Below are 54627 nucleotides of genomic sequence, written 5' to 3'. Positions count from 1 at the left end.
CGAGAGGTCGAACGCGACCACGTCGTGGCCCCCCGACAGCGACCGGTTCGCGACGATCTGCCCCATCCGCCCGAGTCCGATGACCCCGAGTTCCATGCGCGAGGCGTGGCGGGGCCCGGCCGTAGTGGTTCCGGTTCGCCGGGCGACCCCGGGCCCGGGTCAGTAGCCGATCTCGGCCTCGGGCTGCCGTCGTCGACGAGCGGGAATGCGGTCTCCCGAACCGTTTTTAGCTCCCGCGGAGTGCCGGGGTCATGGGACGCGTCAACGAAGGCGACCTCGACTGGAGCGAGACGGACCGCGGCGGGACCCGATTCCGCCGGAAGCAACTGGCCGAAGCGGCCGACGGTGAGGCGATCGGCTGTAGCCTCTACGAGCTCCCCGCCGGGGCGAAGTCGTGGCCGTACCACTACCACACCGCCAACGAGGAGACGCTCTACGTCCTCGCGGGCGAGGCCACGCTCCGTCACGGGGGAGAGACGGAAGAGATCGCGGCCGGCGACTACGTCGCCTTCGCCGCCGACGAGTCGGGCGCGCACCGCGTCGTCAACGAGGGCGACGACCCCGTGCGCTACCTCGCGCTGTCGACGATGACCGAGCCGGACGTGACGGTGTACCCCGATTCGGAGACGTTCGGCGTCTTCGTCGGGTCGCCGCCCGGCGGCCGCGACGAGCGCTCCTTGTCCGGCTACCACGAGATCGACGACGCGGTCGACTACTGGGAGATGTAGCCGCCCCGGCGACTGGGAACTCAGGTGCCCGAGAGTTCAGACTCCGTCGCGCTCGGCGGCCGCCGCCTCTCGCTCTCCGAGGTGCGCGCGCAGCGCGTCCACGTCCTTGTTGCCCGCGCCGGTGTTCAAAAGGACGACGGTGTCGTCGGGACCGAACTCGCCAGATTCCGCGAGCGCGAACGCCCCCGAGACGGCGGCCGCGCAGGTCGCGCCCACCTCGAGCCCCTCCGTGCGAGCCACGTCGACCGCGGCGTCGAGGATCTCCCGGTCGGTCGTTGCCACCGCACCGCCGTCGGACTCGCGGACCGCCTCCAAGATGAGGTGACTCGCGCCCGGATCCGGGATCGCGATCCCGTTGCACGCAGTGTCGACCTCGTCGTCCGCGAGCGGCTCGTGGCGGTCCGCCCCGGACTCGTAGGCGCGGACGACCGGGGCGCAGCCCGCGGCCTGCGCGGCGTACATCGGGACCAGTTCGTCGGTCCACCCCAGCTCTCTCGCCTCCCGGGCGGCCTTGTGCATCCCGACCAGCCCGACGCCGCCGCCGGTCGGGTAGACGACCGCTTCGGGGGTTTCCCAGTCGAGCTGTGCCAGCAGCTCCAGTGCCATCGTCTTCTTTCCCTCGTGGCGGTACGGCGTGACGAACGTCTTCGTCGAGTACCAATCCGGGTTATCAGCCATCGCCTCGGCGTACGCTGCTCCGGCGTCGCCGATCTGGGAGCTGCCGTCCACCGGGTCGGTAACGGTCAGGTCCGCGCCGTGGACCTCGGTCATCGCCTTCTGGGTGAACCCCGCCCGCGAGGGGAGGAACACGTGCGCGTCGAGGTCTGCGCGGGCCGCGTACGCCGCTGCCGCCTGCCCCGCGTTGCCCGCGCTGTTCAGGGCGACCTCGCTTGCGCCGTGCTCGCGCGCCGCCGTCATCGCTGCCGCCTGCCCCCGGTCTTTGAACGTCCCCGTCGGGTTCGCGCCCTCGTCTTTCAACAAGACCCGCCCCACGCCCATCGCGTCCGCCAGCCCGGGACACTCCACGAGCGGGGTGGCCCCCTCGCCGAGCGACACCGCGGTCTCGGCGGGGAACGGGAGGAGCTCGTCGTACCGCCACATCGACCCGTCGGGGCGGGCGTCGAGCGTCTCCGGCGTGAGCCCGACGCGGTCGTAGTCGTACGTCGGGTCGAGGATGCCGTCGCAGTCGGGACACCGGTGGGTCGCCGCCTCCGCGTCGAACGTCTCCCCGCAGTCGACGCAGGTCAGGCCGACGAACGCGTCCGTGGTCTCCATGCCAGCGCGCTCGGGCGCCGGGGCCTTCGGTGCTGCGGTCGCGGCGGTGTCGGCCCGACCACCGAAGCGGCCTCGCTTCGGCGACCGAGACGGTCACGTTTCGGCGAGCGAGGCGGCCCGCGGTCCGCCCGTCCCTGCCCGGGGTACTTAGGTCCGAAACGTATGAAGCGGTAGGCGGAGGGGAGTCGGGACGGTACTCCCACGGAAGATGCGTGTACCAGCGACCGCCCGGACGGCGGGTCCGTGGGGTGGAGCGAGGTGGAAGCGATGAGTCGGACGGTGCTCCGGTTGGACCTCCCGGCCGGGTCGTGGCTCGCCGACGCGTCGCGGGGCGTCCCCGCGGCGACGCTCCGGATCGCGGAGACGATCGCCGTCGACGGCGACGCTCCGGAGACCGCGGCGACCGTTCGCGTCGCCGGCACCGACAGGGACCGCGTGGAGAACATGGTCCGGGGCCACGAGCGCGTCGCGCGCGTGACGGCGGTCGAGCGCCGCGGCGACGTTCGCACGCTCCGCGTGGTCGGCCGCGCCCCCGTCTACCTCCCCGCGGCGCGGGCGGTCGGCCTCCCCATCGAGTCGACGGTCGAGGTCGCCGACGGCCGCGCCACGGTGACGGTCGTCGGCGATCGGGACCGGATAGAAGCGTTCGGGCGTCGGCTCGCGGACGACGGGGTGACGGTCGGCGTCGCCGCGACCGGGGGCGACGAGCCGGATCGGACGCTCACCGAAGCGCAGCGCGACCTCGTCTTCGCGGCGGTCGAGAGGGGCTACTACGACACCCCGCGGCGGTGTACGCTCACGGAGCTGGCCGAGGCGAACGGGATCGCGAAGTCGACGTGCAGCGAGACGCTCCACCGCGCCGAGGGACGGGTGATGCGCCGGTTCGTCGACGGCGAGGGGCCGTTCGACTCGCCGTCGGACGCCGAGGGCTGGCCAACGGCGAAGCGCGCGCCCCCCGGGGCGGCCTCGCTTGAGGCCGACGAGCCCGACGCCGACAAGCTCGACGCCGACTAGTTCTGCGTCGACGGGCCCGGCGCGACCGGGCCGCGGGTCGGCCGGTCGGTTCGCGTGTGTGCGAGCGTGCTATTCCCCGTCGAGCGCCTGCCACGAGAGCCGCGGGTCCCGCGCGGCGCCGACCTGGTCGATCCGCGCGGCGGCGGTCCGGTTCGGCGCCGCGTCGAGCGCCTCGTCGGTGTCCGCGTACGCGAGGTTGAACGCCTCGGCGAGGTCGTCGAGCGAGGACTGCCCCTCGATCTCCGTCGGCTCGGTTAGCATCGCCTCGGGGACCATCTCCGGCCACTTCGTCGTCGGCGGGTGGACGCCGAAATCGAGCATTCGCTTCGCCACGTCGGCCGCGTCGCGGTCGCCCGCGGTCGCCGCGAACTCGTGGTGGAACGGGCCGAAGGGAACGTCGAGGTCGATCCGCTCGGCGAGGTAGTTCGCGTTGAGGACGGCCTTCGCCGCCGCGTCGGCGAGCCCCTCGTCGCCCAGGCGGGCGACGTACGCGTACGCCTTGATCAGCACGAGCCAGTTGCCGGCGAAGCCGTGGACCCGGCCGATCGTGCGGTCCGGCTCGAAGCGCTCGTACCCCGACCCCGTCTCGGCCTCGCGGACCCGCGGCGTTGGGAGGAACGGCGCCAGTTCGTCGACGACGCCGACCGGGCCGGCGCCGGGACCGCCGCCGCCGTGCGGCGTCGCGAACGTCTTGTGGACGTTGTAGTGCATCACGTCGAACCCCATGTCGCCGGGCCGGCCGCGGCCGAGCAGCGCGTTGAGGTTCGCGCCGTCGTAGTAGAGCAAGCCGCCGGCGTCGTGGACGATCTCCGCGATCTCGGTGATGTCGCGCTCGAAGAGGCCCACCGTGTTCGGGTTCGTGAGCATCAGCGCGGCGGTGTCGTCGCCGACGGCCGCCTCCAAGGCCTCGAGGTCGACGCGCCCGTCCTCGCCGGAGGGCAGTTCGACCACCTCGTAGCCGGCGGTCGCCGCTGTCGCGAAGTTCGTCCCGTGGGCCGACGCCGGGATCACGACCTCCGAGCGGTCGTTGCCGTGGTGCTCGTGATACGCCTTCGTGACGAGGATCCCAGTCAGTTCGCCCGCCGCGCCCGCGGGCGGCTGGAGCGTGACGGCGTCCATCCCCCCGATGTCGGCGAGCGCCTCCTGGAGCCGGTACTGGAGTTCGAGGTTCCCCTGCGCGGAGCGCGCGGAGCGGTCGGGGTGGACGGCGGCGTTCGGGTCGGCCGCCACGTCCTCGGTGAACTTGGGGTTGTACTTCATCGTACAGCTCCCCAGCGGGTACGGCCCCGCGTCGATGGCCCAGTTCATCTGCGAGAGCCGGGTGTAGTGGCGCGCCGTCTCCGGCTCCGAGGGGTTCGGCAGCGTCAGCTCCTCGCGGGTCAGGTCGTCCGGCAGCGGGGAGTCCTCGCGCACGTCGACGGTCGCTTGCCCCTTCTCCGAGAGCAGCGGCTCCCGGACGTCCTCGCCGTCTCGCTCGTAGTTCGCTTGGTCGTGGATCATCAGAGCACCTCCTCGAAGGCCGCGACGAGCCCGTCCGTCCGTTCCGCGTTCAGGTCAGTGACGCACACCTGAAGCAGGTGGTCGTCGATCGCGTGGACCGCGAACCCCTCGGCCTCCAGGTCCTCGGCGACCGCCGGGGCCGGCTGGTCGACGTGGACCACGAACTCGCGGAAGTGGTGACGGTCGTGGACGGGGGCGGTCGCGCCCGACAGGCCTTCGATCCGGGCCGCCAGCGCCTCGGCGTCGCGGACGCAGTCGTTCGCGAGGTCGACGAGGCCGTCGGGCCCCAGCGTCGCCGCGTGGATCGCCGCCCGGAGCGCGACCCACGCCTGGTTCGTACAGATGTTCGATGTGGCGCGCTCCTTGCGGATGTGCTGCTCGCGCGTCTGGAGCGTCAGCGTGTACGCGCGGTCGCCGTTCGCGTCCTCGCTCGCCCCGACGAGCCGACCGGGGACCTGCCGAAGGAAGTCGTCGCGGCAGGCGAAGATGCCGAGCCCCATCCCGTAGCTGGTCGGCAGGCCGAGCGAACCGGCCTCGCCGACGACCACGTCGGCGCCGACCGACGCGGGCGATTCGAGCACCGACAGCGCGACGACGTCGGAGCCGAGCGCGAACAGCGCGTCGGTCTCGTCGGCGAGGTCGCCGATCGCCGCGAGCCGCTCTTCGAGGCAGCCCCGCACCGTCGGGCTCTCGGCGTACAGCATTGCGACGTCGTCGCCCGCGCGGTCCGCGAGCGCGTCGACGTCGGCCGTGCCGTCCGCCATCGGGTACGTCTCGACGGTCATGTCGGCGCCGTCGCAGTAGTTCTCCAGTACCGCCCGCTTCCCCTCGCGGAGCTGCTCGGGCACGAGGACCACGTCGCCCGATGTCGAGCGGACGCGGTCCGCCAGCGTCGCGGCCTCGCCGAGCGCGGTCGCGGCGTCGTACATCGAGCAGTTCGCGACGTCGAGCCCGGTCAGCTCGACGAGCATCGACTGGTACTCGAAGAGCGCCTGGAGGAACCCCTGCGACACCTCCGGCTGGTACTGGGTGTAGCTCGTGAGGAACTCCGCGCGGTCGGCGAGGTGGTCGACGACGCTCGGCACGTAGTGGCCGTAGTGCCCCCGGCCGAGGAACTCCGTGAGGTCGTCGTTGCGCGCGAAGATCCGCGCGCACTCGTCGCGGATCTCGCGTTCCGTCCGCGGCTCGATGCCGAAGTCGCCGTCGAAGGCGACCGGGTCGGGGATGTCGAACAGGGCCTCCTCGTCCTCGACGCCGATCGCCGCCAGCATCGCCGCGGTCTCCTCGTCCGTGTGCGGTGCGTACGGGGTGCCGTTGGCCCGGCTCATCTGGTCGCTCCCCCGCGTCCCCGGGCCGTCGCCCGGCCGTCGTTCGCTCCTCGGTTCGCGGCTCGTCGGTCGAAACGTTGCGTTGTCATGATCGGGTGCGGTGTCGAATGTCCGTCGTCGGATCCGGGTCGGCGCGGTCAAGCGATCTGCTGGTCGTACTCGTCGGCGTCGAGAGTCCCATCGGCGTCGCCGCCCTCGGCCGGGTCGACCTCGAGCATCCACCCCTCGCCGTACGGGTCCTCGTTGACGAGTTCGGGGCGGTCGAACAGGGCTTCGTTGACCGCGACGACCTCGCCCGAGACGGGCGCGTACAGGTCCGACACCGCCTTGATCGACTCGACGACGCCGAACGACTCGCCGGCGGAGACCTCGTCGCCGACCTCGGGGAGCTCGACGAACACTACGTCGCCGAGCTCGTCCTGCGCGAAGTCGGAGACGCCGATCCGAACGGTGTCGCCGCCGGTCGTCGCCCACTCGTGCGATTCCAAGTACCGTCTGTCGTCGGGAACGTCGAAGCTCATTTGTCGGGGTCGCCGCGGTCCGATCGGGTTCCGGTCCGCGACACGTGTGAATCATCCTTCTGACGACGAGGAAATAAAAGGTGTGTTCGCGGCGGTCGAGCCGGGGAACGGCGGCCCGGAGCGCCGGATCGGTCCCGGCGTCTGAACCACCTCGACCCCGGCGTCCGAGCTCCTCCGTCACCCGCCTCGGCGCCCCGTCAGGTCCACCGATCGAGCCCGGTCTGGACCTGCGACTCGGCGATGCGCTCGAACCCCCGCTCGACCTCGCCCGCGGCGACGCCCCACTCGTCGACGACGTACTCGCGGGCGGCCTCGACGTCCGGGTTCACGTCGGCGTCGACCGCGACGTCCTCGGCCGGCGGGTCCATGAACAGCTCCCGGATCGCCTCGGCGTTCGGGATCTCGGCGTCCCGGGCGTCGAGGACCCCCCACAGATCGCCGTGTTCCGCGATCGCCTTCACCGCCGTCTTCGGCCCGATCCCGCGGACACCCTCGTTGAAGTCGGTGCCACAGAGCATCGCGACGTCGACGAGCCCCTGCCGGTCGAGGCCGAGGTCCTCCAGGGTCGCCGACAGGTCCATCAGCTCCGGGTCGCCCTTGCTCGTCAGCTGACGGAGCGTCGTCGGCGCGCCGAACAGCAGCGTGTCGTAGTCCTCGCTGCCGGCGTGGTCTACCGTCCCCGTCGCGGCCATGTGCGCGCACTGCGCTTCCCCCTCCGCGGGCGCCTCGACGACGGGCACGTCGAGCAGTCCCAGCAGCTCGCGGGTCGTCTCCTGTATCGTGTCCGTGAGCCGCTGCGTGCGCGCCTCCAAGCGCGCGGCCTCGACGGCGTCCCCGCGCTCCTCGGCGGCTGCCCGGCGTTCCTCGGCCGCCTCGCGCTTCTCGCGGCGCTCCGCTACCTCGTCGGCCTTCAGGTCGGTGACCGCGCCGTCGAACACCATCACCGGGATCAGGTCGTGCTCGAAGAACTTCGGAAGCCCCTGAACGACCCCGATCAGGTTCGCGACCTCGACGCCGTCGGCGGTGGTGTACTTCTCGTCGCTCGTCCACTTCACCGTCGTCGTGAGGTACCGGTACAGCCAGTTGTGCGCGTCGACGGCAACGACGCCCCCCTCGATCTCCGCGAAGGGCGCGTCGCGGATCGACGCGAGGTCGCGCAGGTCGGCGTTTCCCATTACCCGTCAGTGGGGCGCGTCGCTGTTAAACGCTGACGGGTCGGGGGGACCGGCGGCGGTTCGCGGCCCGCAGTCGCTTCGGCTCCCGCCGCGATCCGCCTGCCGACTTCTGGGCAGTTTATGTGCGTCACGCGCGTACGGCGAGGCGTCTGAATGGTTTCCCCGTTCGAGGTGTTGGAGGTCGACGAGGGCGCCGACGACGAGGCGGTCGAACGGGCCTACCGCGAGCGCGTGAAGCGTGCGCACCCGGACCAGGGCGGCTCGATCGAGGAGTTCCAGCTCGTCCGCCGAGCCTACCGCGAGCTGTCCGAACGCGACGGGAACGGCGACGCGGGCGACGGGACCGACCCGGCTGACGTCGACCTCACCGAGGGCGACGACGCGCGCGAGCCGCGGTCGACCCGCGTCGAGTTCCTCGACTACGAGGCGGTCGTCGACTACGGCTGGTCGCTCGAGGACGACGAGCTGTTCCGGAAGGCCGCCCACGCCGACCTCGGCCCCGACGCCCACGGTCGCCTGCTCGTCCACGCGGACGAGAGTCTGCTTGAGGCGGCCGAGCGCAGCGGCTTCGCGTGGCCCTTCTCCTGTCGCGGCGGCGCCTGCGCGAACTGCGCGGTGTACCTCGCCGAGGGCGAGCTCTCGCAGCCGACCGACCACATCATGCCCGACGACCTCGCCGAGCGGGGGTTCCGGCTCTCCTGTAACGGTTACCCGCTGACCGACGAGCTGTCAGTCGTGTTCAACGTGAAACAGCGTCCCGAGCTCGACGACCTCATCCTCCCGCCCGGGCCGTTCACGCGTCGCTGACTCCGCCGCGTCCGAAAAAGCTGACCGCGTGACGCCTCAGAATGACTCGGAGACGGCGGCGACGACGGCGTCCTCGACCGCGTCGCGCTCGCCGGAGAGGAACTCTATCTTCCCCTCGCGGACGCCGGCGGTGGCGATGTCCGCGCCCGGCGCAAGCTCGGCCGCGCGGTCGGCAACGTCGCGGACGGAGACGTCCGCGGTCGTGCGCACGTACAGCTCGTCGGTGCCGACGCCGACCGTCGCGAACGGCTCGCCGTCGGCGCGGCGCCGGTGGAGGTCGTCGAGGAGGAGGGGCGTCGGCGGGAAGTCATACCGGTGGGTGTAGCCGTCGGTGTCGAGCAGGGCGAACTCGACGCCGTCGACCGCCTCGGTCACGACGTTCGCGTCCGCGGTCTCGACCTCGGCCTCCAGCTTCTCCCGGAACTGCTCGGAGACGTGCGCCGCGAGGTCGCCGCCGTCCGAGAACAGGAGGTCGGCGATCAGCTCACGCTTGTCCTGGTACGACTGGTAGTACGCCTCCAGCGCGACCGCCTCGCGGAGCTCGGCGACGCGCTCGGCGTCGTAGCCCGCGTCGCGCGCGAGGTCGACGTACCGATCGGGGGCGTCCGCCCAGTAGCTCACGGCCGGCAAGTGTCGCAGGTCGGCGCGGACCCCGTCGTTGATCGCCGACGCGAGCGAGGCGACGAGCGCGCCCGTCGAGAGCGTCTCGTCGCCGTCGGCGTCGGCCAGCTCCGGCGAGACGAGCGTGTCGACCGCGTCCCGCGTCTCGGGGTCGGCAACCGCGGCGTCGACGACGACCGCGTCGACCCCGTACACCGACAGCAGGTCGATGCCGTCGGCGGACTCGGTCGTCGATCCGGCGCCGACGAGGAGGAAGAGCGGGAGCTTCTCGTCGTGGCGGTCGCGGTCTTGGAGCATCCGCGTCGCGTCGTTGGTGGCCGCGTCCATCCCGTACACCGGCTCGTCGAGCGGGCGGCGGGTGAAGTAGTGGTACTCCGCGTCGCTCTTCGCGTGCTCGTCGCGGATCAGCGGGAGGACGGCGCGCTCGACCGCGGCGCCCGCGACGTAGCCGTCGGCGGTCGCCGGGTGGCGCACGACGATCGGGCGCGATTCGAGGACCGCGCGGCGGACCGCCTCAGCGGCGTCGAGCAGGTCGTCAGCGAGCTCGGCGACGGTCTCGTCGCCGGCCAGCGGCTGGAGCCCCTCGGGGCGCGCCTCGTCGGTGAGGGCCTCGGCGAGGCGGCGGCGGACCGTTTCGGCGTCCTCGCCGTCGAGGAGGACGAGCGCCTCGGACTCGACCTGAACGTCGCCGCGGTGGCTCTCGACCTCCCCGTCGACCCGCACCGCGTCGCCGACCTCCACGTCCGGGTGCGCCCGGACGCCGGGCTCGACGAACGCGGCCACGTCGACGGCGCCCGTCGCGTCGCTGACCTCGAACACCGTCGGGCCGCCGGTCTGGCGGACGCCGACGACCTCGCCCTCGATCCGGACCGAGTCTCCGATCGCGTCGCCGAGCGACGTGATCGACACGCGCTCGGGCTCCGGTTCGTCCACGTCAGACTCGTCCGTGGCTGTCTCCGCGGACACCTCGTCTTCTGCGGTCGTCTCGGACGCGGGCTCCTCCGACGCGTCCGCGTCGTCCGATCCGACGCCCTCGTCCGCGGCCGCATCCGCTTCAGGAGCGTCCGTCGATTGGGACTCACTCGGCTCCGCATCGGCCTCTTCGGCCTCCTCGCTCGGCGCCTCGGGTTCCGCGTCGGCTTCCGTCTCGTCCTCGTCTGCGGACTCCGCGGCGCCAGCGTCGTCGTCAGCTTCGGACTCTTCGACGTCGTCGCCCGACGCCTCGTCGGGGAGGTGCTCGCCGGAGGGCTCTTGTACGAGGACGCCGCGGAACTCGCGGTCGGCCTGTCGAATCGACCAGCCGAGGTCGACGTTCCCGTTGTCGCGGACGCCTTTCACTTGGACGAACACGTCGTCACCCGGCTCCCAGTCGAGGCTGTCGAGGCGACGGTCGAGCTCGGAGCGGTGGAGCAGTCCGGTGACGCCCGGCGCGAGGTCGACGAACACGCCGAACTCGGCGTATCCGTCGACGACGCCCCGGTAGAAGCGGCTCGGAACCAGATCGTCGGGAGAGTCGCCACGGAAGTCGAACGCGACGTCTTCTTGGTGCGAGTCGCAGACGCGACCGCCCCCGACGTCGGTGCCACAGATGATACAGGATCCCATTTGAGTACACCGAGAGTCTCGGGCCTAAAACGGTTGTCGAAAGCCGGCTCGGCGACTCGATCGGAGCGCGGCGGGTTCGCGGTCGTCACGCCGCGATGGCCCGACGCGTCAGGCGCCGAGCAGCGTCCGTCCCGCCGCCACGACGCGGTAGCCGACGCCGTACCCGAGCGCGGCGGGCGGGATCGCGGCCGCAACCGTCCGGACCGCGCCCAGCCCGTGAACCGCGCGGAACCCGACGAACAGCAGCACCGCCGCGTACGCGCCGCAGAGGACTCTGAGTTCGGGTATCGCCGGGCCGGCCAGCGCCATCGGCGAACTCGCGTACGCGACGACCTGGACCGTCTCGCTCACGCCGCCGCGGTCGCGCAGCGAGAAGCTCCCGTCGGCGACCTCGACGCTCGCGACCACGACGGAGACGGTCGCGACCGCGGCGGTCAGGTGGAGGCCGACCGGCGCCGCCAGCGCGACCGCGACGAGGAAGACGACGAGGTCCGAGAGGAGCCGCGAGGAGGGGACGACGACGGGCACCGCTCCGGAGTCGGTCGCGATCAGGCCGAGCGTGAACGCGGCGGCGACCGCGACTGCGAACGTCAGCGCCGGAGCCTGGTCCCCGGGCGTGATCCCGTTCGCGAACGCCCGCCGCGGACGAACGAGGACCTCGATCCAGGTGCGCGCGATCCCTCGCGGACCGCGGGGGCGTCCGCCCGCCGAGTCGCTCATCCGAGTCGTCACGGTCGGAGTTCGGCCGCGCGGAATAACCCGTTTCCGGTTCGATCCCGAGTCGGTGGGCAGTTCGACCCCGCGTCGGTGGCTGGTTCAGCCACGCGTCCGTCCCGAGCCGGGCCCCACACCGCCTCATTCTTATCAGGGCTGATACGCGGTGCGCAAACCCTTATATCGGCGGTGTCGGAGTGACAGCCGAATGGTGGCGTTCCGAGACGACGAGCGAGGGTTCACCCCGCTGGCGGGGACCGGACTGCTCGTCGGGGTCGTCGTGCTGCTGCTCGCCATCGTCGGCGCGGCGGTGTTCGGCCTCATCGACGGCGTCGCCCCGCCCGACGCCGAGTTTGAGGGGCGACAGGAGGGCGGCGAGCTCGTCGTCGTCGCGCTCGGGCCCGAGCCGGTCCCGGCCGAGGAGCTGTACGTCCGCGGCGAGGACCCGGACGGGAACGTCCAGTTCGGCGCGTGGCCCGGCGACGGCGTCGTCCGGCCGGGCGATCGGGTCCCAGTCCCGAACGCGACCGGTAACGAGAACTTCGAGGTCGTCTGGGAGCCGGTCGCGTTCGACACCCGGGAGACGCTCGGAAGGTACAACGGCGAGGACTCCGCGATAGAGGAGTGGAGCGAGGAGAACGGCGGCAGCACGCCGGGCGGCGGCGTCGGAGTCTGAGGTCGGTTCGGTGTCGAGGTCGCGCTCAACGCTGAGGCGGAGCCCTCACTCGACCGGAACACGCTCGCCGCGCTCGTCGGCCCGCTCGATCGCCGCGAGCACGCGCTGGACCTCGTAGCCGTCCGCGAACGACGGCTCGAACGACTCGCCCTCGGCGACCGCCGAGAGGAACTCGTAGTTCTCATGGACGAACGTGTGCTCCCACCCGATCACGTGGCCGGGGGGCCACCAACGGTCGACGTACGGGTCCGACTCCTCGGTGACCAACACCGTCTCGTAGCCGCGGTTCCCCTCGCGCAGCACCTCTAACTCGTTGAGCCGCTCTAAGGAGAACTTCAGGCTCCCCTTTGTCCCGTGGACCGCGATTGTGTGGTCGTTCTTGTGCCCCTCGGCGACCCGGCTCGCCTCGAAGGTTCCGGTCGCGCCCGACTCGTACTCGACCTGCGCGCTGTACGCGTCGTCGACGGTCACGTCGCGGTACTCGGCGACCCCGCCGTCCTCGTCGTGGACGGGGCGCTCGTCGACGAACGTCGTCAACTGTCCAGCGACGCGCTCGAACTCGCCGACGCGGTCGCCGACGAGAAACCGCGCGAGGTCGAGCGTGTGCGCGCCGAGGTCGCCGAGTGCGCCCGATCCCGCCATGTCGGCGTCCATCCGCCACGCCCACGGCGCCTCGGGGTCGACGAGCCAGTCCTGGAGGTAGCGCCCGCGGACCTGCCGGATCTCGCCCAGCGCGCCGTCCTCGATCAGCCGCTTCGCGTGGCAGATCGCGGGGACGAACCGATAGTTGAACGCGGTGCCGCTGGTCACGTCGGTCGCGGCCGCCGCGTCGCGCATCGCTGCCGCCTCCTCCAGCGTCGGCGCGAGCGGCTTCTCACAGAGCACCGGCACCCCGGCCTCAAGGGCCGCGATAGACGGCTCGGCGTGGACGTGGTTCGGTCCGAGGTTGTAGAAGACGTCCACCTCGTCTATCGCAGCCTCCCAGTCGGTCGCGGTGTGCGCGAAGCCGAACCGGTCGGCCGCGTCCGCGAGCGCCGCCTCGTCGCGCCCGACGAGCGTGTGCCGCTCGATTTCGGGCGCGTCCGGAAAGAACATCGGGAGCCGCGCCATGGCGTTCGCGTGCGCCCTGCCCATGAAGCGATACCCCAGTACGCCGATCTTCAGTGGTTCTCGTGTCATCGGATCCTCCCCCGCCTCACTCCGCCCAGTACGCGTCGCCCGGTTCCGTCTCGAACACCGCCCGGTCCAACACGTCGACCGCCTTCTCTAATCCCTCGCGCGAGGAGGTGAGCGCGTCCTCGTGTTCGATGGAGAGCGCGCCCTCGTAGTCGACCAGCCGGAGCGTCGAGACCACGTCCTTCCAGTGTTCCTCGCCGTGGCCGTAGCCGATCGAACGGAACAGCCACGAGCGGTCTGCGGTGTCGGCGTAGCTCGTCGTGTCGAGCACGCCCTTCACGCGGCTCTCGGCCTCGTACACCTTCGTGTCCTTCGCGTGGACGTGGTGGATCGCGTCGCGCTCGCCGAGGAACCGGATCGCCTCCGTCACGTCGATCCCCTGCCAGTAGAGGTGCGAGGGATCGAAGTTGGCGCCGATCCGGTCGTTCGTCGCCTCCCGCAGCGCGACCAGTCCGGTCGGCTCGTAGACCAGCATGTTCGGGTGCATCTCGATAGCCACGTCGACCCCGTGGTGGTCGGCGTGGGCCGCCACGTCGCGCCAGTACGGGATCGCGACCTCGTCCCACTGGTAGTCGAGCGCGTCGGCGTGTTCGGTCGGCCACGGCGCCGTGACCCAGTTCGGCGTTGAGTCGCCGGGCGCGCCCGCCGGGAGCCCGGAGAAACAGGTGACCGTGTCGACGCCGAGCAGGTCGGCTAACTCGATCGCCTCGCGCAGCTCGCGGTCGGCCGCCGCGGCCCGCTCCTCGTCGGGGTGGAGCGGGTTGTTGTGCGTCGCCAGCGCCGAGATCCGCAGCCCGCGGTCGTCGAGCAGCGAGAGCAGCTCCTCTCTCCCGGCCGGGTCGTCGAGGAGCGCTTCGCGGTCGACGTGGTCCTCGCCGGGCCAGCCGCCGACACCGAGTTCGACGGCGTCGACGCCGATGCCGTCGAGGTACTCGGCCGCGTCGTCGAGCGGTTCGCCGCCCAGTGGGACCGTCAACACGCCGATGTCCATGGCCGAGGCTACACGAACGTCACGAATAAGTGTTCAGGAAGCGCCGCCGCGGGGGCGCTCGGCCGCCGCGGCCGGCGCGCGTCGGCGACGACGACGGCGGTGTCTCCGGCGCGTTGCCCGCGCTGGCGCCGCGAACCGCATGAGGTTTTAACGGGTGGAACGCGTACGATGTGGTATGGGAATCCTCTCGCGCGCCTCCTACGTCGTCCGCTCGAAGGTGAACGCCCTCCTCAACCGGGCGGAGGACCCGACGGAATCGCTCGACTACTCGTACGAACAGATGCGCGACGAACTCCAAGATGTCAAACAGGGGATCGCCGACCTGACGACCCAGAAGAAGCGCCTGGAGATCCAGAAGCGCAAGCTCGAGGAGAACGTCGAGAAGCACAACCGACAGGCTCGCGAGGCGGTCCAGCAGGACCGCGACGACCTCGCGCGCAAGGCCCTCGAGAAGAAGAAGTCGAAGATGACCCAGATCGAGGAGCTCGAAGGGCAGATCGCCGACCTGAACAACACCCAAGAGCAGCTCGTCGAGAAGAAGAACAAGCTCCAGAACCGCATCGAGGAGTTCCGCACCAAGAAGGAGACGATGAAGGCCCGCTACGAGGCGGCCGAGGCGTCCACCCGCGTCTCCGAGGCGATGACGGGCGTCGGCGACGAGATGGAGGACGTGAGCCGCTCCATCGAGCGCGCCGAGGAGCGCACCGAGGAGATGGAGGCGCGCTCGGAGGCGATGGACGAGCTGGAGGACTCCGGCGCGTTCGAAGACGCGCTCTCCGACAAGGACAGCATCGACCGCGAGCTGGAGAGCCTCTCGACGAACAGCGAGGTCGACGCCGAGCTGGAGACGCTGAAGGGCGAGCTCGGCAAGGGCGAGTCGTCGAACGGCGAGGCCGCCGTCAGCGACGAGGACGTCGACGCCGAACTGGAGGACATCGAGTCGGAGATCGACGCCGACGACTTAGAGAGCGATCTTGACGGTGATGCGAACGCCGACCTCGACGAGGAGCTCGACGTTGAGCTAGAGGAGTCGGAGTCTCAAGCCGACGAGAAGCGGAACTGAGGTCCCCAGCAGATCTGCGCTCGGTCCCCGCGGTCCCCGTTCCTTTCGTCCCCGCCTCAGACTCGGTTCACTCCGACGCCGGGCGCGCGCCGGTCCCCGCGCGGTCCTGATCGGCGAGCCGGATCTCACCGTCCGGGAGGTCGATACCCTCGTACGGGTCGTCGTCGAGCAGCAGCGACCCGTCGATATCGGCGTAATCGAGGAGGGGCGCGAGCTGCGCGGCGGCCGCGATGGAGGCGTTCGACTCGATCATACAGCCGCACATCACCTCCAGCCCGTGCGCTCGCGCGGCGGCGATCACCCGCCGGGCCTCGGACAGGCTCCCGGCCTTCATCAGCTTCAGGTTCGCGATGTCGCAGCGGTCGGCGATCGCGGGCACGTCCGCCGCGGTCACGCAGGACTCGTCGGCGGCGATCGGGAGTTCCGACCGCTCGTAGACGTACCGGAGCCCCTCGGGGTCGTCGGCCGAGACGGGCTGCTCGACGAACTCCACGTCGCGGTCGGCGAGCCACGCGCTCTTCGCGACCGCCTCCTTCGGCGTCCACGCCTCGTTCGCGTCGACCCGGAGCCGCGCGTCGGGCGCCGCCTCGCGGACGGCGTCGACCAGCTCGCGGTCGCGGTCGGTCCCGAGCTTGAGCTTCAACACGTCGTGGCCCGCCGCGACGGCGTCGGCGGCCTTCTCGCGGACGCGGTCGGTCTCGTCGAGTCCGACGGTGAACGACGTCTTCGGCGCGTCGCTCGGGTCGAGCCCCCACAGGCGGTGGAGGGGGACGCCGAGCCGCTTCGCGGCGAGGTCGTGGACGGCGATCGAGACGGCACAGCGGGCGGCGGGGTTCCCGTTCACGACCGCCCGCAGCTCGGTCTCGATCTCGCGGACTGCGTGGGGGTCGCCGACGCGCTCGACGGCGTCGAGGAGGTCCGGCATGACCGCCGCGACCGTGTCGGCCGTCTCGCCGTAGTGGGTCGACGGCGCCGCGCCGCCGACCCCGGTCATCCCCGCGTCGTCCGTCACGCGGACGACCACGTTCTCGGCCGCCGTCTGCGTCCCCCGCGAGATGGTGAACGCGTTCTCGAGCGGCAGCGACACCCGCTCGAACTCGGTGTCGAGGCTCATTCGGCCGCTTCCTCCCCGTCGACCTCCGAGTCGGCGTCCGCGGCGTCGACCGCGCCCAGTCCGGCGTCAAGGGCGGCGTCGACGACGGCGTCCGCGCCGTGGCGTACCGGGTCGATCGCGGGAACCCCGGTCTCGTCGGCGAACGCGGCGACCGCCTCGGCGGCCGCCTCGTCCTCGTCGATGTCCTTCGTGTTCACCGCCCCCGCGACGACGCTCGCCTCGTGGACGGGCGCCGCCAAGTCCTGGTAGAGGTCGACGTAGTCGGCGAGCGGCGGGAGGGCGAACTCCTCGTAACCGTGGACGACCTCGCGGCCCGCGGCGTGACAGAGGACGAGCCCGTCGGCCATCGACCCGTGGAGGATGCCGCAGGTGACCGCCGAGTAGGCGGGGTGGACGATGCTCCCCTGCCCCTCGACGACGAGGAGGTCGTGGTCGTCGCCGACCTCGGCGAGCATGTCCTCGACCGCGCCGGCGGCGAAGTCGGAGACGACGCGGTCGATCGGGTTCCCCCAGCCGGCGATCATGATCCCGGTCTGCCCGGTCGGGACGAACGCGGCGTCGATGCCGCGCTCGCGGGCGGCCGCGACGATCTCCAGCGAGGCGGTCATCTTCCCGACCGAGCAGTCGGTCCCGACAGTGAGCAGCACGTCGGCGTCCACGTCGCCGGACGCGCCCGTCGCGACCGTGAGGTCGTCGTCCGGCTCGCGCACGTCGACGAGGTCGACACCGTGGTCGTCCGCGAGCGCGGCCAGCTCCTCGTCCTCGTTCAGGAAGTAGTGGAGACCGCTCACCACGTCACAGCCCGCCTCGATCGCGGCCTCGACGTCCGACCGCCACGACTCGTCGAAGCCGCCGCCGATCGGCGCGATTCCGATGTACAAGGCGTCGAGGTCGCCGTCGGCCGCCGCGTGCGCCTCCTCGAACGACGCGACGATCGGCGCGTCCCCCACGTCCGCGACGTGATCGCTCACGCGGTCGCCGGCGCGGTCGCGGTCGAGGACGGCCCGGACGTCTTGGTCGCCGTAGCGCAGCACGCCGAGCGCGGTCTTCGCGCGGTCGGGGAACTTCTCGTGGGCGAGGACGGCGATCCGCTCGTGGTCCATGGTGGCTCGCTCGCCCCCCGCGTTCTTAAAAGAGTCGAGGGCCGGCCAAGCGATACGAACGAACCGCGGTGGCGCGTGCCGACGAGCGCCCGAAGGCCGCGAGTCGCACGCGCGAGGTCGCCGGCGCGTAGCGCCGGCTGCCAGAGGGACCTTCGGTCCCTCGCTGGAGTCGACCGCCCTCCGCGTTGCTCCGGCCGGTCGACGAGGCTGGGGAGGTGTGAGGTGCGGTCGCGGTGCGGGACGGGACTCGAAGGGGCAGTCGCGAGGCGGGCGCAGGTGGCGCAAGCACTGGAGGGAGAGCAGCGCGAGCGACCGAAGCGCACAGCGAGCGTGCGCCCGCCTTGCGGCTGGGGCTTCGGAAGTGCTCCTCGCGGTGGCGACGACGTATCGCAGAACAGCCGAGGCTTCGGGAAAGAGAACGACGCCGGAACGAGTGTTCGAGCAGTCAGGCGCTGCCGTCCACGAACTGGTCGGCGCCCTCGTAGAACCAGTATCCGTTCTCCCGCATCGCGCGGCCGAGCTCCTGATGGAACTCGACGAAGTCCGCGAACTCCTCCTGCTCGACGTTCTCGAATATCTCCTCGACGGAGACGACCGTCTCGTAGTCGATCCGGATCGGGTGGTCGCCGTACTGCTCGACGTACTCCGCGGCGGTCAGCGGGAAGTCCTCATCCTCGTTGACCTTCTTCGCGAGCACGGCGTGGCCGTACTGCCGCATGCCCTCGCTCCCCTGCTCGCCGTCGGGGTCGTGTGGCCAGTCCATACCCGGAAGTTCGCCGGATCGGGGATAGTGGTTTCGGATGCGGCGGTGGCGGCGGCCACTCCTCCCGAGCCGCTCGACCCCACCCCCGACCACGGAAACACTTCACGGCCCTCCGCGTCGCTCCGGGCATGCGACGCAGAGCCCTCCTCGCGTCCGCGGCCGCCGTCTCGACCGCCGCGCTCGCAGGGTGTCCCACCCCGCCGTGGAGCGATGACCCGGCGGAAATCGACATCGCCGAGGTTCGCCGGCGCCTCGACGAAGATACGCCGCGGCTGGTCGTGGCGGGATCGCTCCTCGACGGCCCCCGCCGCTGTGAACGCGTCACGCTGTTCGAGGCGGCGCTCGACGACGGGACGCTCCGCCTCCGGATCGTCTCCGAGGACGACCCCGACTCGGACGTCGGCCGCTGCTCGGACATCGCTGAGCCCCACGCGCACTCAGTCGCCGTCGCGTTCACGGAGACTCCCGTCCCGGAGCGCGCCGTCGTCCAGCACGGGGATGAGACGATACTGGAGGAACCGGTCTGACGGAACCGGGCCGAGCACGGCCAGACCGCCGCCGCTACTCCACGATTTCGACGACCGGATCGTCCGCGGTCAGGCGCGTGAGAACGACGCGCGGCACGTTCGCGCGCATGAGGATCTCCCCGGCGAGCGCCCGGGCCGCGGCGGCGTCCGCCTCGTCGTCGACCTTGTTCACGACCGGGATCGCGGTCGCGTCGCCGGGGACCCCCTTCAGCCCGCCCGCGGGACTCGCGAGGACCGTCGCGACGTCGGCCGGGCGGATCTCGTCGCCGATCTCGCGGCCCGTGATCGCGGCGACCTCCTCGGGGCGGTGGACGTGCTCCTCCGTGAGCGGTTCGCCGACGACGTGCGCGCTCGCGATCGGGGCGACGATGTCCGCGTTCGACGGGATCTGCGGCTCGCGGTCGCCCGGCGCCTTGAACTCGCGGAGGCGCGCCCCGTCCGCCTTCACGAGCGTCGCGCCGGGCGCGGCGTCGGCGATCTCGGCGACGGTCTCCGTGTCGTACCCGAGGTACCGGTCCGACCGGTCGCGCTCGGGGACCAGCCCGAGCGGCCACTCGTCGGGTCCCGCCTCGCCGAGCGCGGCCACCGGGTCCGCGGTCACGCGCACCGCGGCGACCCGGTCGTCGAAGATCGGTATTCGGACGCTCGCGGTCACGACCGGCCGGTCGAGCCGGTCGGCGAGCGCGAACAGCGTCGACTTCTTGCCGCCCGCGCCGACGACGCAAACGGTCGCGTCGCGGGCGTCGAGCGCGGTCGTCAGGTCCATGCCGGGGCGTTCAGTCGCATCGGACCTCACTCTGGCGGTCGGACGGGCGGCCGACCGGCGGCGTCGCGGCGGCGGACAAATTGATACGACTCCGCCACGCAGGTCAACCGGATGCGCCGAAACCGCACCCGAGTCATTCGCGTGGACCTCTCGACGCGCGAGACTACCAGCGAACGGGTCCCGCGGGACTGGCGACGCGACTTCGTTGGCGGGAAGGGGATCGGAGCGCGCTACCTCTACGAGGAACTCTCGCCGGGAACGGACCCGACGGGGCCGGAGAATCTCCTCGCGTTCCTCGTCGGGCCGCTCGCGGGCTTCCTACCGGGAGAGACCCGGTACGCCGCAGTGACGAAGTCGCCGCTCACCGGCGGGTTCCTCGACTCGTACGCCGGCGGCGACTTCGCCGTCCGGCTCGCGGGGTCGCTCGACGACTGCATCGGCCTGCTCGTGACCGGGACCGCCGACAGACCGGTCCGGATCGAGGTCGAGGGGGGTCGCGCCCGGGTCAAGCCGACCGACGCGTGGGGCGACGACGCCGCCGAGACCGCCGAGCGGTTCCCGGACGCCGGCGTCGCCTGCGTCGGCCCGGCCGGCGAGCGCGAGGCGGCGTACGCGACGATCGCGAGCGACGGCGGCGACCACCACGCCGGGCGCGGCGGCGCCGGCGCGGTGATGGGCGCGAAGCGGCTGAAGGCCGTCGTCGCCCGCGACCCCCCGCCGGCGGTCCCGGACGACCTCGCCGCCCGCCGCGACCGCGACGCCGAGACGTACGGGCGGCGGCCGACCGGCGAGTGGCAGGCGGCCGGCGAGACGATCGAGACGGTCGACTACGCGGACGAGGTCGGGATCCTCGCGGCCGAGGGATGGACGGAGACCGGCTTCGACGGAGTCGACGACATCGGCGTCGAGGCCGCGGCGGAGCGCGCGGCCGGACGCGAGGGAGTCAGGGAGGGCGACTCGGCCGTCCCCGGCGGGTTCCGGATCGACACGTCCGACGGCGAGGTCGTGCCGCGCGGCGCGGCCCCGATCACGCTCGGCGCCGGCCTCGGGATCGACGACTTCGACCGCGTCGCGGAGCTCTGCGGGGTCTGCGACCGTCTCGGCCTCGACGTGATCGGCGCGGGCAGCGCGGTCGCTTGGGCGATCCGCGCCGGGCGGGCTGGGGTCGTCGACTGCCCGGTCGACTTCGGTGACGCCGCTGGCGCAGAGCACCTGCTGAAGGCGATCGCGGCCCGCGACCCCCCGGCCGATCTCGACGTGGACCCGGACCTCCCGGACGCCCTCGCCGACGGGGTCGACGCCGCGGTGGCCCAATTCGGCGGCGACGCGCTTGTGCCGACGGTGAAGTCGATGGCGCTGCCCGGCTTCGACCCGCGCGCGGCGGTCGGCGTCGCGCTCGCGTACGCGACGAGCGACCGCGGCGCGTGTCACCGGCGCGCGCGACCGCAGGAGCGCGAGCCGCTGGCACGTCCCGACCGCTCCCTCGCCGACCGGGTGCGCGACGTGGTCGGGGAGCAGAACGCGCGCTCGGTCCTGTGGAGCCTCGTCGTCGACGACTTCGTCGGCGAGGCGGTCTGTGCCGACCTCGGCGCGGAGTGGCTCGCGGCGATCGAGCACCCGGCGGTCGACGACTGCGGCGGCCCGCACCGCGACGAGTCGGAACGCGGGGACGCGAGGGACGCTGGCCGACCGGATCCCTCCCCCGCCGCGCTCGCGACGACCGGCGAGCGCATCTGGACGCTCACCCGACTGTTCAACGCCCGAGAGGGATTCGACCGCGCGGACGACGCGCTCCCTGAGCCGCTCCGCACCGACGCGGCCGACGGGACGCCGGGCGTCGACGTCGACGCGTTCGACCGCCTGCTCGATCGGTACTACGCGGCACGCGGGTGGGGCGAACGGGGGCTCCCGACGCCGGAGACGGCCGAGCGCCTCGGACTCGCGCGCGTCGTCGACGACGCGACGCCGCTGGACGATAGCCCGATCGACTCCGCCCCGGCGGCCGACGCGGACGACTGACCCCGCCCGGCGACGTGACTGCCGTCCGCTCCGGCGGCCTCAGCGACGCAGCCCGCCCTCCGCCTTGATACGCATGATGTGCCGGACGTTGAGGTAGATCTCCTCCGGCGACGTCTCCTCCTCCTCGTCGTATAAGTCCGACACCCGGTAGAGGATCGCCGAGAGCTGCTTGCTCTCCGAGCTCTCCGCGCGTACGTCCGCCGCCACCTCGCGGAGGAACTCCCGCACCTCCGCGTCGGCCGGGATCTCCGCGCCCGACGCCTCGTCCGGTACCACCGGGTCGACGCCCGCGGCCGCGAGGGGGTCCTCCGGGTCGTCGCCGGTCGCCCCGGTTTCGTCGCCGGCCCCCGCGCCGTCGTCCGCGTCGGTCATCGCTCGCCGCTCACCCCGCGGCGGCGGACGACCCCGGCGTTGTTCGCGACGTTCTCGACGAGCAGCTTGAACGCGTCTGCGGTCTCGCCGTCCTCCAAGACGACGGGCTCGCCGTCGTCGCCGCCCGTCCGGACCGCGGGGTCGAGCGGGACGCCGCCGAGGAAGGGCAGGTCGTGGTCCGCGGCGAGCGCCTTCCCGCCGCCGGAGCCGAATATCTCGTGAAAGCCGCCGCAGTCCGGGCAGCGGAAGCCGGCCATGTTCTCCGCGATACCGAGGACGTTCGTGTCGTGTTTACCGAACATCCGGAGCCCCTTCACCGCGTCGTCGAGCGCCACGTCCTGCGGCGTGGTGACGATCACGGCCCCCGTCAGCGGCAGCGTCTGGAGGATCGTGAGCTGTGTGTCGCCGGTGCCCGGCGGGAGGTCCATCACGAGGTAGTCGAGCTCGCCCCACTCCACGTCCTCGACGAGTTGGGTGATGATCTTGTGGACCATCGGGCCGCGCCAGATGACGGGGTCGTCCTCGCCGGTGAGGAAGTCCATGCTCATCAGCTTCACGCCGAACCGCTCCGGTGGCACGATCGTCTCGCCGTCGGTTTCCGGGCGCTGCTCCGCGGACACCATCCGCGGGACGTTGGGCCCGTACACGTCGGCGTCGAACAGGCCGACGCGGGCGCCGAGTTTGGAGAGCCCGGCCGCGATGTTGACCGCCATCGTCGACTTCCCGACCCCGCCCTTCCCGGAGGCGACCGCGATCACGTTCTGTACGCCGGGGAGGACCTGCTCCTCGGTCGAGAGGTCGTCCGGGATCGACGCCGACAGCTCGACGTCGAGCCCGGTGTCGGCGAGCGCCTCGCGCACGTCGTCGGCGATGGCCGACTCGGTCGGCGAGAAAGGGGCGCCGAGCGCGAGCGACACGTGGACCGTTCCGTCCGCCTCGTCGACGTCGACGCCGTTCACCAGCCCGAGCGAGACGATGTCGCCGCCGAGGTCGGGGTCCCGCACCTCCGCGAGCCGCTCCCGTACGTCCGATTCGTTCATGCCGGGGAGGAGGGCCGTGGGTCGAATAAGGGTTCTGTACGGGGGCGCGCCACCGTTTGCGACGCGCCCGCGGTCACCCGCTCAATCGATCCGGGTCCCCGCGCCCTCGCCGCGCAGGAACGGGACCAGCCCCTCTGCGCCGAACACGTACGCCGGCGCGTCCAGCGCGAGCAGCTCCCGCACCTTCGCGGCCATGCCGCCGGAGACATCGGTGGCGCCGCTCGCGCCGAGGGCGTCCGCGACCGACCCGAAGTCGTCGATCGCTGGGATCACGTCGCCGTCGCCGTCGAGGACGCCGGGCACCGTCGAGCAGACCCCAACGCGGCGTGCGCCAAGTCCGGACGCGAGCTCGACGACCAGCTCGTCACCCGAGACGACCGTCACCCCGTCGCCCGCCGTCGCCACGCCGTCGCCATGGAGGACCGGAACGAACCCCTCGCCGAGCAGCGTCGCCGTCGACCCGAGCGGGAGGTCGAGCCCGCCGTCCGCGCCGCCGGCCCGCGCCGCGAGCGACAGCGGGTGAACCGGCACCGCCGGGACCCCGTGCTCGCGGAGTCGTTCTAACACGTGCGCGTTCAGCCGCTTCATCGCCCCGTGAATCGCGGCCGCCGCCTCGGCGTCCCGCGTCCCGTCTGTCGTCGACACGCCGTGCTCGCTGGCGTGGTGGTGGCCGAAGCTCCCGCCGCCGTGGACGACGACGAGCCGGTCGGCCGTACCCGCCGCGAGGGCGTCCGCGACGGCGTCGCAGGCCGCGTGGAGCGCCGCCTCGTCGAGGGTTTCGGGCTCGTTCTTCTCCGTGATCAGACTCCCGCCGAGCTTGAGGACGACGGGGGGAGCGGACTCTCCGCCGGCGTCGTCGTTACTGACGGCTTCGCCCCCCGTCACGGCTCCACCACCCGGACGCCCTCGGTCGCCAGCTCGGCGCGGAACGATTCCTCGCAGCCCTGCGTGAACGAGAGCGCGGTCTCCGTCGCGTCGCTTTCGTCGAGCGCGACGATACAGCCGCCGCCGCCCGCACCGGTGAGCTTCGCACCGTGCGCGCCCGCGTCCCGCGCGGCCCACACCATGGCGTCGAGCGACCGGGCGGAGACGCCGAGCGCCGCTAACAGTCCGTGGTTGAAGTCCATCAGCTCGCCGAGTTCCGCGAGCAGCGCCGGGTCGGGGTCGCTCTCGGGGTCGGCATCCGCGAGCAGTTCCTCGCCCGTCCGGACGAGGTCGCCGATCGATTCGACCGTGTCGGCGGCGAACTCGTGTTCCGCCCGCAGTTCGCGGACACCGGCGACCAGCTCACCGGTATCGCCCGCGCCGCCGTCGAACCCGACGACGAACGGAAGGTTCGGCGCGTCGATCGGCTCGCAGTCGTCGCCCTCGACCCGCACCGCGCCGCCCATCGTCGAGCAGAAGGTGTCCGCTCTGGAGGCCTGCCCGTCCTGGACCTCGAACTCGGCCCGATACGCCCGCTCGGCCAGCTCTCGGCGGTCGAGCGGCTCCCCGAGCGCGCGCGTCGCGGCGTCGATACCGGCCACGACCACGGCCGCCGACGACCCGAGCCCCGCGCCGAGGGGGATGTCGCTCTCGACGGTGATGTCGAAGCCGGCGTCGGGCGCGTCGGCCGCCTCGCGCGCCTGCTCGACGGCCGCGTCGACGTACCCCATCGCGGCCTCGACGAGCGGCGTCGGCACGTCGACATCGGGCCGGTCGCTCGTCCCACCCGCGTACTCCACGGTGAACCCGTTCAGAGAGAGGTCCTCGGCCTCGACGCGCACGTGGTCGTCCTCGCGCGGCTCGGCGGTCACCGTGGCGCGCCGCTCGATCGCCGCGGGCACGGCCGGCTCGCCGTAGACGACGGCGTGTTCGCCGAAGAGGTACACCTTCCCCGGCGCTTCGCAAACGGTCATACGAGTCTCCTCTCCCCCCGCGCTTACAGGCGTTGCGCTTGGCGGGTCTGGGCGGGACCCGACATCTACTCGTTCATCCGTCCCGGGTCGCGGTCGCGTATCGTTTCGCGGCAGCGGACCGCGCGACGCAGCCCGATCTCCGCCACGTTGCCCCCGCACTCCGCGGTTCGCCGCAGCGCGCGCGCGACGCGGCGGAGCTCCGCCGCCCCCGCGCCCGCCTCGTCCAGTTCCCGATCGAGCGCGTCGATGTCGTCGCGAGCCCGGCGCAGCTCACCGACCGCGCTCCGAGCGACGTCGGCGCCCTCGTCGCCGAGGGCGACGCTCACCCCGTCGGAGACGACCTCTCGGACCGTGCGACCGAAGTCGCGACACGCCGCCAGTCGCGCGGCCGACGGCGGGTCGTCGAGGGCCGCCGCGGCGCTCCCGATGTCCGCCGCCGCGTCGCGGAAGCGGCACAGCTCCCGCATCGCCGTCCACGACTCGAACAGCTCCGGGCGGGTCGTGCCGAGCGCGTCGACCTCCCCGAGGTCGGCCATGCCGCGGGAGACGGACCGGTCGATCATCGACGCGAGGCGGTCGACCTGTTTGTCGCGGGAGCCGATCGGCGACGAGTCGGGCGGCGTCGCCAGCGCCTCGACCGCGTCGCCGTGTATCGAGCGGACCGTGAACGCCAGCTGTCGGAGCGACTGACTCACGGAGACCTCCGTCGAGTCCAGCATGATCTGAACCGTCGTCGCGGTCTCCGACTCCGCGGCCACCGACATCCCGATCCGGTTGCGGGCGACCCGCTCGACGACGCGCCGCTGGTCCGGGGTGAGCGGCTCGTCCCGTTCGAGCGTGACCTCGCGCGCGCCAGCGGCGTAGGCCGCCCGCAGCGCCCGCTCGATTACCTCCGGGTCGGCCGACTCGATCCGGGCGACGGGCGGGTCGCCGTCGCCGCCGTTCCCGGTCTGGACCGCCAACACGCCGTCGATGTGGTCGTGGAGCGTCACGGTGTCGCCGGACGCGACGCCCTGCGACTCCGCCCAGTCCTTCGGGAGCGAGACCGTGTACGTCCCGTTCCCCACGGTTTGGACCTTTCTCGACTCCATCTCAGTAGAGCAGCTCCGGGTCGTTTTCGGTCATGTACAGCGTCCGCGCCGCGATGTTCACGGCGTGATCCGCGATCCGTTCGAGGTCTCGGATCGTCAACAGCACCCGCGATACGTCGTCCAACAGCCGTTCGGCCTCCCAGCCGTCCCCGTCGGTCCCGGCGATCAGATCGCGGGTGACGCTCTCGCTCGCCCGCTGGCAGAGCGCGTCGACCTCGTCGTCGTCGGCCGCGACCGCGCGGCACGCGGCCGCGTCCTCGGCTTCGTACGCGGCGAGGCCCCGTTCGAGGAGGTCACGCGCCGCCTCGCCGATGGCGTCGAGCTGAACCTCCGGCGAGAGCGTCCGCGTCGCGGTCCGGAGGTAGTCCGCCAGGTTGACCGCGAGGTCGCCGATGCGTTCGAGGTCGGTGATGATCTTGAACGAGGCGGTGACGAGTCGGAGGTCGCCCGCGACCGGCTGCTGGAGCGCGAACAGGTCCACGCACCGGTCCTCCAAGCGCAGGTACGTCTCGTTGACCGCGGCGTCGGCGTCGACCACTTTCTGCGCCAGCGACTCGTCGCGGCGCTCCGCGGCGTCGAGGCTCCGTTCGACCTGCCCTATCACCTGATCCCCCATGGCGAGCACGTCCGCCCGGAGCTCGTCGAGCGAGTCCTGGTACTGTTCTCGGGGCATGGGATCACCCGAACTTGCCGGTGATGTAGTCCTCGACGCGCTCGCTGTGTGGGTCCTCGAACACCTGATCGGTGTCGCCGTACTCGACGAGCTCGCCGCCCGTGAGGAAGACGGCGGTCTGGTCCGATATCCGGGCCGCCTGCTGCATGTTGTGCGTGACGATGACGACGGTGTACTCCTCCGCGAGGTCGTCGATCAGGTCCTCTATCTTCGCCGTGGCGATGGGGTCCAAGGCGGACGCCGGCTCGTCCATCAGGATGACCTCCGGGTCGACCGAGAGGCAGCGGGCGATACAGAGCCGCTGTTGCTGGCCGCCCGAGAGCCCGAGCGCGTTGTCGTCGAGCCGGTCGCTCACCTCGTCCCATAGCGCCGCGTCGCGGAGGCACCGCTCGACGAGCGCGTCGCGCTCGTCGGCGTCGCTCCGGTTCAGCAGGCGGGCGAGGAGGCCCGTGTCGAGGTCGCCGTGCTTCTTTGGCCCGTAGGCGATGTTCTCGCGGATCGTCTTGGGGAAGGGGTTCGGCGACTGGAACACCATTCCGACCCGCTTACGCAGCTCCACGAGGTTGACCCCATCCCGGTAGATCTCTTGCCCGTCGAGCTTCACCGAGCCGTCGATCCGGGCGGAGCTGACCCGATCGTTCATCCGGTTGAGACACCGGAGGTACGTCGACTTCCCACAGCCCGAGGGGCCGATCAGGGCGGTGACGCTCTTCTCGGGGATCTCCATCGAGACGCCCTTCAGCGCGTGGTCGTCGCCGTAGTGAACGTCGAGGCCCTCGACGGCCAGCTTCGCGTCGCCGCGGAACTCGTAGTCGGTCCACTCGTCGCGGGTCTGCTCGACGGTCTCGCCGGTCGTCGTGGTGGGCGAGCGGTCGTCGGTCGATGCGGTCTGGGTCTGTTGGGTGGTGTTCTCGCTCATCGGATTCAGGTGTGTGTGAGCCGTCGCCGGAAGTAGTAGCGCGTCGCGATGCCGATCGCGTAGAATGAGAGGACGACGACGAGCAGCACCAGCGCCGTCGCCCAGCGGAACTCGTCCGCGTTGCCGACGTTGCTGCTGGCACCCACGCCGGCGGAAATCAGAGCGTACAGCTGGTACGGCAGCGCCGAGGTTGCCTCCAGCAGGGCCGGATTGGCGACGAACGGCGGCGCGGACGTGAACTGGAAGCTCCCGAGGACGTCGACCGTCTGCGAGCCGGGAACGAACGTCCCGCCGGCCATCGTCAGCAGGATCGGCGCCGTCTCGCCGGCGATCCGACCGACGCCGAGGATGACGCCGGTGACGACGCCGGGCAGCGCCGCCGGAAGGACGACGCTCCGGATCGTCTGCCACTTCGACACCCCAAGCGCGGCGCTCGCGTCGCGGTACTCGTCGGGGACGGAGAGCATCGCCTCCCGGGAGGTGATCACCACGAGCGGGAGGAGCATGAACCCGAGCGTGATCATCCCGGAGAGCAGCGACTTCCCGTTGCCGAACCGCGGGATGAGGAAGGCGAAGCCGAACAGCCCGAAGACGATGCTGGGGGTGCTCCACAGCCCGTTTGTCGCGATCTCGACGACCTGGGTGAACCGACCGCGGTCCGCGTACTCGGTGAGGAAGAGCGCCGCGCCGACGCCCAGCGGGACCGCCAGCACGACGGCGCCGAGGACGAGCCAGACCGTGCCGACGATCGCGGGCAACACGCCCTGGAAGTCGTTGAAGAGGGCGACGCCGTTCATCACGAACGGGACGGACACCGGCAGCGTGACCGAGACGCCGAGGACCGTCGTCTGCGGCCCGGTGCCGAGGCCGATCTCGACGCCGTTCAACAGCCCGGGGACCCCCTGGACGACCACGAAGGCGACGAGGACGAACAGGAAAGCGACGATCGAGAGCGCGTTCAGGTACACGAGGACGTACGCGCCCATGTGCCGACCGCGGGCGCCGAAGCCACCGTACGCCTTCGCCGAGGCCCAGCCGCCGTACAGCGCGCTGAACAGCGTCGCCGCGGGGATGAGGAACTCCGCGGTGAGGGCCGCCTGCTGGGCCCAGTCCAGCTCCCACACCCACGTCGGGCCGATGACGCCGGTGAGGAACACGAGCCCCGTCAGCGCGAGGAGGCTCCCGAGCGGGAGCGTCGACCCTACGTCCTCGCGGGGGAGTACGGTGAGCGCGAACGCGCCGCCGCCGACGGCCGTCCCGGCGAGGACGCCGACCGTCGTGCCGAGACCGAGCGTCTGGCTCGCGACGCTCCCGCCGACGACGACCCACGGAACGGCAGCGCCGAAGCCGGCGACGAGCCCGGCGCTCGGGTCGGGGTCGGTCTCGACGTAGCCTAGACGGGAGCCGGCGCCGAAGGCGACCACCGCGACGCCGAGCGCGGTCAGGAGCCCGCCGAGCAGCGTCACGGTCCGAATCCCGAACAGCGAGCCGGTGAGGCTGACGCGCTCGAACAGCGCGGCGACGGCGAGCGCGAACAGGACCGCCGAGAGCCCGACGGCAACGCCCGCGACGGCGTCCGTCTCCGTGGTCTCCGACTCGACGAGCCTGGCGTCCGTCTGGCTCGCGTCCGCCATCAGACCTCACCCCCGAGCCGCTTGTGCATTCTCCATTCGATGTACTGCGCGCCGATGGAGATGACGAGGACGGTGACGAACAAGATCACGCCCGCGACGAACAAGGCGTCCATCTGGAGGCCGTCGGCCTCGCCGTAGTTCCGCGCGATGATCGACGTCAGCGTCTCCTGCCCGTAGAAGACGTTGACGAGTGGCTCCGTGAGGCGAGGCACGCCGCGGAGCATCACCGTGGCGGCCATCGTCTCGCCGATGGCGCGGCCGACACCGAGCAGGACCGCCGCGGAGACGCCGGAGAACGCGGCCGGCAGCGTGATCGAGGTCATCGTCTGCCAGTCGGTCGTTCCCATCGCCAGCGAGCCGCTCTTCATCGACTCCGGGACGCTGCTCAGCGCGTCTTCGGCCACGGAGACGACGGTCGGGAGCGCCATCAGCCCGACGACGATGCCGACGAACAGGTACGACCCCTGCCCCGTCGTCTGGAACTGGTCGGAGGCCCACGGGCCCAGCACGGTGAACCCGATGAACCCGTAGACGATCGAGGGAATGCCGGCGAGGATCTCGACGCCGGGCTTGACGACCTCGCGGACGGTCGCGGGGGCGATCTCCGAGAGGAAGAGCGCCGCGGAAACACCGAGGGGCGCGGCGACCGCGGAGGCGATCAGCGTCACCATCACCGTCCCGTGGATCATCGGCACCATCGAGTACCGGATGGGCGGCGAGACGGCGTCCCAGTTCGGCTGGATGAACATCCGCAGGCCGGGGACCGTGATCCCGAACGCCGTCGCGCTCTCGTATCGGATCACCGGGACGGACTCGCGGAAGATGAAGACGATGATCAGTCCGAGGATGAGGATCGTCGACACCGTCATCATCAGCGCGATCGTGTACGCGGTCTCCTCCTGGTACCGGAACCAGCCGATCCCCGCCGCCGTGAGGAAGACGACGAAGGGAACGATGGTGAGGTCGGAGACGGCGAGGAACCCGACGAGGGTGGCCAAGAGCGACAGCGTCATCGCGGAGATGATCGCCAGCGCGGGGGGTTCGGTCTCGTCGACGAACTCCCTGACTCGTCTGCGCTGCGCGCCGAGCGCGTCGGTCAGTCGCCCGCCGAGCGCGTCTGTTACCGTTGGCATCTGTCTGTTATCGAGAGCATTCGCGTGTTGTGTGTCGTAGAAGCCATGTTCGTCCGTACCGTGAGCGCCGGCGGCCGCGGAGAGACGGGCGGTCGCGGGGGGGTCAGTCGGCCGAGACGACGCTCGTCTCGGGTCGATCGACCGTCGGTCGTCGGACTACGGCGAGATGAGATCCTCCGTGGCGACGGACGAGACCTTGTCTTTCATCGACTGGAGGTCGCTCGTCGGGAGCGGGATGTAGTTGTTCCCCTCGACGAAGACGCTCTGTCCGAACTCGTTGAGGAACATATTGACGAACGCCGCCTCGCGCCGGTCGTAGCCGCCGGCTTCGGGGTTGTTCTCCTCGATGAGCGTGTACATGTGGAGGTCGCGGTTGAGCGGGTACTCGCTGTCGAAGATGGTGTTCTCCGCGTCGCGGCTGGTCTCGTACAGCGTGCCGTCGAACTCGATGGAGATCGGGATGACCGTTTCGCTGGTGAACGCGAGCGCCATGTACGCGATGGCGCCCTCGTTCTGGGAGACGGCCTGCGCGACCTGCTGGTTCTGCCCGAAGCGCGTGTCGACGCCCGACATCGAGGCGTCGGCGGCGCCGAGCATGTTCAGGCGGAACGAGGTGTCCGTCCCGGAGCCCTCGGCGCGGCCGATAGCGTAGATCTCCTGATCGTAGTCGACCCCGTCGATCTCGTTCCAGTTGGTGATCTCGTTCTGGTAGATGCCGCGGATCTCCTCGCCGGTCAGCTGCGCGACGCCGGCGTCGGAGACGTCGGAGCTGACGACGACCGGCTGGCCATCGCGACCGACAACGTTGTCGACGACTGTGTTCTGGGCCTTCTCCTCGGTCCAGTCGAGCTCCGCCGTGATCGGCCCGGAGGAGTTGCCGATGTCGACGAGGCCGTCAGTGACGGCCTCACAGCCGGTCCCGGAGTGGCTCAGGCCGACCGTCGTCGGGAACGGCGGCGAAGAGCGCTGATCGGTCGGCTCGAAGCCGAACTTCGCTGCGAAGTAGTCGGCGATGAGCATGTCGTCCGCGCCGTCGGCGGAGAGCTGGTCCCAGCCGGGCACCGAGCCCTCGTCGTTCGCGCCCCAGTACTCGCCGTCGCTCGGCGGGGCGTTGGAGTTCCAGTATGAGCTCCCCGTGTTCGAGATTGGGTACACCGTCGAGGAGCCCTCGGCGTTGAGCAGCGCCGTGCTCTGCCCGGAGCCGTCGTCGCCGTCGCCACCGGAGCCGCCGGAGCCACCGTCGCCGCCGTCGCCGCCGGAGCCGCCGTCGCTGCTTCCGCTACAGCCCGCCAACCCGGCGGTTCCGAGCGCTCCGGACGTGATGAGAACTTTCCGCCGCGACACGCCGCCGTCGACCCAGTTCCGGTCTGACATCAGGCGTGGCAACGGGCAAGTCTATTAAACTGGTTTATATTTTTAATATAGTCACCTCTTGTCACGCGAAGAGTCCACAGTATCGGTGGTGAGTACAAGAGACGGTTCTGACAGCTATATACCACCACGTACCGCTCTGTTCGCCTCTGTCCCCGAACACACCGCTCTTAGGAAGGTATACACCGTACTACGCCGAATCCGGCCGTATGAGTGAGAGCGCGCCCGCGGAGACGCCCCTCGACGAACTCGTCGAGTCTGTGGCCGACCGGACCGGCGAGGAACCGGAGTCGATCCGGACCTGGCTCGAACCCTTCACCGACGACGGGAGGGTGACGTCCGCGGCGATCGAGTCGAGCGTCACCGACGTGTCGCAGATACTCGCGACAGCGGAGACGCGGGTCGACCTCGCGACGCGGACCCACGACGAGGCGACCGCCGCCGACGACGCGCCGGACCTCGAGGTCGTCACAGTCCGCCGGCGGGCGTTCGGGGACCGGCTGGACGACCTCCGTGCGGAGGTGGAGGCGCTCGGCGACGAGCTCGGCGCGGCGCGGTCGGGGCTGGCCGAGCCGGTGGCGGTGTACCGCGCCGCGGTTGCCCTCCACGAGATAACCACCGAGGCGCAGGACATCGTCCGCGTCGCCCACGACCTCGAAACCGAACTGGAGGCGTTCGAGGCGTGGCTCCGCTCGGCCAACCGACGCCACGGCGCGCTCGTGGACGAAGTCGAGGCCGCCGAGGAGTCCGCTGCGGCCCTCACCGAGACCGTCGAGTCGCTGCGGGACGCGGACGACCCGGACCCAGGACGGCGGTTCGACGCCGCCGTCCAGACGCGCGTCCTCGACCTCGTCGTCGCCGACCTCCGAGCCGAGGCCGACGACCTCCGCGCGTGGGCCCACCGCGACGGCGCCCCCTTCCCGGACGACGTGGACGCGCGGATCGACGATCTCGAATCCGCGGTCGCGGAGCACGCCGACGCGCTCGGCGACCGGCCGGGCCGGGACGGCGAGTTCGGCGAGCGGCTCGACGCGCTCGACGCGGAGCTCGAGGCGGTCGAGCCGCCCGTCGCGTGGGCTCGCGTGGACGAGACCGTCGCGGAGGCTCGGTCGGCGCTGTCCGAGGACGGGGCGACCGGCGACGAGGCCGCGAACTGAGCCGGCGGCGCCCTCACCTTTTCTACTCTCCGCCGTGTGCGGTTCGGCATGACGCAGATCCCGTCGCTCGTCTCCCGCTCGCTCTCGAACTTCGTCGAGGGGCTGGTCGTGGCGGTCCCGCGGCTGCTCTCGGGGCTGATCTTCCTCGCGCTGGCGTACCTGACGGTGCGGGTCGTCCTCTCGGTCGTCCGCGGGTCGATCGAACGGCTGTACGTCGGCGACCGCGAACTGGTCGGCGACCTCATCGTCACGCTCGTCTCTGTGTTCCTCTGGTTCGGCGTCGCGCTCACGTTCCTGAAGGTCGTCGGCATGGGCGACATCGCGGCGAGCCTCGGCACCGCTGTCGGCTTCATCGCCCTCGGGGTCTCCTACGCGCTCTCCGAGATGATCGAGGACACGGTGGCGGGCGTCTACCTCCTGCGGGACCCGGACTTCAACGTCGGCTACCGCGTCGAGTCGAAGGGCGTGACGGGAACGGTCGCCGCCATCGAACTCCGGAAGACGCGGATCGACACCGACGGCGGCGACCGGATCGTGATGGCGAACCGAGAGATAGAGCCGCGGTGGACCCACGACGTGCCCGAGGAGACGACGGGCGGGGCGGTCGACGAACCGACCGACAGCGAGCCGTCGACGACCGACTGAGCGGGGGATCGGTCGACGCCCGACTGAGCGGGGGACCGACCGACGACCGATCGGTCGCAGTCGGCGACGGGCGCCGGCTTGAGCGTGGCTGTCGACTGCCGCCTCCGTGTATTCCGGTCGGTCTCCGAAAATTTATCAATCTGCTCCGAAACCGCCATCCCGCTATGTCAACCACAGCAACTGAGACCGGCGACGGGACCGTCGACGGGGACACGACGCTAGCGGCGCTGTCGCACGCCTCGTCGCTCTTCGCGTCGTTCCTCGGCCCGATTCTCTTCCTGATCCTCGCGGACGACAACGACGAACTCGTCGAGCGGAACGCGAAGAATTCGCTGAACTTCCAGATCGTCGTCTTCGCCGCGCTCATGATTGCCGCCGTCCTGAGCTTCGTGTTCATCGGCCTCCTGCTGTTCCCGATTATCGGCGTCGTCGACCTAGTCTTGGTCCTCGTGGCAACGGTGAAGGCCAACGACGGGCGGGTCTATTCGTACCCGTTCACGCCCGATATCGTCTGAGCGCGTCGCGCCGCGGATCGATTCGCCGACGGCTCTCCGAGCGGTGAACGGACGAAACAGGAAGCGTCGAAGAAAAACGCGGCCGGCTTAGAGCTCGTCCTCGAAGTCTTCGAGGGCGAACACCGTGTCGGCGCCGCGGCGGTCGAGCGTCTCGTTGGCGAGGAGCCAGTAGACGACCGACAGCGCGCGCCGACCCTTGTTGTTCGTCGGGATGACGAGGTCGACGTTCGACAGTTGGTTGTTGGAGTCGCACATCGCGATCACCGGGATACCGACGGTGATGGCCTCTTTGACGGCCTGCGCGTCGCCGATGGGGTCGGTGACCACGACCACGTCCGGCTCGATGTAGCCGGCGTAGTCGGGGTTCGTCAGCGTGCCCGGAATGAAGCGACCGGTGCGGGCGCGGGCGCCGATGGCGTCCGCGAACTTCTCGGCCGGGAACCGACCGTACTGCCGCGAGGATGTGACGAGGATCTGCTCGGGGTTGTAGTTCGCGAGGAAGTCCGCGGCCGTGCGGATCCGCTGGTCGGTCAGGCTCACGTCGAGGACGTACAGCCCGTCGTCGCGGACGCGGTGGATGAACCGCTCCATGTCCTTCGTCTTCTGCTGGGTCCCGATGTGGACACCCGCGGAGAGGTAGTCCTCGACGGGGATCAGCAGGTCGACGTCGTCGTCGGGCATGACGTCGTCGTCGAACGGGGAGGCCTCCTCCTCGTCCGCTTCGTCGTCGCCCGCGGCGGTCTCGCTCTCGGCGTCGGCGGCCGTCTCGGCCGCGTCGGCGGTCGGTTCCTCGGTCGTGTCGGCCTCCTCCTCGACCGCCGCGTCGACCGCCTCGGTCTCCGCGTCGTCGTCGAGTTCGACCGCGTCGTTGTCTTCGCTCATGCGTGGTGTGGGCCCGTCATACCGCGTCGTCCGCGATGCGGACCAGTTCGTTCAGCTTGGCGGTTCGCTCGCCGCCGACCGTCCCGGTCTTGATGTAACCGGCGTCGGTCGCCACGGCGAGGTGTGCGATGGTGGTGTCCTCGGTCTCGCCCGAACGGTGAGAGATGACCGTCTCGTACCCGTTGCGGGCGGCGAGCTCGACGGCGTCGAACGCGTCCGACAGCGTCCCGATCTGGTTCGGCTTGATGAGGATGCTGTTGGCCGCGCCGGCGTCGATGCCGTCCTGGAGCCGCTCGACGTTGGTGACGAACAGGTCGTCCCCGCAGATCAGCGTCCGGTCGCCGACCCGGTCGGTCAGGTCCGCGAACGCCTCGTAGTCGTTCTCGTCGAGCGGGTCCTCGACGTACGCGAGGTCGTACTCGTCGACGAGGCCGGCGACGTACTCGATCTGCTCGTCGGCCGACTTCGTCTCGTCGCCGTAGACGTACGCCTCGGCCTCGTCGTCGTACAGTTCGGCCGCGGCCATGTCGAGACCGAAGCGGATCTCGAAGCCCACGTCCTCCTCGACGCGGTCGACCGCCTCGTCGACGACCTCGAACGCGTCGGCGTCCGAGATGGGGGGCGCCCACGCGCCCTCGTCGCCCTTCGCCGCGGGCACGCCGCGCTCGTCTAACACGTCCGCGACCGCCGCGTGGACCGCGGCGTTCGCGAAGACGGCCTCCGAGACGCTCGGCGCGCCGACGGGCGCCGCGAGGAACTCCTGAATGTGGGTCGCCTCCTTGGCGTGCTCTCCGCCGCCGACGACGTTGCCAAGCGGGATCGGGAAGTTCTCGCCGCGGAACGCCCCGCCGAGGTGCTGGTACAGCGGTGCGCCGAGCACGTCGGCGGCGGCCTTCGCGGCCGCCATCGAGATGGCGACCGCGCTGTTGGCGCCGATGGCGGAGAAGTCGTCCGTCCCGTCGGCGGCGCGGAGCGCGTTGTCGACCGCGCGCTGGTCGCCGGCGTAGACGCCCTCGAGGCGCGGGACCGCGTGTTCGCGGGCCTTCGCGATGGACTCGCTCGCCGGCAGTTCGATCGCTTCGTACTCCCCGGTCGAGGCCCCGCTAGGCGCCGCCCCACGGCCGAAGCCGCCGGACTCGGTGAGCACGTCGGCCTCGACCGTCGGGTTTCCGCGCGAGTCGAGCACGCGACGCAACGAGACGCTGGTAATTCGGGTCATTAGTTGGATTCCCTCCGCACGGTGAACGGGAGCGCGCCCGCGTCGTACTCCTCCGCGGCGACGAGTATCGGCTCCGTCTGGTCCGTGTCGATCAGCACGGGCGCCCCGTAGGACACCTGTAGCGCTCGCGCGCCGAGGATGCGTGCCTTCTCGTATCGATTGTATCGCTGTCCTGACATTGTTACTGGTACGGCGAGACGACGTCCACGAGGTCGCGGTGGCTCACCAGCATGCGCCGGCAGCAGTGCCGGTCGACCCCGAGGTCGTCGAGCACCTCGCCGGGGTCTTCGTCGCCCTCGCGAGCCCGCTCTTTGAACTCTTCCCAGTGTTCACCCACGACGTTGCCGCACGTGAAACACCGGACGGGGATCATCATGACTGGATCACCTCAGCGGTAGGACTTCTGGTAGCGAGCGCGCGCGCCGGGTCCCCCCCACTTCTTGGGTTCGGACTGGCGCACGTCGTTGACCAGCAGGGTGCGGTCGAAGTTCATGTACGCGTCGCGCAGCTCGGCGTCACCGAGGTGCTGGACGAGGCCGCGGGCGATGGCGGTCCGCGTCGCGTCCGCCTGCCCGCTGAAGCCGCCGCCCTCGACGTCGATGTCGATGTCGACGCCGTCGCGGAGCTCCTCGCCCGCGATGCGGAACGGCTCCAGCATCTTGAGCCGCGCCTGCTCCGGTTCGACCAGCTCGACTGGCTGGGAGTTGATGCGAACGCGACCCTCGCCCTCGCGCACGGTGGCGCGGGCGACGGCCGTCTTCTTCTTGCCTGAGGTGTTCGTTACCATGTGACGTTGGCTCCCAGAGACTCGGAGATCTCCCCGAGCGTGGTGAATTTGATGTTCGAGAGGCGGTCGAGCGAGGTGCCGTCGAGGACGACGCTCTCGACGTCCTCGTCGCGCTCGTAGGGGTTCCCGACGTACACGCGCACGTTCGAGAACGCCTCGCGGCCGTCCTCCGACTTGTACGGCAGCATGCCGCGGATGGCGCGCTTGAAGATTCGGTCGGGGCGCTTGGGGTAGTACGGCCCGCTGTCCGAGCCGAGCTCCGCGCGCTTGTGGTACGTCTCCATCGTCGCCTCCTCGTTGCCGGTGATGACGGCGCGCTCGGCGTTGACGACGGCGACGGTCTCCCCGGCGAGGACGCGCTGGGCGACCTCCGAGGAGACGCGACCGAGGATACAGTCGCGGGCGTCGACGACGACGTCCGCGTCGATCTTCGCGAGACTCATCGGATCACCCGCACGTTGCTTCCTTCGGGGTTCTGTTCGACGTACTGTTCCAGCGCCACCGCTTCGCCGGCCTGGTCGATCTTCGTCCGGGCGGTTCCGGAGAAGTCGACGGCGGCGACGGTAACGTTCGTTTCGAGCACACCGCTGCCCAGCACCTTGCCGGGGACGACGACCGTCTCGTCTTCCTGCGCGTATCGTTCGATACGGCCCAGGTTGACCTCAGCGTGCGTGCGCCGTGGCTTCTCCAGTCGGTCGGCGACGTCCTGCCACACGTTGGCACCGGAGTCACGCGAGACCGACTTCAGATCGGCGATGAGGTTCTGTAGTTTCGGATTCGTCTTGCTACTCATAGCTGTCCCTCCTGAACGGAGAGTTCGTGGAAAACGGAGTGCAGGGAGCAGGATTTGAACCTGCGGACCTCTACAGGACAGCGCCCTGAACGCTGCGCCGTTGGCCTGACTTGGCTATCCCTGCGTGCACTCCACCGTATTCCGGCTCCCTTCAAACCACTTTCGGTCCCGGCGTCCCCGCGGTCGGCCGCGGGCGCTCCGTCGGTCGGAGCGGCGCCGCGGCTGCCGGCGGGGGCGACGGTCAGGGGGGTGGTTCGAAGGGCCGTCATTTCCTTATACTGCGACTTTCGTCTGTAGTTCGTCCGCGCGCTCCTCGATGGAGTCGATCGCGCGGAGCAACAGTTCCTCGACGTCGAACGAGCCGTCCGTCTCGATGTGGAAGACGAACGCGCCCGGCACGTCCTCGACCGCGACCTCTTTACCGGGGAACCGTTCCGAGAGGTCGTTGTCGAACTCGTCCGTGAGCTCGATCTCCCCGTCCGGCGTCTCGATGACGCCGCGGAGGATGTTCGGCTCGTCGTCGTCGAACTCGCCGCGGTCGCCCTCGACCGAGACGCGCTGGAGGTGGCGGTAGCCGACAGAGACGCCGCCCTGGTGTTTGGCGTGCTCCTTGCCGGTGTCGAGGACCGCGTCGGCCTCGAACTCCAACCGCTGTCCCTCCTTCAGCTCGATGATCGGAACGTTCTCGTCGGCGACCTCGACGAGCGGGTCGCTGCTCTCGATGTCGCCGGAGTACGCCGTCGCCGGACCTTCGACGTCGAGCGCGAGGGTGACCTCGTCGCCGATATCGAAGTCGTCGAGCGGCGTCGTCAGGGGCACGAGCCCCAGCCGCAGGCCGATCATCTCGTCGAACATGACCGAGGAGTTCTCGACGAACCGGACGGTGTCGATCGAGAACGTCGGGACGTCGGCGATCATCGCGCGGCGGATGCCGTTGGCGAACGCCGGCGTGAGCCCGCGGATCAGCACCCGCGCGCTGCGTTCGTCCCGTTCGACGTACTGGACGTCGAATTCGTCTTCGGTCATGTCAGACTCGCTTGTTCTTCGGCGCCTTCGTCCCGTCGTGCGGGATCGGCGTGACGTCCTCGATGCGCCCGATCTCGACGCCCGCCCGCGAGAGCGCGCGAATCGTCGCCTGCGCACCGGGACCGGTGGACTTGTTGAGGTTGCCGCCGGGACCGCGCACGCGAACGTGCACGCCCTCCAGACCGGCGTCCTTGACGCGCTCGGCGACGACCTCCGCCATCTGCATGGCGGCGTACGGCGACGCCTCGTCGCGGTTCTGCTTCACCACGGTGCCGCCGGACGACTTGGCGATCGTCTCGGCGCCCGTCTCGTCGGTGACCGTGATGAGCGTGTTGTTGAACGACGCGTACACGTGGGCGATGCCCCACTTTCCGTCCTCGGATTCACTCATGGTTGGTTACTCCTGTGACTCCGCGCGCTCGGGGTGGAGATCGTCCGCGAGCGGGCTCGTCTCGTCGAAGGCGATGGCGCCCTCGTCGTCGACGTCCACCTTCACCGACGGGCGCGTGACGCGGGCGCCGTTGACGGTGATGTGGCCGTGGACGATGAACTGGCGGGCCTGCTGGGTCGAGGAGGCGAAGCCCTGTCGGTAGACGACCGTCTGGAGGCGACGCTCCAGCAGGTCGGTCACGTCGAGCGACAGGACCGTCGAGATGTCGTCGTTGTCGCCGAGGATGCCGATCCGGCGGAGCCGCGTAACGAACTCCGCGCCGGCGTCCTGTGCGGCGTCGACGTCACCCTGCGCCTCGCCGAGCAGCCGTCGGGCCTCTCGGCGCATGTTGCGCAGCTCGGACTGGGCGCGCCAGAACTCCTCTTTGTTCTTCAGACCGTACCGCGAGAGGAGGTCGGACTCCTCGGCGATGCGCTCGCCCTGATACGGGTGGTTCGGCGTCTCGTAGCCCTTGGTGTTCTTTCCGGTGCTCATTCGTCGTCACCGCCCTCGTCGTCTTCCATCTCCTCGCGGATCTCCTCGACGTTGACCCCGATGGTCCCCTCCGAGCGACCCGTGGACTTGGTGCGCTGGCCGCGGACCTTCTGCCCGCGCTTGTGGCGCACGCCCTTGTACGATTCGATGATCTTCATCCGGTTGATGTCGTGGCGCCGCTTCTCGTTGACGTCCGTGCCGACGAGGTGCGTCGTCTCTCCGGTGAAGAAGTCGTTCTGTCGGTTCGTCATCCACGACGGGACGTGGTCTTCGAGGTTCTCGGCGATGTCGACCACCGCGTCGATATCCTCCTCGTCGAGGAGCCCGAACGTGGCGTTTCGGTCCACGTCGGCCTTCTCGGCGACCAGCCGCGCCGTGCGCGTGCCGATGCCGTCGAGTTCGGACAGGCTTCGCTCGACCGTCTTCGTCCCGTCGAGGTCCGCGCCCCCGATCCGAACGAAGTACTGGAGGTCTTCCTCCTCCTCCGGCGAGTCGTCCTGTGGTTCTTCCGTGCTCATGTGTTGGTTGTGGTGAGCCCTACCGGCGCGATCCGGCGGTACTCGTCCGTTCGAGCGTTGCGGCGGGGATTCGAACCCCGGAGGCAGTGACGCCACAGAGTTAGCAACCCTGCGCCTTGGGCCAGGCTTGGCTACCGCAACCCGCGTTGTATCATCGCCCTCTCGGACTCGGGGCCCGACGCCCCTACAGTTCGTGCGTTCGTATGCTCCCGCTTTCGGTACTTAAACATCACGAAACGGTCGGGTCGCTGTGGGCGACTCGCACGGTGGCTGCGAGCGTCGTCCCGCGGGCCGCGCCGGTTCGATGGTCGCGTCAGTCTGGTGGCCGCGCCGGTTCGATGGTCGCGTCGCTCGTTTCCGTGAGGCGTACTGTTTAGTGGGTCCCGCGGGAGGGTCCGAATATGAAGGCCGTTCAGTTCGCCGACCACGGCGACCGCGACGTGATCGAGTACGGCGAGTTCCCCGAGCCCGACCCCGACCGCGGCGAGGTGCTCGTCGACGTCAAGGCGGGGGCGTTGAACCACCTCGACGTCTGGACTCGCCGCGGAATGCCCGGCATCGACGTGGAGATGCCGCACATCCCGGGGAGCGACGCCGCGGGCGTCGTGGAGGCCGTCGGTGAGGGCGTGACGCGCTTCGAGCCTGGGGACCACGTCGCCGTGAGCGCCGGCGTCTCCTGCGGCAACTGCGAGTTCTGCCGGAACGGCGAGGAGTCGCTGTGCGTCTCCTTCCACATCATCGGCGAACACGTCCGCGGCGTCCACGCCGAGAAGGCGTCGGTCCCGGCCGAGAACCTCGTCCCGGTCCCCGACGGCGTCGACTGGGAGGTCGCCGGCTCCGCGTCGCTCGTGTTCCAGACCGCGTGGCGGATGCTCCAGACGCGCGCGGACATCGAGGCGGGCGAGAAGGTGCTCGTCTTGGGCGCCTCCGGCGGCGTCGGCCACGCCGCGGTCCAGATCGCCGACCACGCGGGCTGTGAGGTGTTCGCGACCGCCTCCACCGAGGAGAAGCTCGCGCACGCCGAGGACTGCGGCGCCGACCACGTCATCGACTACGAGGCGAACGACTTCGCGGACGAGATCGCGGCGCTCACCGGCAAACGAGGCGTCGACGTCGTCGTCGACCACGTCGGCGAGGCGACCTATCCGAACTCGCTGAAGTCGATGGCGAAGGGCGGCCGGCTCGTCACCTGCGGCGCGACCACCGGCCCGAACCCGGGCGCGGGGCTCAACCGCATCTTCTGGAACCAGCTCTCCGTCATCGGCTCGACGATGGCGACGCCGGGCGAGGTCGACGACGTCCTGGAACTGGTCTGGGACGGGACCTTCGAGCCCCGCGTCCGGGAGGTCCTCCCGATGAGCGAGGCCGCGCGCGCACACGAGATGATCGAGAACCGTGAGGGCTTTGGCAAAGTGGTGGTTAGACCCGACAGTGAGCTCTGAGACCGACGCGGCCGACGGCGACGCGGCCGATCGCGACGCGGCCGCGGGCGCCGACGGCACTACCGACGGCGGCTATGTCCACGCCCCGGAGGGCGAGAGCGGCGGCGCCGACGGTACGGGGCCGTCGGAGTCGGCCGGTCGGGAGCCGGCGGCCGACGGCTTCGGCCGCGAGGGGTGGGCGCTGACGGCGGCGCTTTTCGTCTGCGCTATCGTCATCCCCGGGATCATCTACGCGTATCCGTACGCGGCCGGGTGGTTCGGGCTCCCCTTTTTCGCCACGTACCTCGTGCTGCCGCTTGTCCCCGCGCTCCTGCTCGGCCTCGTCGCCGTCTGGTCGATGACGGCCGCGACGGCCGACCCCGAGGCGTGAGCGAGCCGGGTCGGTGACGGCGAGCGAGTCCTCGACACGGGCGCCGACGGGCGCGCGCTCCCGCAGCCGAACGACAACCGTTTTGAACGACACCCGCGCAGTGGTGATATGTTGATCACCGTCTCCGGCCCGCCTGGAAGCGGGAAGAGCACCAACGCCGTCCAGCTGGCGGACGCGCTCGGTCTCGGGCACGTCTCCGGCGGCGACATCTTCCGCGAGATGGCGGCCGAACGCGACATGACGCCGGTCGAGTTCAACGAGTTCGCCGAGGAGGACCCGCAGATCGACCGCGACCTCGACCGCCGGCTCCGCGAGATCGCCGTCGAGCGCGACGACGTGGTCCTCGAATCGCGGCTCGCCGGGTGGCTCGCGGCCGACCACGCCGACTTCCGGTTCTGGTTCGACGCGCCGCTGTCGGTCCGCGCGGAGCGGATCGCGGAGCGCGAGGCGAAGCCGACCGACCGCGCGCGAACGGAGACGGAGCGCCGCGAGGCCTCCGAGCGCAAGCGGTACCGGGAGTACTACAACATCGACATCGAAGACCTCTCGATCTACGACGCCGCGTACAACACCGCCCGCTGGGGGCCCGAGCGCTTCCTCAACGTCCTCGTCGCGACCGTCGAAGCGTACGACCCCGACGACGACGAGGGGAAAGCGCCCGTCGACGGCGTCGTGTACGACTTCTGAACCCGCGACTGACCTCCGCATGACAGACCCTTCCGACGCCGACCCCGACCCGCTCAGAGCGCCTCCCGGAGAGCGGTCGGTGCCGGAGCTGCTCCGGTTCGGCGTCGTCAACCTCGACAAGCCCGCCGGGCCCTCCTCGCACCAAGTGTCGGCGTGGGTGCGGGACGCCATAGACGAGACGCTCGCGACGCTCGACCCCGAGGGGCCGCCGACCCGCGGCGTCGCTCACTCGGGGACCCTCGATCCGAAGGTCACTGGCTGTCTCCCCACGCTGACCGGCGACGCGACGCGCATGGCGCAGGTGTTCCTCGAAGGGGCGAAGGAGTACGTCGCGGTGCTGGAGCTCCACGGGTCACCCCCGTCGGACTTCCGGGAAGTCGTCGCCGAGTTCGAGGGCGAGATCTACCAGAAGCCGCCGCGGAAGAGCGCCGTGAGCCGTCGGCTCCGCACGCGGACGGTCCACGAGTTGGACCTGCTAGAGGTCGCCGACCGCCGGGCGCTCCTCCGGATCCGCTGCGAGTCGGGGACGTACGTCCGGAAGCTGTGTCACGACATCGGACTCGCGACGGGGGGCGGCGCGCACATGGGACACCTCCGGCGCAGCGCCACGGATCCGTTCGACGACCGCGACCTCCGCACGCTTCAGGACCTCGTGGACGCGCTCGCGTGGGCCGGGGACGGCGATGACGCGCTCCTCCGCGAGGTGGTCCGCCCGGCGGAGGACGCCCTCGCCCACCTCCCCGCGGTGACGGTCGCCCGGTCGGCCGCCCGCAGCGTCGCGACCGGGGCTCCCGTGTACGCGCCCGGCGTGATCGACGTCGACGACGCGGCGATCCCGGCGGCGATCCGCGACGACGCGTCGAACGATAGCGACGCGCCGACCGACACGGATGGCGACGCGCCGACCGACACGGATGGCGACGCGCCGACCGACACGGATGGCGACGCGCCGACTGACCGCGACACGGACCCGGACCCGCCGCTCGCCGCGTGCTTCACGCCGGACGGCACCGCGGTCTGCCTCGGGCGCGTCGTCGGCGACCCGGACGCCGAGAACGGGACGGTCGTCGCCTTGGAGCGCGTTCTTTTATAAATTCGCCGCCCCCAGATGCGGACATGGACGAGCCGGACGCAGACGGAGGCGGAGTGGTAGCCGTCGGGAGCGCGAGCGCCGAGCCCGGAACGCTCGACCGCGGGTGGCTCACCGTCGGGGACCTCCCGACCGGCGGCACGGAACGGCTCCCGGTCGCGGTCGCGAACGGCGCCGCCGACGGGCCGACGCTGTGGCTCACCGGCGGCGTCCACGGCGACGAGGCGACGGGCGTCGCGGTCGTCCAGGACGCGGTCGCGACCTTCGGCGACCGCCTCGCCGACCTCGCCGGCGTTGTCGTCGCCGTGCCCGTCGTCTCCCCGGCCGGCCTGCGCCGGAACGCGCGAGAGACGTACTACGCCGACGAGGACCCGAACCGGCACTTCCCGGACGCCGACGCGGAGTCGGCCCGCCCGCCGAAGCTCCAAGAGCGGATCGACGCCCGGCTGTACGCCGCGATCACCGGCGAGTCGTCGGTCGAGGGGAACGAGTTCTCAGTCGACGCGGTCGGCACCGACGCGACCGCGGACGCGCTGATCGACTGTCACACCGCGGGCGTCGGTAGCGAGCCGTTCGCCATCCGCGACCGCGTGCTGTACGGTGACCGACGGAATGAGGCCGAGGCGGCCGCGCTCTCTGAGGACCTCGGCCGACTCGTCGAGGCGTTCGGGCTTCCGGTGGTCCGGGAGTATCCCGCCGCAGAGTACGTCGAAGAGAACCTCCAGCGATCGACCGCGGGCGCCGTACTCAACGAGGCGGGGATCCCGGCGTTCACGGCGGAGCTCGGCGCCCACAGCGTCGTCGACGACGCGCTCCTCGACGCTGGCGTCGCGGGCGTCGTCGGCGTCGCCGTCGAACTCGGGCTCCTCGACGAAGTACCCGAGTCGGCCAGCGAGCCCGGGGTCGGCGTGGCCCCGGCCCCCGTCGAGTTTCCCGTGCGGCGCTTCCGCGGGCCGACGACCGATATCTCCGGACTCGTCCGGCACCGGGTGGCGGCCGGGGACGCGTTCGACGAGGGAGATGTCCTCGCGAGCGTGGTCGACGCCGCGGGCGCGGAGCGCGGGACGGTCGAGGCGGACCGCGATGGGTACGTCCTCGGTCGCGCCGAGGGGCTGGCCGTCTACGAGGGCGACGCGATCGGGAGCCTCGCGGTGCGGGACGCGGGCGACCTCGTGGTCCCGCGGGACGGCGACGACTGAAGCGAAGTCCTTAATTACCGGACCGTCGTTTTTCAGCGTGTAGTCAGGGACCGTGGGGTAGTGGTATCCTATGCGGATGGGGTCCGTATGACCTGAGTTCGACTCTCAGCGGTCCCATCAGATTTTTTATGGGTTCTCATTATCAGTAGCTTCAGAACCTTCTAACGCCCGAAAACCGCATTCAGGGGGTGCGCTATGAACCGCCAACCCGGCGGTTCCGACGAAACCGCGCAGTGCCGGTACTGCGACGGTCACGTCTCTGATAGGTTCCGGGCTGTCTTCGGTGATGAGGACGACGTCGCACACCGGTGCCTCGGGTGTGACTGCTTCCGTCGCATCAGCCGCGGCAGCGCCGCCGGCGTCGACGTCGACCTCGTCGACCCCGCCGAGGATCCGAACCGTAACCGCGGTCAGCGTGTCGGTGCCGCCCTGCGCGCCGACGGAGGTAGCCGATGAGTCGCCCGCGCAGCCAGCCGTGGTACTCGGGCGCCCATCGGGCGCTCGAACCCGAGGTCGGGCCCGTCGACGAACACGGTCTCTGCGAGTGCGGCCACTGCGACCGCGAACAGCGTTACCGGCTGCCCTGGCCCGAGGTCGGGGGCGACGTCGCGTACTGTGGGTACCACGTCGCCCGGTACCGACATCACAACCGCGAGCTCTGGGAGCGTCTCCGTAGCCTCGACGACGTTGAGGACCCCGACGTCCACGCCGTCGCCGGCGACCGCTTCCTGACGCTCGACGAAGTCCCCGAGGAGATCTCCGTCGACGGCGAGAGGATGCGCCGCGTCGCGCTCGCTGTCGACGGCTGGGCGCTGTTCGACAGCGCTGAGCCCGATGACGACGGGAAAGTCCGATTCGTGACCGTCGATCGGAATCTCGAGCCCAGGGAGTCGGTGGAGATCAGCCGATCGTCCGCCGGCGAGTTCCTGAACTGGTTCCGTGAACACGAGGGCGTTCACGACCTCGACGCAGACGCTCGTCACGCGCTCTACGGAGGTGAGCCTCGTGATGACTGAGAGAGTCAGAGAAAACCATGAAGACGCTGATCAGCGTGTCCACACCGGAACCGAGGTGAGGGAAGAGCGCGGGCAGGAGGACCTGCCTCTGACATGGTGTGCCAAGCACACCAGTAGATTGTTCAGTGGGATTAAGAATAGTCCTTACGAAAACACAGAAATATGTCAGCTGCTCTTAGGTGAATTTGAACAGCGAGATGACGCTGATCGCGACCGAGCGTCTATCGCTCGGAAGCTCCTTCTTGAGTCGACTGTGCGGGCGTACAGTGGCAGTGAGATAAATGTCATATCGAAGACTAATGCCGGAAGGGCGAAGATACCCGGGAGGTTGGGCCGATGAGCAGCGATACTCTCGCTGCCGCGAAGCGCGCTGGCGAGAACGCCGAACACGAGGTCTTCGACGTCGTCGTCGAACTCGAATCCACCGCGGACAGCGAACACTACGATGCTGTCGCCGAGACTGCTATCTTCCCGCGCTCAGACCTCCCGTTTGTCGGAATCTGTGTCCTCGAAGCTGGAACTGTCGTCGAGATCAAGAGCACGATGGCGGTCTACGGGAGCGCGCAGCGTCGCGGGCGTTTCAGCCTCCGCGAGACGCAGCACGATGCGCTCCTCGACGCCGGCGGCGTCTACGTCTTCGTCGTTTGCGAGCCCCGCCCGGCTCGCCCGGCGATCGCGATGAAGATCGTCCCCGCGACGACTGTCGAACACCTTATCGACGAGACCTCCAGCTGGCGCGATAGGCACGACGGCCGCGGTCGGGAGACGCAACTCGCCTGGTCGCGCGTGTTCGACCCCGCGGAGGTCGAGTGATGCGGTCCGACGACATCGTCCTCCGTCGTCCGATCGCGCGGTGGGTCGCTGGCGAGAAGCACGCCGCGAACCCGGTCACGAAGGACGTCGTTCTCGACTCGGTCGGGACACCGTTGGTCCCACGGCGCCGGATCGCCGGTGTCCACATCGACCGCGTCAGCTCTGAGATGGTCCCGGTCCGCGGGTATCGCGACGGTCGCTACGTCCTCGCGATCGCGCCGGAACACGCCTCCGTCGATGTGTTCGATCCGAGCGAGCGCGATCCGGGTGAGCCCGCGCTCGACGTCAGCGAGCCGTGGATCCCGCTCGTCGCGGTGTTCACCGCCGGCGAGCGCGGTGCCGTGGTCGTTCCCCGGAAGGAGGTGGAGCTTTGAGCGACGACTACCTCGAACCCGGGCCACAGGGCGACCTCGACGAGCTGCTGGGCGACGCCCAGCCCGTCACCGGTGACGACGAGGACTCGATCGAGGGCGTCGTCGACTCCGATGAGGCGCGCGAGCTCCGCGACGCCGCAAGCGAGGGCACTCGGCAGGTCCACCCCAGCAGCCCGGAGTCGACCGAGTACCGGACCTTCGATGTCGAGGGGCCGATCGAGTGCGTCGAGCCGCGTGTTCACGCGTTCGGTGCGCATCTGCTGTTCTCGCAGCCGGACACTCGTCAGAACGGTCACCCCGGCTCGCTGTCGCCGTACGACGCGATCGTCTCGCAGTACGAACCCACCATCGCCGACGACGTCGGGTCGTTCGTCTTCGACGGCGAGCTCTGGGAGATCAATCCGGACAAGACGAACTACTGGTCCGGCGGCATCGCGGCGCCGTCGCGCCCCTACGAGACGTTCAACGAGTACCAGATCGCCGTCCGAGCGCAGGACGGTCTCGGTGAGCGGAAGGCGTCGTTCCAGTTCCGGCCGTCGGTGCCGGACGCGCGAACGGCCGACGGCGAACGGATCGGGTCGATGCCGGAGGATCTCCCGTACGGCCTGCGCGTTCAGGCGAACTCCAGCAACCTAGAGCCGGACGAAGTGATCCCGCTGCTCCGTCGACTCGCCGAAGAGCTCGACATCAGTACGCACTACTTCCGCGACGAGTGCGTTCACGAGCACTCGAACGCCTACCAGATGGAGATGTACCTCCGCCTAGACCGCGGCGCCGGCGAGCAGCACGTCGCCGGGCAGGGCGCCGTTCTCGACCAGCTCGCGCTCTTCGGTTCGAACAACCGCGGGAGGGGCGAGTACAAGTGGGACAACGAGAAGGTCGTCGGCCACCGGAACGCCGTCGCGCTCGACGAGTCGACCTGGAAGAAGCTCACGGAGAAACCGAACGGCGTCGGGAAGCTGGTGAAGTACTACCATCCCGAGTTCGCCCGGTCTGAGGAGACGTCGTCGGACGACGATCCGCTCTCGGACCCGAAGCTGGAGCTCCAATGGTCGAAGGAGTACTCCGACCTCTCCTCGGTGCCCTGGAGCGAAGAAGGCGCGTTCGACGTCGAGGCGCTGCGGACGGAGCTCGACGAGTCGCTCGTGAACGTCCTCCTCTGGGCGGGGCTCCCGACGCGAGCTGACCCGCGCGTTTACACGGCGGATCACTACTTTGAGGCGACCGAGTCAGAGCGAGATCTTGACCTCATAGAGAACAAGATGCCTAGCGTCCAGGAGGGCGAAGAGCAGCAGGCGGTCGCGCACTTTGCCCGCGGTGACGCCACCGAGTCCGAGCGCTCCGTACTGGCTGCGCTGACCGATGGCGGCGACGGCGCCGACGTCGAGCAGCTGGCCGAGCTCTCGGACACGTCTCGCTCGACGGTCTACCGCGCCGCCGAGAAGTTCGACGACCTCGTTGAGGTCGCGAACGCGAAGATGTCGTTCGAGGACAGTCTGATCCGCGAGAAGTTCCAAGACCTGCTGAACACCTTCGAGGACGTCACGGACTGGGTCGTCGGCGGCGTGCGGCAGCTCGCGTCGGCGGAGACGGAGATGATCGACCAGGACTCCGCGCTCGCACGCTGGGCTCGTCGCCACGGAATCTCGATCACCGAGTCGGTCGACGGAATGGTCGTCGATCTCGGCGGTCAGCCGCTTTCGCGCGTCGAACTCGTGAAGCTCATCCGCGCCGGCGTCGACGCCGCGGAGGACACGGGCTCGATGGCGTACCGGAAGTTCATCAGTGGCGAGTTCTCCTGGACGGAGAAGGAGGAGGGTCGCCGGACGGGTCAGCGCCCGATCAACCGCAACGGGGACGTTCTCTTCTCGTCGAAGCTCCCCCGCTGACCACCGACAGTTGAGTGGCAACACTATCCTGTCCCCTGTTTCTTGTTGACATCGTTACGTTTTGAGCGGTATCTGAGCCGATTTTGCTCTCGATCGCGGTCGCGATCGACCTCGACGTCGTCGCGAGCGCTGCGGCTGGTCAGGGTTCAATCCCATGGGCTGGGACGGACCCCTTAGGGAGTGTGCCTAAGGGCACCCCCTTCGGGGGAAAATACACAGCAACCGCTTTCAGAAGTTCCACCTGAAGCACTCGAAACAGGGGTTCGACCTGCGCGAAAAATTTGGCTCCGTTGAGATTGTCCATAGGGAATGAATCCGCTCCATCTGCGGGGATTGGAAGCGAATCAGGTACTGGCTAGGCCGATGAATCACTCATTACCGGTCCAAAGCGCTGTGCGAGATACGGAGGCTGGGGGCCGTTTGTTTTCAATTACTACTATAGATCTGTGACATTATTCTCGGATCAAGTAACATCAACCCAACCCTGCTCCTGAAATGTACGTAGAGAATTTATCGTGGTTTCTTCCACTTCTGGATCGGTGTTAAAATGTGGAGCTAAAACAGCCAACAATAAAATATAATATATTTGAACTTCTTTATGATTCGTATGGTCGATCGAGAGCAGCGATCCAGACGATCGTTCCTTCTGGAAGGAGGGGCTGTTCTCGGTGTTGCGGGATCGGTCAATGAGTTGGCGGTGGATCTCCTCACTACTCGACGAATCTGGAAGCGTGATCTCGATATCAATGGCCTTGATTCGTCACCGACGGTAGTCGACGCAACCGCGTATATCTCCGGCTCGTCACTGTACGCCGTTAGCGCGAATGACGGGGCGGTTTTGTGGGAATTCGACGAAGCTAGTGGGAGTGGTGCGTCGGCACCGGCGTACTCCAATGGGACAGTATACTATGGGTCTCTAGATCAAACCCTGTACGCCGTTAGCGCGAATGACGGATCGCTTGAGTGGTCTTATGAAGCTGATGCGCGCCTCGATCAGTCCTCGCCGACGGTCGCCGACGGGACAGTGTACGTGGGCTCGGGTCATGGCGACGGTTCGTTGTACGCGATCGACGCCGAAACTGGCGTCTTACGCTGGCGTGATTATGTTGGGGACAGCGTCGGCGCACCCGTCATTCACGACGATCGAGTCTATGTCGGAACCTACACGAGTGGTCTCCACGCAGTTTCAATCGAGAACGGTGAACGGTTGTGGCGTGTCGATCGGGCAGACTATGGTACTACTCCAACAGTTGTCGATGGAACCGTCTACGCAACCTCCGACGATACAGTGCTGTACGCCGTTGACGCCGAGACTGGAGAGGAGTTGTGGGCACACGATAATTCGAACATAAACACGCCCGGATCCTCGCCTACAGTCCACGAAGGGGTCGCATATGTCGGGTCGGGTGGATTTCTCTACGCGATCGACACCGAAACCGGGGAAGTACGTTGGAATAGTCTCATTAGCGAGAGATCGATTGATACGTCACCAACAGTTGCCGGCGAAACCGTTTACGTTGGCTCCGACGAGGGAATCTGTTACGCTGTCGACGCACAGACCGGGTCGGTCTCTTGGGAGGTGAGTCTGGGAGGACTCCCGCGACTATGGGGGAACAGTCCATGGATCAACAGCTCACCGATCGTCGTTGGGGGAGTCCTCTTTTTCGGTGCGAGTGACGGTGCACTTTACGCGTTTGACACAGAAACTGACGCTGACAGCGTGGGCTCGCGGGTCGTTCATGGATCGCTCAATCATCATCATGCGTGGGCGGGCGAACCTGGTAGATGGTTCGGGTTCAACCGGGAGATCCGGTGGTCGACACCGGCGGTCGGCCTTGCGGGTCTCGGTACATACGGATTCTACCGGAGGCGCTCGAAGCAAGCGAGCGTTCGATCGCCTGCCGGAGACGATGGAGCAGAGACAGACGCCAATCGAGTGTCGGACGCGGAGGAGCAATCTGCGCCTGATAGCGATGACTGTGACGATAACAACGACGACTCATCGATCATCGAAGAGCGACAATCGGAGGGCGCAGAATTGTTAAAAAAGGCACACACCGCTAAAGAGACTGCTAATTTCAATGAGGCAACCGACGCCTACACTGAGGCACTTACTCAATTCCAAGCCGCTCTCAGCGGAGTTGATTCTGGGGACACTGAAATACGCTCAGAGATCGAAGAATCCATTGAGGTGACTCGCGAGGAGCTAGAATCGATCGAAGCCCGCGAGAGACAGCGGACGGAGCTTATTGAACTGCTGAATACAGCCGAACGCAGTTTTCAGGTAGGTATCGTTGCGTATACGCAAAATCGCGAAATTCTCGCCCGAATTCGCTTCAGACAAGCCCGGAGTGCGTTCAAGGAAGCCACTGAACTTCTTGAGAGCAGCGACGGAGATCTGCTCAGCCCACCCGTGGAAGTAAATGTTCAGCCCGGTCGAGAGTTGGTATCGACAGCCCTCAGTGAGTTACCGGTGATTCCGGAGGCAGAGACGGTGGCATTAGCCGACGCTGGAATTGAGAACCTAAACGATCTTGAAAGTAGTGAGGAAGCACCCTGGCTACCTACTGTCGTCGAAACGGTAGTGGATGAAGAAACGACGAATGAGAGGGTAACAACGATACTGACGCTATTGTCATGGTGGAACGACACCGACAGCTACGAGTTCGATACCACAGCAGCGGTTTCACGGCGACGTGAGCAGGCCGACTACGGATTCACCCGGAGTTCATAGACGACTGTAATTGAGTGGCACCCCTGTTGTATTCGCGCCCTGTATTCAGCACGGGCTAAACAAACTATCTGTAAGCAAGAATCTAGGCAAGTCAAAAATTCGCTCTCTCACTGTCGAGCTACTCTAGGCACCCATCCCGCCACACATCCGTTCCAACACGCACAGCGACGCAGCAGGCGCCGAGAAACAGCCGCTATCCTGAGAGCGGTGCTACGCGGCCGCGAACTCTTCGAGCCGCTCGACGGTCTGCCGCAGCACCCACTCGCCGGCGACGTCGTAGAGCGCCCGGCCCGCGCCGAGCGCGTCACCCACGATCTGCGAGACGGGCGGCTCCCAGTAGCCGAGCGCGACGAGCGCGAACAGCACGACGAGGACTGCGACGCCGATCGTCGCTGCCGAGGAAACCGCACCGATCGCCGCCCCGCCGACCGCGCGGTAGCGCCGGAACTTCAGCAGCACGACGACTGCCGCGACGCCGACGAACGCCGACTGCCCGAGGTGGCTGCCGAGGAACCCGAACATCAGTTCTCCCCGTCGTCGCCCGAGATCTCGATGCGGTTCACCTCGTCGGGCGTGTTCGCCTCGGCGCGCCACGCCGACACCGCGCGCCACGCCAGCGCCAGCACGCCGGCGACGATGATCACGCCCGCCTCGCCGGCGATCGTCTCGAACAGCTCCGGCGCGAGCACCTGGAGCCCGAGCACGCCGACGAGCGCGGTCGACCCGGCCCAAATCCGGAAGTCGAACCGGTCGAACTGCTGGAGCACGAGGAACATCGCGACCGGCACCGCCGACAGCGAGACGATCAGCGTCGTCTGCTCCGGCAGCACGCCCGACGCGAGCAGCCAGCCCCCGCCCGCGAGCAGCAGCACGCCGAAGACGATCTCGTTCGCGATCGCTCGCTCGACAAGCCCGCCGACCGTACTCGCCGCCGAGCCCGCCGCGCTCGTCGCGGCCGACTGTCGCTCCTCGGTGATGACGCCCGTGCGGCGCCCGACGACGAACAGCCCGCCGAGCAGCGTCACGCCGAGCAGCAGCGTCTGTCCGCTCGGGGCGATGCCCCGGAGCTGCGCGAGGACGCCGCCGCCGGTGCCGGCCATCGGCCCGCCGCCAGCGCCTCCGCCGCCGACGCTCCCGGTCGGACCGTCGCCCGGGCCGGAACTGCTCGCGCTTCCGTCATCGACGAGGAAGACGAGCGTCTCGTCGGAGTTGTCGTCGGTCAGCGTGATCGGCGACGACGCGAGCCCCTCGTCGCGGACAATCTCATTCGTCTGCGACCACAGGATGTACGGCTTCCCGTCAGCGGCGCCGGTAAACGTGTAGTCGACGTCGCTGTTCCCGTCACCGCGCACGGTGATCCCCGGCTCGGAGCGGTCGCCTTCGAGCCCGGCGACGGTCGCCTGCCCGGTCACGGGTGCGACCTCGACCGGCCACGTGCGGACGGTCGTCTGAGCTCCTATCGTCGCGTTCGGCAGCGCGAGCGTCTGATCTCCCTGCGCCGTGATCGTCGTCTCGCCGGTCTGCGGGCCCCACGTCGAGTTGTCCGCGTAGTGAACGCGGTCGCTGAATACGGTCTCGTCGACCGAGAGCCCGAAGTTCGGCCCGGCGTCGTCGATCCGGACTCGCGTGTCGAGGCGGCCCGACGACGTCGTCGGTTCCAGAACGGTGACCGAGCCGTCGCGAACACGGACCTTCGACCCGGTCGCGCGGACCTCGACCATCGAGCCTTCGGCGACGTCTCCGAGTTCGGCCGTCAGATCCGTGCCGTTGAGTTCGTAGCGGTCCGCGGCGAGCGGGTCCCACGTGGTGCCGTTCCGACGGACCTCGACGCTCCGTACGTCTACGACGCGGTCGTTCATGGGGACGGTTACTGTCGCGTTCGAGCGCGCCGACGCCCACGTGTTCGCGACGGTCGTCGTCTGCGACCAGGTCGTCTCCTCGACGGTCGCTTCGGTCGCCGTTTCAGCGCCGTGCGAGTAGTCGAGCGTGACGAGTGACGCCGGCCCGCTCGCCGGTGAGTCCGTCGAGACAGTGATGTAGTTCGTTCCCGACTGGAGCCACGAGGCACTCGCGTCGAGGGTAGCGGTCTCGCCGTCGGCGAGCGTGCCGTCGAGACCGACCGTCTCGCCGTTGATCTCGATGGTCGGACTCCGCGTCTGTGTGCGCTCGGTGATGTCCGCGGAGACGGTCGGCGCGTTCCCGTCCGCCGATACGCTCCACGTGTCGCCGACCTCAGGCTGAATCGTGTCCGAGGCGGTTTCGCCGTCGCTCAGGACTGCTCCCGACGAGACTTCAGGCGTGCCGTCGCCGTCGGTGTCGACCTCGGGAGCGAGTGTCCCATCGAGCTCCTCGAACGAGTAGCTCAGGTCAGCTCGCATTCCCGGTCCGTCTGAGACGGCCGACAGACTGAGCGAGACCGTGTTGCTCCCGGTTGAGACGGCGCTCTCGGGGAGCGTCAGCGAGGCCGTCTCTCCCTCGGCGAGCGTTCCGCTGTGTGAGACGGTTTCGCCGTTCAATTCCACGACGGGATCGCGCGTCGCGGTGACCTCCGTCCACGACGCGGCGACGTTGACAGGACCGCTAACCGACACGTCCGCCGACTGTGAGCCCGTCGAGAGATCGACTGACTCCGTGACCGTCTCACCGTCACCGAGGATCCCGGAGTGAGAGACGGTCGAGCCGCCGATCGTCACCGACGGATCTACTGTCGCGGTGACCTCCGTCCATGAGGCGTCGACGCCGACCTCATACGCTGTCGACACGTCGAGCGACTGAGAGCCCGTCGAGAGATCGACCGACTCCGTGACCGTCTCTCCCTGTCCAAGCGTGCCCGAGTGTGATATAGTCTGACCGGCGACGGTCGCCGTTGGATCTTCTGTCACGTCGACATCGTCCCAAGTGATCGAGTAGTCGATCGAGCCGCCGACCG

58 protein-coding genes and 3 tRNA genes (1 of these 61 only partly in view) are annotated in these 54627 nt (G+C 69.4%); 22 read left to right on the top strand and 39 right to left on the bottom strand.

Translation table 11 applies throughout. The features are described 5' to 3' along the window. A protein-coding gene (locus EXE51_RS12845) for an NADP-dependent phosphogluconate dehydrogenase (protein ID WP_137692803.1) crosses the window boundary here: on the bottom strand, positions 1-96 show its 5' end (the start). 831 nt of this gene lie to the left of the window's left edge; only the first 96 of its 927 coding nucleotides appear in the window; its start codon is at positions 94-96; the stop codon falls past the left edge of the window. A gap of 155 nt (positions 97-251) precedes the next feature. Between EXE51_RS12845 and EXE51_RS12840 the strand changes: the two genes are divergently transcribed. After that, the gene (locus EXE51_RS12840; RefSeq protein WP_137692802.1) at positions 252-728 is read left to right on the top strand and encodes a cupin domain-containing protein; all 477 of its coding nucleotides are present in this window, start codon (positions 252-254) and stop codon (positions 726-728) included. Between the two features lie 36 nt (positions 729-764). Here the strand turns inward: EXE51_RS12840 and EXE51_RS12835 are convergent, their stop codons facing one another. Beyond that, positions 765-2003, bottom strand: coding sequence for a threonine synthase (locus EXE51_RS12835; RefSeq protein WP_086219093.1), 1239 nt, complete (start codon positions 2001-2003; stop codon positions 765-767). Positions 2004-2270: 267 nt separating this feature from the next. On the opposite strand from EXE51_RS12835, the gene EXE51_RS12830 reads away from it, so the two are divergent. Beyond that, positions 2271-3017 carry a helix-turn-helix domain-containing protein gene (locus tag EXE51_RS12830; RefSeq protein ID WP_086216448.1) on the top strand — a complete coding sequence of 249 codons (747 nt, stop codon included), beginning with the start codon at positions 2271-2273 and terminating at the stop codon, positions 3015-3017. 69 nt (positions 3018-3086) lie between these two features. Here EXE51_RS12830 and gcvPB read toward each other — a convergent pair whose 3' ends face one another. The 4 genes from gcvPB to fen form a co-directional block, all read right to left on the bottom strand. Continuing rightward, entirely contained in the window at positions 3087-4517 is a 1431-nt protein-coding gene (gene gcvPB / locus EXE51_RS12825; RefSeq protein ID WP_094552328.1) for an aminomethyl-transferring glycine dehydrogenase subunit GcvPB, read from the bottom strand. After that, positions 4517-5845, bottom strand: coding sequence for an aminomethyl-transferring glycine dehydrogenase subunit GcvPA (gene gcvPA, locus EXE51_RS12820; RefSeq protein ID WP_137692801.1), 1329 nt, complete (start codon positions 5843-5845; stop codon positions 4517-4519). The genes gcvPB and gcvPA overlap by 1 nt, the downstream gene beginning before the upstream one ends. Positions 5846-5982: 137 nt before the next feature. Continuing rightward, positions 5983-6366, bottom strand: a complete 384-nt coding sequence (gcvH, locus tag EXE51_RS12815; protein ID WP_089308611.1) for a glycine cleavage system protein GcvH — start codon at positions 6364-6366, stop codon at positions 5983-5985. A gap of 197 nt (positions 6367-6563) precedes the next feature. After that, the gene (gene fen, locus EXE51_RS12810) at positions 6564-7541 is read right to left on the bottom strand and encodes a flap endonuclease-1 (RefSeq protein WP_086216440.1); all 978 of its coding nucleotides are present in this window, start codon (positions 7539-7541) and stop codon (positions 6564-6566) included. A gap of 153 nt (positions 7542-7694) precedes the next feature. Here fen and fer point away from each other — a divergent pair, with 153 nt between their 5' ends. Continuing rightward, positions 7695-8348: a ferredoxin Fer gene (gene fer / locus EXE51_RS12805; protein WP_137692800.1), complete on the top strand. Its 654-nt coding sequence runs from the start codon at positions 7695-7697 to the stop codon at positions 8346-8348. A gap of 36 nt (positions 8349-8384) precedes the next feature. Here fer and EXE51_RS12800 read toward each other — a convergent pair whose 3' ends face one another. Together EXE51_RS12800 and EXE51_RS12795 are read right to left on the bottom strand one after the other, a co-directional pair. Continuing rightward, a complete protein-coding gene (locus EXE51_RS12800) occupies positions 8385-10574 on the bottom strand; it encodes a DHH family phosphoesterase (RefSeq protein WP_137692799.1) in 2190 nt (729 codons plus the stop codon). 108 nt (positions 10575-10682) lie between these two features. Continuing rightward, on the bottom strand, positions 10683-11294 hold the full coding sequence (locus EXE51_RS12795; RefSeq protein ID WP_089308614.1) for a YIP1 family protein: 612 nt from the start codon (positions 11292-11294) through the stop codon (positions 10683-10685). Positions 11295-11496: 202 nt separating this feature from the next. On the opposite strand from EXE51_RS12795, the gene EXE51_RS12790 reads away from it, so the two are divergent. Further along, on the top strand, positions 11497-11964 hold the full coding sequence (locus EXE51_RS12790; protein WP_049930779.1) for a type IV pilin: 468 nt from the start codon (positions 11497-11499) through the stop codon (positions 11962-11964). 45 nt (positions 11965-12009) lie between these two features. Here EXE51_RS12790 and EXE51_RS12785 read toward each other — a convergent pair whose 3' ends face one another. Both EXE51_RS12785 and EXE51_RS12780 read right to left on the bottom strand, forming a co-directional pair. Next, entirely contained in the window at positions 12010-13143 is a 1134-nt protein-coding gene (locus EXE51_RS12785; protein ID WP_049930777.1) for a Gfo/Idh/MocA family protein, read from the bottom strand. A 16-nt stretch (positions 13144-13159) separates the two neighbouring features. Next, positions 13160-14131, bottom strand: coding sequence for a sugar phosphate isomerase/epimerase (locus EXE51_RS12780; RefSeq protein WP_137692798.1), 972 nt, complete (start codon positions 14129-14131; stop codon positions 13160-13162). 175 nt (positions 14132-14306) lie between these two features. Between EXE51_RS12780 and EXE51_RS12775 the strand changes: the two genes are divergently transcribed. After that, positions 14307-15194 carry a PspA/IM30 family protein gene (locus EXE51_RS12775; protein ID WP_086216435.1) on the top strand — a complete coding sequence of 296 codons (888 nt, stop codon included), beginning with the start codon at positions 14307-14309 and terminating at the stop codon, positions 15192-15194. A 67-nt stretch (positions 15195-15261) separates the two neighbouring features. Here the strand turns inward: EXE51_RS12775 and EXE51_RS12770 are convergent, their stop codons facing one another. From EXE51_RS12770 to EXE51_RS12760, 3 genes are all read right to left on the bottom strand, one after another. Next, a complete protein-coding gene (locus tag EXE51_RS12770; protein ID WP_137690721.1) occupies positions 15262-16308 on the bottom strand; it encodes a dipeptide epimerase in 1047 nt (348 codons plus the stop codon). After that, a complete protein-coding gene (locus EXE51_RS12765; protein WP_094494572.1) occupies positions 16305-17411 on the bottom strand; it encodes a DUF1611 domain-containing protein in 1107 nt (368 codons plus the stop codon). Before EXE51_RS12765 ends, EXE51_RS12770 begins: the two co-directional genes overlap by 4 nt. 445 nt (positions 17412-17856) lie before the next feature. Then, positions 17857-18174, bottom strand: a complete 318-nt coding sequence (locus tag EXE51_RS12760) for a DUF5785 family protein (protein ID WP_049930768.1) — start codon at positions 18172-18174, stop codon at positions 17857-17859. Positions 18175-18302: 128 nt separating this feature from the next. Between EXE51_RS12760 and EXE51_RS12755 the strand changes: the two genes are divergently transcribed. Next, entirely contained in the window at positions 18303-18701 is a 399-nt protein-coding gene (locus EXE51_RS12755) for a hypothetical protein (protein WP_137692797.1), read from the top strand. A gap of 34 nt (positions 18702-18735) precedes the next feature. On the opposite strand, the gene yqeC is transcribed toward EXE51_RS12755, so the two are convergent. Continuing rightward, positions 18736-19467, bottom strand: coding sequence for a selenium cofactor biosynthesis protein YqeC (gene yqeC / locus EXE51_RS12750; RefSeq protein ID WP_137692796.1), 732 nt, complete (start codon positions 19465-19467; stop codon positions 18736-18738). Positions 19468-19578: 111 nt separating this feature from the next. Here yqeC and EXE51_RS12745 point away from each other — a divergent pair, with 111 nt between their 5' ends. Further along, positions 19579-21486: an aldehyde ferredoxin oxidoreductase family protein gene (locus tag EXE51_RS12745; protein ID WP_137692795.1), complete on the top strand. Its 1908-nt coding sequence runs from the start codon at positions 19579-19581 to the stop codon at positions 21484-21486. Between the two features lie 39 nt (positions 21487-21525). Here EXE51_RS12745 and EXE51_RS12740 read toward each other — a convergent pair whose 3' ends face one another. From EXE51_RS12740 to EXE51_RS12695, 10 genes are all read right to left on the bottom strand, one after another. Continuing rightward, positions 21526-21858 carry a hypothetical protein gene (locus EXE51_RS12740; protein ID WP_049930761.1) on the bottom strand — a complete coding sequence of 111 codons (333 nt, stop codon included), beginning with the start codon at positions 21856-21858 and terminating at the stop codon, positions 21526-21528. Then, positions 21855-22898 carry an Mrp/NBP35 family ATP-binding protein gene (locus EXE51_RS12735; protein ID WP_049930759.1) on the bottom strand — a complete coding sequence of 348 codons (1044 nt, stop codon included), beginning with the start codon at positions 22896-22898 and terminating at the stop codon, positions 21855-21857. Before EXE51_RS12735 ends, EXE51_RS12740 begins: the two co-directional genes overlap by 4 nt. A gap of 81 nt (positions 22899-22979) precedes the next feature. After that, entirely contained in the window at positions 22980-23783 is an 804-nt protein-coding gene (locus tag EXE51_RS12730; RefSeq protein ID WP_137692794.1) for an isopentenyl phosphate kinase, read from the bottom strand. After that, the gene (gene mvk, locus EXE51_RS12725; protein ID WP_094494575.1) at positions 23780-24796 is read right to left on the bottom strand and encodes a mevalonate kinase; all 1017 of its coding nucleotides are present in this window, start codon (positions 24794-24796) and stop codon (positions 23780-23782) included. The genes EXE51_RS12730 and mvk overlap by 4 nt, the downstream gene beginning before the upstream one ends. 65 nt (positions 24797-24861) lie before the next feature. Further along, positions 24862-25887 (bottom strand): AbrB/MazE/SpoVT family DNA-binding domain-containing protein, encoded by a 1026-nt coding sequence (locus EXE51_RS12720; protein WP_137692793.1) that lies wholly within the window; start codon positions 25885-25887, stop codon positions 24862-24864. Between the two features lies 1 nt (position 25888). Beyond that, complete coding sequence (phoU, locus tag EXE51_RS12715) at positions 25889-26560, bottom strand: phosphate signaling complex protein PhoU (RefSeq protein WP_137692792.1); 672 nt, start codon at positions 26558-26560, stop codon at positions 25889-25891. A 4-nt stretch (positions 26561-26564) separates the two neighbouring features. Continuing rightward, complete coding sequence (gene pstB / locus EXE51_RS12710) at positions 26565-27479, bottom strand: phosphate ABC transporter ATP-binding protein PstB (RefSeq protein ID WP_137692791.1); 915 nt, start codon at positions 27477-27479, stop codon at positions 26565-26567. 5 nt (positions 27480-27484) lie between these two features. Beyond that, positions 27485-29113 (bottom strand): phosphate ABC transporter permease PstA, encoded by a 1629-nt coding sequence (pstA, locus tag EXE51_RS12705; protein WP_089308628.1) that lies wholly within the window; start codon positions 29111-29113, stop codon positions 27485-27487. Then, a complete protein-coding gene (gene pstC, locus EXE51_RS12700) occupies positions 29113-30246 on the bottom strand; it encodes a phosphate ABC transporter permease subunit PstC (protein ID WP_086219731.1) in 1134 nt (377 codons plus the stop codon). The genes pstA and pstC overlap by 1 nt, the downstream gene beginning before the upstream one ends. Before the next feature lie 156 nt (positions 30247-30402). Beyond that, positions 30403-31620, bottom strand: a complete 1218-nt coding sequence (locus EXE51_RS12695) for a PstS family phosphate ABC transporter substrate-binding protein (protein WP_094552248.1) — start codon at positions 31618-31620, stop codon at positions 30403-30405. 206 nt (positions 31621-31826) lie between these two features. On the opposite strand from EXE51_RS12695, the gene EXE51_RS12690 reads away from it, so the two are divergent. The 3 genes from EXE51_RS12690 to EXE51_RS12680 all read left to right on the top strand — a co-directional run bounded on the left by EXE51_RS12690 (position 31827) and on the right by EXE51_RS12680 (position 33934). Next, positions 31827-32774, top strand: a complete 948-nt coding sequence (locus EXE51_RS12690) for a halo transducer protein (protein ID WP_137692790.1) — start codon at positions 31827-31829, stop codon at positions 32772-32774. Between the two features lie 48 nt (positions 32775-32822). Beyond that, positions 32823-33419 (top strand): mechanosensitive ion channel domain-containing protein, encoded by a 597-nt coding sequence (locus EXE51_RS12685; protein ID WP_094582336.1) that lies wholly within the window; start codon positions 32823-32825, stop codon positions 33417-33419. Positions 33420-33583: 164 nt separating this feature from the next. Next, on the top strand, positions 33584-33934 hold the full coding sequence (locus EXE51_RS12680) for a DUF4870 domain-containing protein (protein ID WP_049930746.1): 351 nt from the start codon (positions 33584-33586) through the stop codon (positions 33932-33934). Positions 33935-34021: 87 nt separating this feature from the next. Here the strand turns inward: EXE51_RS12680 and rpsB are convergent, their stop codons facing one another. The 13 genes from rpsB to EXE51_RS12615 form a co-directional block, all read right to left on the bottom strand. Then, a complete protein-coding gene (rpsB, locus tag EXE51_RS12675; RefSeq protein ID WP_049930745.1) occupies positions 34022-34816 on the bottom strand; it encodes a 30S ribosomal protein S2 in 795 nt (264 codons plus the stop codon). Positions 34817-34832: 16 nt separating this feature from the next. Next, positions 34833-36035, bottom strand: coding sequence for a phosphopyruvate hydratase (gene eno / locus EXE51_RS12670; RefSeq protein ID WP_089308632.1), 1203 nt, complete (start codon positions 36033-36035; stop codon positions 34833-34835). Beyond that, the gene (locus tag EXE51_RS12665) at positions 36035-36214 is read right to left on the bottom strand and encodes a DNA-directed RNA polymerase subunit K (protein ID WP_049930742.1); all 180 of its coding nucleotides are present in this window, start codon (positions 36212-36214) and stop codon (positions 36035-36037) included. The genes eno and EXE51_RS12665 overlap by 1 nt, the downstream gene beginning before the upstream one ends. Before the next feature lie 2 nt (positions 36215-36216). After that, positions 36217-36411, bottom strand: coding sequence for a DNA-directed RNA polymerase subunit N (locus tag EXE51_RS12660; protein ID WP_006628058.1), 195 nt, complete (start codon positions 36409-36411; stop codon positions 36217-36219). Positions 36412-36423: 12 nt separating this feature from the next. Beyond that, positions 36424-36822 (bottom strand): 30S ribosomal protein S9, encoded by a 399-nt coding sequence (locus EXE51_RS12655; protein ID WP_004595258.1) that lies wholly within the window; start codon positions 36820-36822, stop codon positions 36424-36426. After that, positions 36816-37265 (bottom strand): 50S ribosomal protein L13, encoded by a 450-nt coding sequence (locus EXE51_RS12650; RefSeq protein ID WP_008367868.1) that lies wholly within the window; start codon positions 37263-37265, stop codon positions 36816-36818. The genes EXE51_RS12655 and EXE51_RS12650 overlap by 7 nt, the downstream gene beginning before the upstream one ends. Further along, a complete protein-coding gene (locus tag EXE51_RS12645) occupies positions 37262-37615 on the bottom strand; it encodes a 50S ribosomal protein L18e (RefSeq protein WP_049930739.1) in 354 nt (117 codons plus the stop codon). The genes EXE51_RS12650 and EXE51_RS12645 overlap by 4 nt, the downstream gene beginning before the upstream one ends. A gap of 39 nt (positions 37616-37654) precedes the next feature. Further along, a tRNA-Leu gene (locus tag EXE51_RS12640) sits at positions 37655-37739 on the bottom strand. Between the two features lie 149 nt (positions 37740-37888). Next, entirely contained in the window at positions 37889-38641 is a 753-nt protein-coding gene (locus EXE51_RS12635; RefSeq protein ID WP_049930736.1) for a DNA-directed RNA polymerase subunit D, read from the bottom strand. A 1-nt stretch (position 38642) separates the two neighbouring features. Then, positions 38643-39032, bottom strand: a complete 390-nt coding sequence (locus tag EXE51_RS12630; protein WP_004046448.1) for a 30S ribosomal protein S11 — start codon at positions 39030-39032, stop codon at positions 38643-38645. A 6-nt stretch (positions 39033-39038) separates the two neighbouring features. Further along, positions 39039-39566, bottom strand: a complete 528-nt coding sequence (locus tag EXE51_RS12625; protein ID WP_006112313.1) for a 30S ribosomal protein S4 — start codon at positions 39564-39566, stop codon at positions 39039-39041. Continuing rightward, the gene (locus EXE51_RS12620; RefSeq protein WP_049930734.1) at positions 39563-40084 is read right to left on the bottom strand and encodes a 30S ribosomal protein S13; all 522 of its coding nucleotides are present in this window, start codon (positions 40082-40084) and stop codon (positions 39563-39565) included. Before EXE51_RS12620 ends, EXE51_RS12625 begins: the two co-directional genes overlap by 4 nt. Before the next feature lie 55 nt (positions 40085-40139). Beyond that, positions 40140-40225, bottom strand: a tRNA-Ser gene (locus EXE51_RS12615). Between the two features lie 260 nt (positions 40226-40485). Between EXE51_RS12615 and EXE51_RS12610 the strand changes: the two genes are divergently transcribed. The 12 genes from EXE51_RS12610 to EXE51_RS12555 all read left to right on the top strand — a co-directional run bounded on the left by EXE51_RS12610 (position 40486) and on the right by EXE51_RS12555 (position 51698). After that, positions 40486-41526: a zinc-binding dehydrogenase gene (locus tag EXE51_RS12610; protein WP_086215735.1), complete on the top strand. Its 1041-nt coding sequence runs from the start codon at positions 40486-40488 to the stop codon at positions 41524-41526. Beyond that, entirely contained in the window at positions 41516-41896 is a 381-nt protein-coding gene (locus tag EXE51_RS12605; RefSeq protein WP_049930730.1) for a hypothetical protein, read from the top strand. Before EXE51_RS12610 ends, EXE51_RS12605 begins: the two co-directional genes overlap by 11 nt. 108 nt (positions 41897-42004) lie before the next feature. Next, positions 42005-42583, top strand: coding sequence for a (d)CMP kinase (cmk, locus tag EXE51_RS12600; protein WP_086219724.1), 579 nt, complete (start codon positions 42005-42007; stop codon positions 42581-42583). Positions 42584-42602: 19 nt separating this feature from the next. Further along, the gene (locus EXE51_RS12595) at positions 42603-43676 is read left to right on the top strand and encodes an RNA-guided pseudouridylation complex pseudouridine synthase subunit Cbf5 (RefSeq protein ID WP_137692789.1); all 1074 of its coding nucleotides are present in this window, start codon (positions 42603-42605) and stop codon (positions 43674-43676) included. A gap of 23 nt (positions 43677-43699) precedes the next feature. Beyond that, complete coding sequence (locus EXE51_RS12590; protein WP_086219722.1) at positions 43700-44872, top strand: succinylglutamate desuccinylase/aspartoacylase family protein; 1173 nt, start codon at positions 43700-43702, stop codon at positions 44870-44872. A 46-nt stretch (positions 44873-44918) separates the two neighbouring features. Next, positions 44919-44989 (top strand) — tRNA-Pro (locus tag EXE51_RS12585). A gap of 78 nt (positions 44990-45067) precedes the next feature. Further along, positions 45068-45328, top strand: coding sequence for a hypothetical protein (locus EXE51_RS12580; RefSeq protein ID WP_086219721.1), 261 nt, complete (start codon positions 45068-45070; stop codon positions 45326-45328). Next, the gene (locus tag EXE51_RS12575) at positions 45325-45888 is read left to right on the top strand and encodes a hypothetical protein (RefSeq protein ID WP_137692788.1); all 564 of its coding nucleotides are present in this window, start codon (positions 45325-45327) and stop codon (positions 45886-45888) included. Before EXE51_RS12580 ends, EXE51_RS12575 begins: the two co-directional genes overlap by 4 nt. A gap of 336 nt (positions 45889-46224) precedes the next feature. Then, entirely contained in the window at positions 46225-46701 is a 477-nt protein-coding gene (locus EXE51_RS12570; RefSeq protein WP_137692787.1) for a hypothetical protein, read from the top strand. Then, entirely contained in the window at positions 46701-47075 is a 375-nt protein-coding gene (locus tag EXE51_RS12565) for a hypothetical protein (protein ID WP_137692786.1), read from the top strand. Before EXE51_RS12570 ends, EXE51_RS12565 begins: the two co-directional genes overlap by 1 nt. After that, positions 47072-48964, top strand: a complete 1893-nt coding sequence (locus EXE51_RS12560) for a hypothetical protein (protein ID WP_137692785.1) — start codon at positions 47072-47074, stop codon at positions 48962-48964. The genes EXE51_RS12565 and EXE51_RS12560 overlap by 4 nt, the downstream gene beginning before the upstream one ends. 607 nt (positions 48965-49571) lie before the next feature. Beyond that, positions 49572-51698 carry a PQQ-binding-like beta-propeller repeat protein gene (locus EXE51_RS12555; protein ID WP_158413896.1) on the top strand — a complete coding sequence of 709 codons (2127 nt, stop codon included), beginning with the start codon at positions 49572-49574 and terminating at the stop codon, positions 51696-51698. A 210-nt stretch (positions 51699-51908) separates the two neighbouring features. On the opposite strand, the gene EXE51_RS12550 is transcribed toward EXE51_RS12555, so the two are convergent. After that, a complete protein-coding gene (locus EXE51_RS12550; RefSeq protein ID WP_137692783.1) occupies positions 51909-52220 on the bottom strand; it encodes a hypothetical protein in 312 nt (103 codons plus the stop codon). Continuing rightward, a partial coding sequence (locus EXE51_RS17545; protein WP_158413895.1) for a hypothetical protein occupies positions 52220-54627 on the bottom strand: 2408 nt, incomplete at its 5' end. The genes EXE51_RS17545 and EXE51_RS12550, both read right to left, overlap by 1 nt.

The organism is Halorubrum sp. CGM5_25_10-8B, assembly GCF_005435095.1.
Lineage (GTDB): Archaea > Halobacteriota > Halobacteria > Halobacteriales > Haloferacaceae > Halorubrum > Halorubrum ezzemoulense.
Note: the sequence above shows the minus strand (reverse complement) of the source record. Positions and strands in the feature narration are given on the sequence as shown.

Coding starts and splice junctions, on each gene's coding strand:
- EXE51_RS12665 (WP_049930742.1), bottom strand. CDS start 36,214: ATGTCAGGACAGCGATACAATCGATACGAGAAGGCACGCATCCTCGGC.
- EXE51_RS12655 (WP_004595258.1), bottom strand. CDS start 36,822: ATGGTAACGAACACCTCAGGCAAGAAGAAGACGGCCGTCGCCCGCGCC.
- gcvH (WP_089308611.1), bottom strand. CDS start 6,366: ATGAGCTTCGACGTTCCCGACGACAGACGGTACTTGGAATCGCACGAG.
- EXE51_RS12550 (WP_137692783.1), bottom strand. CDS start 52,220: ATGTTCGGGTTCCTCGGCAGCCACCTCGGGCAGTCGGCGTTCGTCGGC.
- EXE51_RS12765 (WP_094494572.1), bottom strand. CDS start 17,411: ATGGACCACGAGCGGATCGCCGTCCTCGCCCACGAGAAGTTCCCCGAC.
- EXE51_RS12770 (WP_137690721.1), bottom strand. CDS start 16,308: ATGAGCCTCGACACCGAGTTCGAGCGGGTGTCGCTGCCGCTCGAGAAC.
- EXE51_RS12790 (WP_049930779.1), top strand. CDS start 11,497: ATGGTGGCGTTCCGAGACGACGAGCGAGGGTTCACCCCGCTGGCGGGG.
- EXE51_RS12775 (WP_086216435.1), top strand. CDS start 14,307: ATGGGAATCCTCTCGCGCGCCTCCTACGTCGTCCGCTCGAAGGTGAAC.
- EXE51_RS12840 (WP_137692802.1), top strand. CDS start 252: ATGGGACGCGTCAACGAAGGCGACCTCGACTGGAGCGAGACGGACCGC.
- EXE51_RS12635 (WP_049930736.1), bottom strand. CDS start 38,641: ATGACCGAAGACGAATTCGACGTCCAGTACGTCGAACGGGACGAACGC.
- gcvPB (WP_094552328.1), bottom strand. CDS start 4,517: ATGATCCACGACCAAGCGAACTACGAGCGAGACGGCGAGGACGTCCGG.
- EXE51_RS12685 (WP_094582336.1), top strand. CDS start 32,823: ATGACGCAGATCCCGTCGCTCGTCTCCCGCTCGCTCTCGAACTTCGTC.
- EXE51_RS12565 (WP_137692786.1), top strand. CDS start 46,701: ATGCGGTCCGACGACATCGTCCTCCGTCGTCCGATCGCGCGGTGGGTC.
- EXE51_RS12630 (WP_004046448.1), bottom strand. CDS start 39,032: ATGAGTGAATCCGAGGACGGAAAGTGGGGCATCGCCCACGTGTACGCG.
- EXE51_RS12610 (WP_086215735.1), top strand. CDS start 40,486: ATGAAGGCCGTTCAGTTCGCCGACCACGGCGACCGCGACGTGATCGAG.
- EXE51_RS12835 (WP_086219093.1), bottom strand. CDS start 2,003: ATGGAGACCACGGACGCGTTCGTCGGCCTGACCTGCGTCGACTGCGGG.
- eno (WP_089308632.1), bottom strand. CDS start 36,035: ATGACCCGAATTACCAGCGTCTCGTTGCGTCGCGTGCTCGACTCGCGC.
- EXE51_RS12570 (WP_137692787.1), top strand. CDS start 46,225: ATGAGCAGCGATACTCTCGCTGCCGCGAAGCGCGCTGGCGAGAACGCC.
- fer (WP_137692800.1), top strand. CDS start 7,695: ATGGTTTCCCCGTTCGAGGTGTTGGAGGTCGACGAGGGCGCCGACGAC.
- EXE51_RS12650 (WP_008367868.1), bottom strand. CDS start 37,265: ATGAGTCTCGCGAAGATCGACGCGGACGTCGTCGTCGACGCCCGCGAC.
- EXE51_RS12780 (WP_137692798.1), bottom strand. CDS start 14,131: ATGGACATCGGCGTGTTGACGGTCCCACTGGGCGGCGAACCGCTCGAC.
- phoU (WP_137692792.1), bottom strand. CDS start 26,560: ATGCCCCGAGAACAGTACCAGGACTCGCTCGACGAGCTCCGGGCGGAC.
- EXE51_RS12625 (WP_006112313.1), bottom strand. CDS start 39,566: ATGAGCACCGGAAAGAACACCAAGGGCTACGAGACGCCGAACCACCCG.
- EXE51_RS12830 (WP_086216448.1), top strand. CDS start 2,271: ATGAGTCGGACGGTGCTCCGGTTGGACCTCCCGGCCGGGTCGTGGCTC.
- yqeC (WP_137692796.1), bottom strand. CDS start 19,467: ATGGACCTGACGACCGCGCTCGACGCCCGCGACGCGACCGTTTGCGTC.
- EXE51_RS12595 (WP_137692789.1), top strand. CDS start 42,603: ATGACAGACCCTTCCGACGCCGACCCCGACCCGCTCAGAGCGCCTCCC.
- EXE51_RS12695 (WP_094552248.1), bottom strand. CDS start 31,620: ATGTCAGACCGGAACTGGGTCGACGGCGGCGTGTCGCGGCGGAAAGTT.
- fen (WP_086216440.1), bottom strand. CDS start 7,541: ATGGGAAACGCCGACCTGCGCGACCTCGCGTCGATCCGCGACGCGCCC.
- EXE51_RS12555 (WP_158413896.1), top strand. CDS start 49,572: ATGGTCGATCGAGAGCAGCGATCCAGACGATCGTTCCTTCTGGAAGGA.
- EXE51_RS12800 (WP_137692799.1), bottom strand. CDS start 10,574: ATGGGATCCTGTATCATCTGTGGCACCGACGTCGGGGGCGGTCGCGTC.
- pstA (WP_089308628.1), bottom strand. CDS start 29,113: ATGGCGGACGCGAGCCAGACGGACGCCAGGCTCGTCGAGTCGGAGACC.
- EXE51_RS12795 (WP_089308614.1), bottom strand. CDS start 11,294: ATGAGCGACTCGGCGGGCGGACGCCCCCGCGGTCCGCGAGGGATCGCG.
- cmk (WP_086219724.1), top strand. CDS start 42,005: ATGTTGATCACCGTCTCCGGCCCGCCTGGAAGCGGGAAGAGCACCAAC.
- pstB (WP_137692791.1), bottom strand. CDS start 27,479: ATGAGCGAGAACACCACCCAACAGACCCAGACCGCATCGACCGACGAC.
- EXE51_RS12645 (WP_049930739.1), bottom strand. CDS start 37,615: ATGAGTAGCAAGACGAATCCGAAACTACAGAACCTCATCGCCGATCTG.
- mvk (WP_094494575.1), bottom strand. CDS start 24,796: ATGACCGTTTGCGAAGCGCCGGGGAAGGTGTACCTCTTCGGCGAACAC.
- EXE51_RS12755 (WP_137692797.1), top strand. CDS start 18,303: ATGCGACGCAGAGCCCTCCTCGCGTCCGCGGCCGCCGTCTCGACCGCC.
- pstC (WP_086219731.1), bottom strand. CDS start 30,246: ATGCCAACGGTAACAGACGCGCTCGGCGGGCGACTGACCGACGCGCTC.
- EXE51_RS12785 (WP_049930777.1), bottom strand. CDS start 13,143: ATGACACGAGAACCACTGAAGATCGGCGTACTGGGGTATCGCTTCATG.
- EXE51_RS12690 (WP_137692790.1), top strand. CDS start 31,827: ATGAGTGAGAGCGCGCCCGCGGAGACGCCCCTCGACGAACTCGTCGAG.
- EXE51_RS12590 (WP_086219722.1), top strand. CDS start 43,700: ATGGACGAGCCGGACGCAGACGGAGGCGGAGTGGTAGCCGTCGGGAGC.
- EXE51_RS12660 (WP_006628058.1), bottom strand. CDS start 36,411: ATGATGATCCCCGTCCGGTGTTTCACGTGCGGCAACGTCGTGGGTGAA.
- gcvPA (WP_137692801.1), bottom strand. CDS start 5,845: ATGAGCCGGGCCAACGGCACCCCGTACGCACCGCACACGGACGAGGAG.
- EXE51_RS12575 (WP_137692788.1), top strand. CDS start 45,325: ATGAGTCGCCCGCGCAGCCAGCCGTGGTACTCGGGCGCCCATCGGGCG.
- EXE51_RS12680 (WP_049930746.1), top strand. CDS start 33,584: ATGTCAACCACAGCAACTGAGACCGGCGACGGGACCGTCGACGGGGAC.
- EXE51_RS12740 (WP_049930761.1), bottom strand. CDS start 21,858: ATGACCGACGCGGACGACGGCGCGGGGGCCGGCGACGAAACCGGGGCG.
- EXE51_RS12580 (WP_086219721.1), top strand. CDS start 45,068: ATGAACCGCCAACCCGGCGGTTCCGACGAAACCGCGCAGTGCCGGTAC.
- EXE51_RS12620 (WP_049930734.1), bottom strand. CDS start 40,084: ATGAGCACGGAAGAACCACAGGACGACTCGCCGGAGGAGGAGGAAGAC.
- EXE51_RS12720 (WP_137692793.1), bottom strand. CDS start 25,887: ATGGAGTCGAGAAAGGTCCAAACCGTGGGGAACGGGACGTACACGGTC.
- rpsB (WP_049930745.1), bottom strand. CDS start 34,816: ATGAGCGAAGACAACGACGCGGTCGAACTCGACGACGACGCGGAGACC.
- EXE51_RS12760 (WP_049930768.1), bottom strand. CDS start 18,174: ATGGACTGGCCACACGACCCCGACGGCGAGCAGGGGAGCGAGGGCATG.
- EXE51_RS12745 (WP_137692795.1), top strand. CDS start 19,579: ATGCGCCGAAACCGCACCCGAGTCATTCGCGTGGACCTCTCGACGCGC.
- EXE51_RS12735 (WP_049930759.1), bottom strand. CDS start 22,898: ATGAACGAATCGGACGTACGGGAGCGGCTCGCGGAGGTGCGGGACCCC.